Origin of the sequence: Halobacillus litoralis, from assembly GCF_020171725.1 — a bacterium.
Taxonomy (GTDB): domain Bacteria; phylum Bacillota; class Bacilli; order Bacillales; family Halobacillaceae; genus Halobacillus; species Halobacillus litoralis_F.
This window is the reverse complement of the sequence record NZ_JAIVAJ010000001.1, coordinates 1-57,671: the sequence shown is the minus strand read 5'-3', so window position 1 is coordinate 57,671 and position 57,671 is coordinate 1. Positions and strand designations below refer to the sequence as shown.

58 protein-coding genes (1 of these 58 running past the window's edge) are annotated in these 57,671 nt (G+C 45.7%); 23 read left to right on the top strand and 35 right to left on the bottom strand.

The window, feature by feature from the left end; all coding sequences use genetic code 11:
• On the bottom strand, positions 1 to 43 hold the 5' portion of the coding sequence (gene plsY, locus LCM20_RS00285; RefSeq protein WP_225193424.1) for a glycerol-3-phosphate 1-O-acyltransferase PlsY. Its footprint begins 539 nt before the window's first position; 43 of the gene's 582 nt are visible here — the first part of the coding sequence; it begins with the start codon at positions 41 to 43; its stop codon lies beyond the left edge, outside the window.
• Positions 44 to 187: 144 nt separating this feature from the next.
• Between plsY and LCM20_RS00280 the strand changes: the two genes are divergently transcribed.
• The 14 genes from LCM20_RS00280 to LCM20_RS00215 all read left to right on the top strand — a co-directional run bounded on the left by LCM20_RS00280 (position 188) and on the right by LCM20_RS00215 (position 18,223).
• A complete protein-coding gene (locus LCM20_RS00280) occupies positions 188 to 1,873 on the top strand; it encodes a glycosyl hydrolase family 18 protein (protein WP_225193423.1) in 1,686 nt (561 codons plus the stop codon).
• Between the two features lie 136 nt (positions 1,874 to 2,009).
• Positions 2,010 to 3,077, top strand: coding sequence for an ABC transporter ATP-binding protein (locus LCM20_RS00275; protein ID WP_225193422.1), 1,068 nt, complete (start codon positions 2,010 to 2,012; stop codon positions 3,075 to 3,077).
• Positions 3,074 to 4,597: an ABC transporter permease/substrate-binding protein gene (locus tag LCM20_RS00270; RefSeq protein ID WP_225193421.1), complete on the top strand. Its 1,524-nt coding sequence runs from the start codon at positions 3,074 to 3,076 to the stop codon at positions 4,595 to 4,597. Before LCM20_RS00275 ends, LCM20_RS00270 begins: the two co-directional genes overlap by 4 nt.
• A 12-nt stretch (positions 4,598 to 4,609) precedes the next feature.
• A complete protein-coding gene (locus tag LCM20_RS00265) occupies positions 4,610 to 5,023 on the top strand; it encodes a CoA-binding protein (RefSeq protein ID WP_225193420.1) in 414 nt (137 codons plus the stop codon).
• Positions 5,024 to 5,279: 256 nt separating this feature from the next.
• Entirely contained in the window at positions 5,280 to 7,259 is a 1,980-nt protein-coding gene (gene parE / locus LCM20_RS00260) for a DNA topoisomerase IV subunit B (RefSeq protein WP_412097972.1), read from the top strand.
• 15 nt (positions 7,260 to 7,274) lie between these two features.
• A complete protein-coding gene (gene parC / locus LCM20_RS00255; RefSeq protein ID WP_225193419.1) occupies positions 7,275 to 9,734 on the top strand; it encodes a DNA topoisomerase IV subunit A in 2,460 nt (819 codons plus the stop codon).
• Positions 9,735 to 9,869: 135 nt separating this feature from the next.
• Complete coding sequence (locus tag LCM20_RS00250) at positions 9,870 to 10,502, top strand: TetR/AcrR family transcriptional regulator (RefSeq protein WP_225193418.1); 633 nt, start codon at positions 9,870 to 9,872, stop codon at positions 10,500 to 10,502.
• Between the two features lie 70 nt (positions 10,503 to 10,572).
• Positions 10,573 to 11,715, top strand: coding sequence for an acyl-CoA dehydrogenase (locus tag LCM20_RS00245; protein WP_225193417.1), 1,143 nt, complete (start codon positions 10,573 to 10,575; stop codon positions 11,713 to 11,715).
• Between the two features lie 16 nt (positions 11,716 to 11,731).
• Positions 11,732 to 13,366, top strand: coding sequence for an AMP-binding protein (locus LCM20_RS00240; protein ID WP_225193416.1), 1,635 nt, complete (start codon positions 11,732 to 11,734; stop codon positions 13,364 to 13,366).
• Positions 13,367 to 13,391: 25 nt separating this feature from the next.
• A complete protein-coding gene (locus LCM20_RS00235) occupies positions 13,392 to 14,747 on the top strand; it encodes an acetyl/propionyl/methylcrotonyl-CoA carboxylase subunit alpha (RefSeq protein ID WP_225193415.1) in 1,356 nt (451 codons plus the stop codon).
• 12 nt (positions 14,748 to 14,759) lie between these two features.
• Positions 14,760 to 14,972: an acetyl-CoA carboxylase biotin carboxyl carrier protein subunit gene (locus LCM20_RS00230; protein ID WP_225193414.1), complete on the top strand. Its 213-nt coding sequence runs from the start codon at positions 14,760 to 14,762 to the stop codon at positions 14,970 to 14,972.
• 9 nt (positions 14,973 to 14,981) lie between these two features.
• On the top strand, positions 14,982 to 15,890 hold the full coding sequence (locus tag LCM20_RS00225) for a hydroxymethylglutaryl-CoA lyase (protein WP_225193413.1): 909 nt from the start codon (positions 14,982 to 14,984) through the stop codon (positions 15,888 to 15,890).
• 3 nt (positions 15,891 to 15,893) lie between these two features.
• Complete coding sequence (locus tag LCM20_RS00220; protein ID WP_225193412.1) at positions 15,894 to 16,676, top strand: enoyl-CoA hydratase; 783 nt, start codon at positions 15,894 to 15,896, stop codon at positions 16,674 to 16,676.
• 14 nt (positions 16,677 to 16,690) lie between these two features.
• The gene (locus LCM20_RS00215; protein ID WP_225194170.1) at positions 16,691 to 18,223 is read left to right on the top strand and encodes an acyl-CoA carboxylase subunit beta; all 1,533 of its coding nucleotides are present in this window, start codon (positions 16,691 to 16,693) and stop codon (positions 18,221 to 18,223) included.
• Positions 18,224 to 18,271: 48 nt separating this feature from the next.
• Here the strand turns inward: LCM20_RS00215 and LCM20_RS00210 are convergent, their stop codons facing one another.
• Complete coding sequence (locus LCM20_RS00210) at positions 18,272 to 18,436, bottom strand: hypothetical protein (RefSeq protein ID WP_225193411.1); 165 nt, start codon at positions 18,434 to 18,436, stop codon at positions 18,272 to 18,274.
• A 114-nt stretch (positions 18,437 to 18,550) separates the two neighbouring features.
• Between LCM20_RS00210 and LCM20_RS00205 the strand changes: the two genes are divergently transcribed.
• Positions 18,551 to 18,955: a GNAT family N-acetyltransferase gene (locus LCM20_RS00205; RefSeq protein ID WP_225193410.1), complete on the top strand. Its 405-nt coding sequence runs from the start codon at positions 18,551 to 18,553 to the stop codon at positions 18,953 to 18,955.
• A gap of 38 nt (positions 18,956 to 18,993) precedes the next feature.
• Here the strand turns inward: LCM20_RS00205 and LCM20_RS00200 are convergent, their stop codons facing one another.
• Positions 18,994 to 20,949 (bottom strand): AMP-binding protein, encoded by a 1,956-nt coding sequence (locus LCM20_RS00200; protein ID WP_225193409.1) that lies wholly within the window; start codon positions 20,947 to 20,949, stop codon positions 18,994 to 18,996.
• Between the two features lie 206 nt (positions 20,950 to 21,155).
• On the opposite strand from LCM20_RS00200, the gene LCM20_RS00195 reads away from it, so the two are divergent.
• Together LCM20_RS00195 and LCM20_RS00190 are read left to right on the top strand one after the other, a co-directional pair.
• Positions 21,156 to 22,670, top strand: a complete 1,515-nt coding sequence (locus LCM20_RS00195; protein ID WP_225193408.1) for a flotillin family protein — start codon at positions 21,156 to 21,158, stop codon at positions 22,668 to 22,670.
• Between the two features lie 248 nt (positions 22,671 to 22,918).
• Positions 22,919 to 24,082, top strand: coding sequence for a glycosyltransferase family 4 protein (locus tag LCM20_RS00190; RefSeq protein ID WP_225193407.1), 1,164 nt, complete (start codon positions 22,919 to 22,921; stop codon positions 24,080 to 24,082).
• A 105-nt stretch (positions 24,083 to 24,187) separates the two neighbouring features.
• On the opposite strand, the gene LCM20_RS00185 is transcribed toward LCM20_RS00190, so the two are convergent.
• Together LCM20_RS00185 and LCM20_RS00180 are read right to left on the bottom strand one after the other, a co-directional pair.
• The gene (locus tag LCM20_RS00185; protein WP_225193406.1) at positions 24,188 to 24,871 is read right to left on the bottom strand and encodes a substrate-binding domain-containing protein; all 684 of its coding nucleotides are present in this window, start codon (positions 24,869 to 24,871) and stop codon (positions 24,188 to 24,190) included.
• On the bottom strand, positions 24,868 to 25,062 hold the full coding sequence (locus tag LCM20_RS00180) for a helix-turn-helix domain-containing protein (protein ID WP_225193405.1): 195 nt from the start codon (positions 25,060 to 25,062) through the stop codon (positions 24,868 to 24,870). Before LCM20_RS00180 ends, LCM20_RS00185 begins: the two co-directional genes overlap by 4 nt.
• A 109-nt stretch (positions 25,063 to 25,171) precedes the next feature.
• Between LCM20_RS00180 and LCM20_RS00175 the strand changes: the two genes are divergently transcribed.
• A complete protein-coding gene (locus LCM20_RS00175) occupies positions 25,172 to 25,948 on the top strand; it encodes a citrate/2-methylcitrate synthase (protein ID WP_318247283.1) in 777 nt (258 codons plus the stop codon).
• Entirely contained in the window at positions 25,894 to 26,232 is a 339-nt protein-coding gene (locus LCM20_RS19985) for a citrate/2-methylcitrate synthase (RefSeq protein WP_263621886.1), read from the top strand. Before LCM20_RS00175 ends, LCM20_RS19985 begins: the two co-directional genes overlap by 55 nt.
• A 126-nt stretch (positions 26,233 to 26,358) precedes the next feature.
• On the opposite strand, the gene LCM20_RS00170 is transcribed toward LCM20_RS19985, so the two are convergent.
• Together LCM20_RS00170 and LCM20_RS00165 are read right to left on the bottom strand one after the other, a co-directional pair.
• A complete protein-coding gene (locus tag LCM20_RS00170; RefSeq protein ID WP_225193404.1) occupies positions 26,359 to 27,126 on the bottom strand; it encodes an LAGLIDADG family homing endonuclease in 768 nt (255 codons plus the stop codon).
• 152 nt (positions 27,127 to 27,278) lie between these two features.
• Positions 27,279 to 27,518, bottom strand: coding sequence for a stage VI sporulation protein F (locus tag LCM20_RS00165; protein WP_225193403.1), 240 nt, complete (start codon positions 27,516 to 27,518; stop codon positions 27,279 to 27,281).
• A 161-nt stretch (positions 27,519 to 27,679) separates the two neighbouring features.
• Here LCM20_RS00165 and LCM20_RS00160 point away from each other — a divergent pair, with 161 nt between their 5' ends.
• Complete coding sequence (locus LCM20_RS00160; protein WP_225193402.1) at positions 27,680 to 29,821, top strand: beta-propeller domain-containing protein; 2,142 nt, start codon at positions 27,680 to 27,682, stop codon at positions 29,819 to 29,821.
• A 53-nt stretch (positions 29,822 to 29,874) separates the two neighbouring features.
• On the opposite strand, the gene LCM20_RS00155 is transcribed toward LCM20_RS00160, so the two are convergent.
• Positions 29,875 to 30,717: an aminoglycoside 6-adenylyltransferase gene (locus LCM20_RS00155; protein ID WP_225193401.1), complete on the bottom strand. Its 843-nt coding sequence runs from the start codon at positions 30,715 to 30,717 to the stop codon at positions 29,875 to 29,877.
• Positions 30,718 to 30,787: 70 nt separating this feature from the next.
• Here LCM20_RS00155 and LCM20_RS00150 point away from each other — a divergent pair, with 70 nt between their 5' ends.
• The gene (locus LCM20_RS00150) at positions 30,788 to 31,309 is read left to right on the top strand and encodes a hypothetical protein (protein ID WP_225193400.1); all 522 of its coding nucleotides are present in this window, start codon (positions 30,788 to 30,790) and stop codon (positions 31,307 to 31,309) included.
• Here the strand turns inward: LCM20_RS00150 and LCM20_RS00145 are convergent.
• The 4 genes from LCM20_RS00145 to msrB all read right to left on the bottom strand — a co-directional run bounded on the left by LCM20_RS00145 (position 31,306) and on the right by msrB (position 34,109).
• On the bottom strand, positions 31,306 to 32,229 hold the full coding sequence (locus LCM20_RS00145) for an exonuclease domain-containing protein (protein ID WP_225193399.1): 924 nt from the start codon (positions 32,227 to 32,229) through the stop codon (positions 31,306 to 31,308). The genes LCM20_RS00150 and LCM20_RS00145 overlap by 4 nt on opposite strands.
• A 103-nt stretch (positions 32,230 to 32,332) precedes the next feature.
• A complete protein-coding gene (locus tag LCM20_RS00140) occupies positions 32,333 to 32,881 on the bottom strand; it encodes a nitroreductase (protein ID WP_225193398.1) in 549 nt (182 codons plus the stop codon).
• 67 nt (positions 32,882 to 32,948) lie between these two features.
• The gene (locus LCM20_RS00135; protein ID WP_225193397.1) at positions 32,949 to 33,413 is read right to left on the bottom strand and encodes a GNAT family N-acetyltransferase; all 465 of its coding nucleotides are present in this window, start codon (positions 33,411 to 33,413) and stop codon (positions 32,949 to 32,951) included.
• A 117-nt stretch (positions 33,414 to 33,530) separates the two neighbouring features.
• The gene (gene msrB / locus LCM20_RS00130; RefSeq protein ID WP_318247282.1) at positions 33,531 to 34,109 is read right to left on the bottom strand and encodes a peptide-methionine (R)-S-oxide reductase MsrB; all 579 of its coding nucleotides are present in this window, start codon (positions 34,107 to 34,109) and stop codon (positions 33,531 to 33,533) included.
• Between the two features lie 141 nt (positions 34,110 to 34,250).
• Between msrB and LCM20_RS00125 the strand changes: the two genes are divergently transcribed.
• A complete protein-coding gene (locus tag LCM20_RS00125; RefSeq protein ID WP_225193396.1) occupies positions 34,251 to 34,682 on the top strand; it encodes a YusW family protein in 432 nt (143 codons plus the stop codon).
• Positions 34,683 to 34,763: 81 nt separating this feature from the next.
• Here the strand turns inward: LCM20_RS00125 and LCM20_RS00120 are convergent, their stop codons facing one another.
• From LCM20_RS00120 to LCM20_RS00050, 15 genes are all read right to left on the bottom strand, one after another.
• Positions 34,764 to 35,627, bottom strand: a complete 864-nt coding sequence (locus tag LCM20_RS00120; protein ID WP_225193395.1) for a S1 RNA-binding domain-containing protein — start codon at positions 35,625 to 35,627, stop codon at positions 34,764 to 34,766.
• A gap of 182 nt (positions 35,628 to 35,809) precedes the next feature.
• A complete protein-coding gene (locus LCM20_RS00115; protein WP_318247296.1) occupies positions 35,810 to 35,896 on the bottom strand; it encodes a YjcZ family sporulation protein in 87 nt (28 codons plus the stop codon).
• An 80-nt stretch (positions 35,897 to 35,976) separates the two neighbouring features.
• Positions 35,977 to 36,960, bottom strand: a complete 984-nt coding sequence (locus LCM20_RS00110) for an LLM class flavin-dependent oxidoreductase (RefSeq protein WP_225193393.1) — start codon at positions 36,958 to 36,960, stop codon at positions 35,977 to 35,979.
• A gap of 20 nt (positions 36,961 to 36,980) precedes the next feature.
• A complete protein-coding gene (locus LCM20_RS00105; protein WP_225193392.1) occupies positions 36,981 to 37,361 on the bottom strand; it encodes a helix-turn-helix transcriptional regulator in 381 nt (126 codons plus the stop codon).
• A gap of 141 nt (positions 37,362 to 37,502) precedes the next feature.
• Complete coding sequence (locus LCM20_RS00100; protein WP_225193391.1) at positions 37,503 to 38,501, bottom strand: zinc-binding dehydrogenase; 999 nt, start codon at positions 38,499 to 38,501, stop codon at positions 37,503 to 37,505.
• A 129-nt stretch (positions 38,502 to 38,630) separates the two neighbouring features.
• Positions 38,631 to 39,395 (bottom strand): LysM peptidoglycan-binding and 3D domain-containing protein, encoded by a 765-nt coding sequence (locus LCM20_RS00095; RefSeq protein ID WP_225193390.1) that lies wholly within the window; start codon positions 39,393 to 39,395, stop codon positions 38,631 to 38,633.
• 297 nt (positions 39,396 to 39,692) lie between these two features.
• Entirely contained in the window at positions 39,693 to 41,309 is a 1,617-nt protein-coding gene (locus LCM20_RS00090; RefSeq protein WP_225193389.1) for an ABC-F family ATP-binding cassette domain-containing protein, read from the bottom strand.
• Positions 41,310 to 41,377: 68 nt separating this feature from the next.
• Positions 41,378 to 42,724, bottom strand: a complete 1,347-nt coding sequence (locus LCM20_RS00085; RefSeq protein WP_225193388.1) for a DUF2252 domain-containing protein — start codon at positions 42,722 to 42,724, stop codon at positions 41,378 to 41,380.
• Between the two features lie 96 nt (positions 42,725 to 42,820).
• Positions 42,821 to 43,030: a cold-shock protein gene (locus LCM20_RS00080; RefSeq protein WP_225193387.1), complete on the bottom strand. Its 210-nt coding sequence runs from the start codon at positions 43,028 to 43,030 to the stop codon at positions 42,821 to 42,823.
• Between the two features lie 75 nt (positions 43,031 to 43,105).
• Positions 43,106 to 43,306 carry a cold-shock protein gene (locus LCM20_RS00075; protein WP_225193386.1) on the bottom strand — a complete coding sequence of 67 codons (201 nt, stop codon included), beginning with the start codon at positions 43,304 to 43,306 and terminating at the stop codon, positions 43,106 to 43,108.
• 236 nt (positions 43,307 to 43,542) lie between these two features.
• Positions 43,543 to 44,025, bottom strand: a complete 483-nt coding sequence (locus LCM20_RS00070; protein ID WP_225194169.1) for a superoxide dismutase family protein — start codon at positions 44,023 to 44,025, stop codon at positions 43,543 to 43,545.
• 130 nt (positions 44,026 to 44,155) lie between these two features.
• The gene (locus tag LCM20_RS00065; RefSeq protein ID WP_225193385.1) at positions 44,156 to 47,734 is read right to left on the bottom strand and encodes a dynamin family protein; all 3,579 of its coding nucleotides are present in this window, start codon (positions 47,732 to 47,734) and stop codon (positions 44,156 to 44,158) included.
• Between the two features lie 82 nt (positions 47,735 to 47,816).
• Positions 47,817 to 48,869 (bottom strand): C45 family autoproteolytic acyltransferase/hydolase, encoded by a 1,053-nt coding sequence (locus LCM20_RS00060; protein WP_225193384.1) that lies wholly within the window; start codon positions 48,867 to 48,869, stop codon positions 47,817 to 47,819.
• A 15-nt stretch (positions 48,870 to 48,884) separates the two neighbouring features.
• Positions 48,885 to 49,721 carry an alpha/beta hydrolase gene (locus LCM20_RS00055; RefSeq protein WP_225193383.1) on the bottom strand — a complete coding sequence of 279 codons (837 nt, stop codon included), beginning with the start codon at positions 49,719 to 49,721 and terminating at the stop codon, positions 48,885 to 48,887.
• Between the two features lie 14 nt (positions 49,722 to 49,735).
• Positions 49,736 to 50,716 (bottom strand): P1 family peptidase, encoded by a 981-nt coding sequence (locus tag LCM20_RS00050; protein WP_225193382.1) that lies wholly within the window; start codon positions 50,714 to 50,716, stop codon positions 49,736 to 49,738.
• Positions 50,717 to 50,799: 83 nt separating this feature from the next.
• Here LCM20_RS00050 and LCM20_RS00045 point away from each other — a divergent pair, with 83 nt between their 5' ends.
• A complete protein-coding gene (locus LCM20_RS00045) occupies positions 50,800 to 51,075 on the top strand; it encodes an acylphosphatase (protein ID WP_225193381.1) in 276 nt (91 codons plus the stop codon).
• A gap of 37 nt (positions 51,076 to 51,112) precedes the next feature.
• Here the strand turns inward: LCM20_RS00045 and LCM20_RS00040 are convergent, their stop codons facing one another.
• From LCM20_RS00040 to LCM20_RS00005, 8 genes are all read right to left on the bottom strand, one after another.
• Positions 51,113 to 51,853 carry an SDR family oxidoreductase gene (locus LCM20_RS00040; protein ID WP_225193380.1) on the bottom strand — a complete coding sequence of 247 codons (741 nt, stop codon included), beginning with the start codon at positions 51,851 to 51,853 and terminating at the stop codon, positions 51,113 to 51,115.
• A 229-nt stretch (positions 51,854 to 52,082) separates the two neighbouring features.
• The gene (locus LCM20_RS00035) at positions 52,083 to 52,322 is read right to left on the bottom strand and encodes an indolepyruvate ferredoxin oxidoreductase subunit alpha (RefSeq protein WP_225193379.1); all 240 of its coding nucleotides are present in this window, start codon (positions 52,320 to 52,322) and stop codon (positions 52,083 to 52,085) included.
• A 137-nt stretch (positions 52,323 to 52,459) separates the two neighbouring features.
• Positions 52,460 to 53,008, bottom strand: coding sequence for a histidine phosphatase family protein (locus tag LCM20_RS00030; RefSeq protein WP_225193378.1), 549 nt, complete (start codon positions 53,006 to 53,008; stop codon positions 52,460 to 52,462).
• Positions 53,009 to 53,090: 82 nt separating this feature from the next.
• The gene (locus tag LCM20_RS00025; protein WP_225193377.1) at positions 53,091 to 54,686 is read right to left on the bottom strand and encodes an amidohydrolase; all 1,596 of its coding nucleotides are present in this window, start codon (positions 54,684 to 54,686) and stop codon (positions 53,091 to 53,093) included.
• A gap of 163 nt (positions 54,687 to 54,849) precedes the next feature.
• The gene (locus LCM20_RS00020; RefSeq protein ID WP_225194168.1) at positions 54,850 to 55,053 is read right to left on the bottom strand and encodes a DUF6501 family protein; all 204 of its coding nucleotides are present in this window, start codon (positions 55,051 to 55,053) and stop codon (positions 54,850 to 54,852) included.
• A gap of 67 nt (positions 55,054 to 55,120) precedes the next feature.
• Positions 55,121 to 55,726, bottom strand: a complete 606-nt coding sequence (locus LCM20_RS00015; RefSeq protein ID WP_225194167.1) for an alpha/beta hydrolase — start codon at positions 55,724 to 55,726, stop codon at positions 55,121 to 55,123.
• Between the two features lie 79 nt (positions 55,727 to 55,805).
• Positions 55,806 to 56,825: an AbrB family transcriptional regulator gene (locus LCM20_RS00010; protein ID WP_225193376.1), complete on the bottom strand. Its 1,020-nt coding sequence runs from the start codon at positions 56,823 to 56,825 to the stop codon at positions 55,806 to 55,808.
• Positions 56,826 to 56,866: 41 nt separating this feature from the next.
• Complete coding sequence (locus LCM20_RS00005; protein ID WP_225193375.1) at positions 56,867 to 57,442, bottom strand: TetR/AcrR family transcriptional regulator; 576 nt, start codon at positions 57,440 to 57,442, stop codon at positions 56,867 to 56,869.
• Positions 57,443 to 57,671: the final 229 nt, after the last annotated feature.

Below are 57,671 nucleotides of genomic sequence, written 5' to 3'. Positions count from 1 at the left end.
ATCCGAGAAGATAGGCTATAAGTCCATATAATAAATACTCCACGTTTAGTCAACTCCTTCACATCTTATATTAAGTTTATCACGAGAATGAATAGGAAAGAACTCCTTTCTGGGACATCCCTAAGGAATCCTATCATTCCAATTATCGACCATTTTCGATATCATAGGACAGGGGGGGAGAGATCTAATGAACAAGAAACGTACGTTTATCCTCCTCATTTCCAGTCTGATTCTTTTGGTAGCCGCCGGTTTCGTATTCATCCTGTACCCTTTTCCTTCTAATGAAAAGATTACATATTACGAAAACGAAACCCTGATTGTCTATCAGAATGAAGTCATGGAAGATGAGCGAGTTCAATCAGTGAATCAACAGCATTATGTACCGTTTTCTTTTATTAAGGAAAACATCGATTCAAATATTGTATATGATAAATCATCTGAATCAGTCATTATTACAATGCCGCAGGACGTCTATCAATTGCCGACAGATGAATTAAAATATTATATGAATCAAAAAGCGTACGATTTGCATTTCCCGGTTACGACACCGAATGATGGTGAGCCATCTATTGCTGCCAAATGGCTGGAACAGGTGTACCCCGTCTACCTACACCAGACTGAGAAGGCGCTATTTGTCTATGAAAATGGCAGTACTCGAGAAACAGCTGAGCTGGTCTCCGGCTTGGATGAACATCAAACCAAAGTACGCGAACAGCCAAAAGCAACATCACCTTATTATATCAATTTAGGACCTGGTGACAAGGTTTATATTAAAGGTGAGGAAGAAAGGTACTATCACATCATCACTTCAGAAGGCATTGCAGGCTATCTGGTAAAAGAAGCCCTAGGGGATCCTGTCACAGAGACCCTTACATCTGAAACGGTGATAAAAAAGAGAAAAAACGTGAGTGAAGTGGAGAAACCCTTTCATCTAACGTGGGATGCGATTTACCATCCTGCTGCGACTCCTAGTGTAGTAGAGGCAAAACCTGGTGTGCAAATTCTCTCGCCGACATGGTTTGAGATGATGGACGCAGAAGGGAGCATCGAGAATTTTGCCAAGAAGGAATATGTAGCTTCTGCACACGAACAGGGAGATCAGGTGTGGGCCTTATTTTCTAACGGATTTGATGCAGATCTGACCAAGCAGGTACTGCCTTCGTTCGAAAAAAGGCAGTATATGATCAGACAGCTGCTGGATTATGCTAGGATCTATGACCTTGATGGGATCAATATCGACTTTGAAAACGTTTATTTAGAAGACGGTCCATACTTGACTCAATTTGTAAGGGAGTTGACTCCTCTAGCTCACCAGGCTGGTCTTGTGGTCAGTGTGGACGTCGCGTTCCCGTATGGAAGTGAGCAGTGGTCCCGCTTCCTGGAACACGAAAAACTTGCAGAAGCTGCCGACTATTTAATGGTCATGGCCTATGATGAGCACTGGGCGAATTCACCCGAAGCAGGAAGTGTAGCAAGTCTTCCGTGGGTGAGGCGTAACCTCGAGAACCTCGTAGAATTGGTTCCTCCAGAAAAGCTCCTACTCGGCATTCCTCTATATACAAGACTTTGGACCGAAACGACACTTGAAAATGGTGAGGTGGACGTCTCTTCCGAATCCTTCTCTATGGAAGAAACGAAAGAATGGATGAGCGAACGGAATATTGCACCGGTCTATGACGAAATGACGAAACAGAATGTCGTCACTTATGAAGAAGGTAACAACCGCTACATCATCTGGATCGAAGATGAAACGTCACTGGTCAATCGCGTGAACTTAATGAAGGAATTTAATTTAGCAGGGATTGCCTCATGGAGCGAATCCTTTGCTGAGCCTTCTGCATGGCAGACGATTCAGGAAGCAATGAATCCATAAAGTAATTTTAAAGAAGCACTCTGACTCGGGGTGCTTCTCTTCTTGTGCCGATTCGACAATTTCATCGCAAAATGTTTCGGAATATGAAAATTTGGGAAAGTACATAATGTTTTAATGGAGTAAAGGAGGCTTTTGGATGATTACATTTACAGATGTAACGAAGACATACGCTGATGGGACAATGGCTCTAGAAGGAATTAACTTCGATGTAAAGGAAGGGGAACTATTCACCTTAATCGGGCCGAGTGGCTGTGGAAAGACGACAACTATGAAAATGATCAACCGCCTGATTGAACCGACGGAAGGCACCATTCTCATACATAATAAACCGATAAACGAGTACAACATACATGAGTTGAGATGGAACATCGGCTACGTTTTGCAGGAGATTGCGTTATTTCCACATATGACAATCGAAGAGAATATTTCTGTTGTCCCTGAAATGAAGAAATGGAAGCGGAAAGACTTATCGAAGCGGATCGACGAACTGATGGACATGGTCGGTTTGGATCCCGAAAAACACCGTAAAAGAAAGCCGAGTGAATTATCAGGCGGCCAGCAGCAACGTGTAGGAGTCATTCGTGCTCTTGCAGCGGACCCTGATATCATTCTAATGGATGAACCGTTCAGCGCGCTCGACCCGATCAGCAGAGAGCAGCTGCAGAAGGACATTCGTGACCTGCAGCAGAAAATCCAGAAGACGATTGTTTTCGTAACCCATGATATGGACGAAGCGATGGCTCTTGGTGATCGAGTCTGTCTGATGAAAGAAGGAAAAATCGTTCAGCTCGATACGCCGCAAAACTTGATTCTGAAACCGGCGAATGATTTCGTTAAGGACTTTATTGGCGAACGCAAGTCCCCGTGGCAGACGGCCGTAGATGTGATCATGGACCAGACAAGAAGTCAGATCTACACTGAAAGCGACTGGAACAGTTCAGCAATTCTCAAAGTGGGGACTTATGCTCTCCAGGATGAGCAGGGGGAATATGCCGGCTTGATTCACGAAGGTGAACGGGTCGATGCCCCAGCAATTGAAAACAGCTCGACTTTGAAAAAAGCGATGGATATCTTCGAAGAACAGCCTTACCCGATTTTACCGGTCATCAAGGAGAATCAATTAATTGGGACCATATCTTATAAAGACATCGCCCTATACCTGAAAAGCCAGGTGAAGGAACAGAACGGGGTGATGAACACATGAGTACATTTATGGATGTTTTTGAGCAGAGGCAGAGCCTCCTTTTAGAAACGCTTTGGGAGCATTTTCAAATTTCGATCATTGCACTCGTGATTGCGACCTTGATTTCCGTGCCGCTGGGTCTTTTACTTACAAGGAACCACACGATAGCTGAACCGATCATTGGCGTGACGGCGGTGCTCCAGACGATTCCGAGTCTAGCTGTGCTTGCCTTTTTGATTCCGTTTGTCGGAATCGGAGAAACACCCGCTATTATCGCTCTTACAGCCTATGGACTCCTTCCGATTTTAAGAAATACGTACACAGGCATCAAAGAAGTCGACCCTGCTTTAAAAGAAGCGGCTACAGGAATGGGAATGAACTCTTTCAGAAGACTGTCAAAAGTTGAACTCCCTCTTGCTATGCCTGTGATCATGGCTGGAATTCGTACATCCATGGTTCTGATAGTGGGAACGACGACGATTGCAGCCTTGATTGGAGCGGGAGGACTGGGGGAAATCATCCTCCTCGGACTTGACCGCGGAGGAGACATCAACTTGATTCTTCTCGGTGCGATTCCTGCTGCCCTTCTTGCGATTCTGCTTGATATCATTCTAAGGTTGTTTGAAAGGACGTCAGCTAAATCCGGGTTCAGATCGCTCGTCAGTCTGTTAGTTGCTGGCGTATTGATTGCTGTCGGTCCTTTAGCATTCGGTGGAAAACAGCAGGATGATCTTGTGCTTGGTGCAAAACTCGGTTCCGAGCCGGCTATTTTGATCAATATGTATGAGATATTGATTGAAGAAGAGACGGACTTGCAGGTAGGCTTAAGACCGAACTTCGGTAAGACGGACTTTGTTTTCACGGCCCTGCAGGAGGGGAGTATCGATATCTACCCTGAATTCACGGGTACAGCCCTTGTCTCTTTATTAGAGCAGCAGGCTGACTCCAACGAGTCTCAGGACGTGTACCAACAGGCTGCAGATGGAATGGTCGAAACGTACAATATGGCTTTTCTTGAACCAATGCAGTTCAACAACACCTATGCAGTGGCTACAACTCAGGAACTGGCCGACCGTTACAGTCTTGAAACGATCGGAGACCTGAGACAGATCCAAGATCAGATTACAGCCGGGTTCACGCTCGAATTCAATGACCGACAAGACGGTTACCAAGGCATGAAAGAAATTTACAACCTGAACCTCGACGTCCGAACGATGGACCCGGGTGTTCGTCAACAAGCAATCACTTCAGGTGAAGTTGATGTCATTGATGCCTACGCTACGGCAGGTTATATGGTTGACTTGAATTTGAAAGTACTGGAAGACCCTGAGAATCTTTTCCCGCCATATCAAGGCGCACCGTTGATGAGACAAGAAACGCTTGACCGCTATCCTGAACTGGAAAGCATCTTGAATCAGCTTGGTGGCAAAATAACAGGGGATCAAATGAGAGAAATGAATTACCAGGTCGATTTTGAAGACCGAAGCCCTGAAGCAGTAGCCAGGGAATACCTCGTCAATGAAGGCTTGATTGACGAATAGGAGGTCGAAAGAATGAGTTTTAAAAACCCATCCAAAGAAACGATAAAACAAGTGTTAGAAGAGTCCAAAACAATTGCTGTCGTAGGGCTTTCTGACAAGCCACATCGTACGTCTTATCAAATCAGTGAGGCGATGAAACAGGCTGGATACCGCATCATTCCTGTCAATCCGACGATCTCAGAGTGGGAAGGTGTAAAAGCTTACCGGTCCCTGAGTGAAGTGAAAGAAAAGGTCGACATCATCAATGTGTTCCGCCGGCCTGAATTTCTACCGGATCTTGCAAAGGAAGCTGCAGAGATGGATGTAAAAGCATTTTGGGGACAGCAGGGTGTCATTCACCCCGAAGCATGGGAAACTTTAAAGGATACCGAGCAAGTCGTCATAATGGATGTTTGTATTAAAGTCGCCCATGCCCTCTATGTATAAAAACGAGTTGTCGACATCTGTCGGCAGCTTTTTTTTGCATGAAAAGGTGTAAGGAGAAGGTTCTGATTATGATATGATAGAAGTTAGACGTCAAAATTCCCGTTCGCAAAACGAAGGATCTATGCATGTTATCATAAATTTTTTGGAAGAATTATGTTTGCGAATCCGCATATAATCGCTACAATATAACAAGCGATCATTTTTACGGACGTTTACATAAACGAACATTTGTTCTATTATGAAAAGTGGAAAGCACGTGAAAGGAGCCGATGGAAAATTGTCGAACCAAAACCAATCTTATTCAGATGATTCCATACAAGTACTTGAAGGCCTGGAGGCTGTCAGAAAACGCCCTGGGATGTATATTGGGTCAACAGACCATAGAGGCCTTCACCATTTGGTTCATGAGATCGTAGATAACGCGGTCGATGAAGCGTTATCCGGCTTCGGTAAGGAAATGACTGTAACCCTGCACAAGGACGGAAGTGTTTCTGTACAGGACGAAGCAAGAGGGATGCCGACAGGAATGCACCGAACAGGTAAACCGACACCAGAAGTCATTTTGACCGTCCTTCACGCTGGAGGAAAATTCGGTCAAGGCGGCTATAAATCAAGTGGTGGACTCCACGGAGTCGGCGCTTCTGTTGTTAATGCCCTGTCCGAATGGCTGGAAGTCAGAATCTGTCGTGACGGAGAGAAGTACTATCAACGATTTGAAAATGGCGGTGTCCCCGTCACTTCTTTAGAACATAAAGGAGCGACGAGAAAATCAGGGACAACCATCCGCTTCAAACCGGACCCTACGATCTTCTCCGTTACCAAATTCAACTACGAAACGTTATCCGAACGTCTGCGCGAGGCAGCGTTCTTATTGAAAGGCTTCCGCATTATCTTAGTGGATGAAAGACAGAAGGACACGGTGAAAGAAGTGTACCAGTATGACGACGGACTTGAATCCTTCGTGTCCTACTTGAACGAGGAGAAAGATACCCTTCATCAAGTCGTTTCGTTTGAAGGCGAACAAAACGGAATTGAAGTGGATTTCGCCTTTCAATTCAATGACGGCTTTGCAGAGAGTATCCTGTCATTCGTCAACAATGTAAGGACCAAGGACGGAGGTACGCATGAATCGGGAGCCAAAACAGCGATCACACGCGTATTCAACGATTATGCAAGACGTGCTCAGCTGTTGAAAGATAAAGATAAAAACCTGGAAGGAAACGATATCCGGGAAGGCTTTACAGCGATTGTGTCCGTCCGAATTCCAGAAGAGCTACTGCAGTTCGAAGGGCAGACCAAGAGTAAGCTCGGTACTTCAGAGGCCAGATCATCCGTTGACAGCGTAGTGGCGGAACAACTGAACTACTTCCTTGAAGAGAACCCAGATGTCTCTTCCATGCTGATCAAAAAAGCCATCAAAGCAAAAGAAGCAAGAGAAGCGGCTCGAAAAGCCCGCGAAGATGCGAGATCCGGCAAAAAGAAAAAGCGTAAAGATACCTTGCTGAGCGGTAAACTGACGCCGGCCCAGTCCAAGAACCCACAGAAAAACGAGCTTTACCTCGTCGAGGGGGACTCTGCGGGTGGTTCAGCAAAACAAGGACGTGACCGTAAGTTCCAAGCGGTTCTTCCGCTTCGCGGTAAAGTAATCAATACGGAAAAAGCGAAAATTGCCGATATCTTCAAAAATGAAGAAATCTCGACAATCATTCATACGATCGGTGCAGGTGTAGGCGGAGACTTCACACTCGAAGACTGCAACTATGACAAAATCGTCATCATGACCGATGCTGATACCGACGGTGCACACATCCAAGTGCTGCTCCTCACTTTCTTTTACCGTTATATGCGTCCGCTCGTCGAAGCAGGACGTGTATTCATCGCCTTACCTCCCCTTTATAAAGTGTCTAAAGGAAAAGGGAAGAAAGAGAAGACGGAATATGCCTGGGATGAACAAGGCATGCAGAAATTACTGAAAGAATTTAAAAATGGCTATTCGATTCAGCGGTATAAAGGTCTCGGTGAAATGAACGCCGACCAATTATGGGAGACGACGATGAACCCTGAGTCACGAACATTGATCCGTGTAACCATTGACGACATTGCGCGCGTCGAGCGCCGTGTCACGACTTTAATGGGCGATAAAGTGGAACCTCGCCGTAAATGGATTGAATCCCATGTCGCTTTTGGTATGGAAGATGAAGCCAATATATTAGAAAACGACAAAATCCAAGCGTAAAAGGAGGATATTCTGTTGGCTGAGGCAGAGAAGTTTTTAGATTTACCATTAGAAGAGGTCCTCGGTGACCGATTCGGAAGATACAGTAAATATATTATCCAGGAGCGTGCGCTTCCGGATGCAAGGGACGGGTTGAAGCCTGTTCAACGCCGGATTCTTTTTGCAATGCACCAAGAGAAGAATACCCATGATAAAGCTTATCGTAAATCGGCTAAGACCGTCGGTACCGTAATCGGGAACTATCACCCCCACGGTGATACGTCTGTATATGATGCGATGGTGCGGTTAAGTCAAACGTGGAAAGTAAGAAAGCCTTTAGTGGAAATGCACGGGAACAACGGGAGTGTCGACGGCGACCCTCCTGCCGCTATGCGTTACACAGAAGCACGTTTATCTGCGATATCCTCTGAATTGCTGCGTGATATCGAAAAGGAAACCGTTGAGTTTATTCCGAATTTTGATGACACCATCTCTGAACCGACTGTTCTTCCTGCAAAATTCCCGAACCTTCTAGTGAACGGTTCCACCGGTATCTCTGCAGGGTACGCAACGGAAATCCCACCACACAACCTTGGTGAGGTCATTGATGCGGTCATTAAGAAGATCGATAAGCCAAGTGCTACCGTCGACGAACTGATGACCCATATTCAAGGACCGGACTTCCCGACAGGAGGCATCATCCAAGGGATTGACGGCATTCGTAAAGCATACGAAACTGGAAAAGGGAAAATCGTGGTCAGAGGACGAGCTGAGATTCAAAAGCAGCGTGGCGGCCGGGAACAAATCGTCATCGATGAAATTCCCTATGAAGTCAACAAAGCAAGCATGGTCAAACGAATGGACGAGCTGCGGATCGATCGTAAAGTTGAAGGGATCGCAGAAGTGCGGGACGAGACCGACCGTACGGGTCTCCGCGTCGTGATTGATTTGAAAAAGGATGCCAACAGTGAAGGGGTATTGAATTACCTTTATAAGCACACAGACTTACAGATTTCATACAACTTCAACATGGTCGCGATCCATGAACGTACACCGAAGCTGTTGAACCTTCATATGATGCTCGACTCTTATATTGAGCACCAAAAAGAAGTCGTAACAAGACAATCCCTTTATGACTTGAATAAGGCAAAGAAACGCGCACACATCGTAGAAGGGTTGATCAAAGCGATCAGCATTCTGGATGAAGTGATCGCAACGATCCGAAGTTCAAGTGATAAACAGGATGCAAAAGCGCGGCTAATCAAAGCCTATGATTTCTCGGAAGAACAAGCAGAAGCGATTGTCACCTTGCAGCTTTATCGTCTGACAAATACGGACATTACGGCACTTCAGGCAGAAGCCGATGAATTGCAGAAGAGGATCACCTACTTAGAGAACCTTCTAGGCAATGAGCGCGAACTGCTGAAAGTCATTAAATCCGATCTTCGTTCTATGAAGAAGCAGTACAACGACAAGCGTCTTACGACTGTCGAGGAGAAAGTCGAGGAGCTTAAGGTCGACCTTGAAGTAACGGTAGCAAGCGAAGACGTCCTCGTCTCCGTTACGAAAGATGGCTACATCAAACGTACAAGTCTGCGTTCCTACGCGGCGTCAAACGGAGAAGACTTTGCGATCAAGGATGGCGACCATCTCCTCCGCCTGATGGAAGTCAATACGACCGATCACGTGCTAGTGTTTACGAACTTAGGTAAATATCTATTCATTCCTGTTCACAAGCTGCCGGATATAAGGTGGAAAGACCTTGGGCAGTACATCGCCAACATCGTCCAGGTAGAAAAGGAAGAGTTTATCATTGATGCCATCCCTGTCCGTGAATTCACGGATGACCGCTTCCTGCTGTTCTTTACGAAAAACGGAATGGTGAAAAAGAGTGAACTGAAGCTGTATAAAGCAGCCCGTCATTCTAAATCACTCGTCGCCATAAACTTAAAAGGCGATGATGAAGTTGTTGATGTTCACTTGACAGATGGAAATTCGAATATATTCATTGCTTCCAACAAAGCTTACGGACTTTGGTATGAAGAAGAAGAAGTGAACGCTGTCGGCCAGCGTGCAGCAGGAGTCAAAGCCATGACACTCAAAGAAGATGAACACGTCGTGGCGGGGCAAGTATTTGACCCATCTGATGATCCATCCATTCTCATCTCCACTCAACGAGGTGCTGTGAAGAGGATGAGACTAAAAGAATTTGAACGAACGACGAGGGCAAAGCGTGGTGTGCTTATGCTTCGGGAACTGAAGAAGAATCCACACCGTCTGATTGATGTTCACCTCATTCAACGTGACGATGAACTCATCCTTCAGACGACGAAGGATGAAACAAAGACCATCAAGCCGATGGACTATAAAGCGAATGACCGCTACAGCAACGGATCCTTTGTCTTGGATACGGATGAACAAGGCATCGTGAAAGAAGCCTGGAGAAAGCCAGGCTATGAAAAGCCGTTCACGGTAGAAGAGAACGAAGAAACGTAATCAATGAGGACTAAATCCATATGGGTTTAGTCCTTTTTTTGATTCTTTCGACTTACAATATTCTCCTTAGGCCCGTTTGTATTTTCAGAAAACTGTGATAAAATGAATGTATATTCAGGGGATTGGGGATGGTGTATGAGGGATTTAAGAGAAGAAATCATAGCAACGTCTCTCGATTTATTCGACCGCTATGGCTTTCATGGAGTGAGCGTCAACCAGATCGTCGAAGCTTCCGAGACATCAAAGGGTGGATTTTACCACCACTTTCAGTCTAAAGATGAACTACTGTTTGTCATCCACGACACCTTTATTACATATGTATTGAAGGAAGCTCAGGCAGCGAACGTTGTACACAGCTCACCTGTCGAAAAGATTCAGGCGGTCATCCGGGCTTTCGTGCATGTATTCGATTTGTATAAACCACACATTTCAGTCTTTTATCAAGAGAGCACCTACTTAAAACCGCCCTATGATCAGCAGATCAAAAAGAAGCGGGACCAGTTCAAGGATCTTGTTTTCTCGGTCATTGAAGAAGGGCAGAAAAGCGGACACTTCCGTAAAGAGCTGCCTCTTGAAATTACAGGAATGGCCATATTAGGGATGGTCAACTGGCTGTATAAGTGGTATAAGCGAGGTGGAAGGTATTCCATAGACCAAATCGCGGATGTCTTTACAGATCTCGTCCTCCATGCTCTACTCCCAGTTCGGGAAGACGTCGTCGTTGAGCAAGAGTGGCTGCACGTTCCTTTTTTTTACGAATATAAGTAAACGCTTACAATTTTATTTTTGTGATCAACAGACCAACCAGTCGGTCTTACTGGTTCTAAGGAGGACATTCATGAATTTTGAATTGACGAAAGAACAAGAGATGACAAGGAAGATGGTTCGTGATTTTGCTGAGAACGTGATTCAACCGAGAGCAATCGACATTGATCGGAATGCAGAATTCCCTGAAGACATCTTCAAGGAGATGGGAAAGCTCGGTCTACTGGGGATCCCGTTCCCTGAGGAGTATGGAGGAGCTGGCGGAGATACGGTTACGTATGCACTTGCTGTAGAAGAAATCGGGCGCGTATGTGGCTCTACCGGATTAAGCTATGCAGCGGCTGTTTCCCTTGGCTCAAGCCCGATCTACTATTTCGGTACAGAAGAACAAAAACAAGAATTCCTGACGCCGCTTGCTAAAGGAGAAGGATTGGCATCATTCGGGCTGACCGAACCGAACGCCGGCTCAGATGCTGGCGGGACACAAACGAAAGCAGAACTTCACGGAGATCACTATGTCATCAACGGAGAAAAATGCTGGATCACGAATGCAGAATACGCCCGTTCCATTACCGTGACAGCCGTTTCCGGAAAGCGTGAAGACGGCAGAAACATTATTTCTGCCTTTATCATTCCGAAGGATACTCCGGGCATGACGATTACGAGCCCTTACGAAAAGATGGGCGTGAGAGGATCGAACACATCAGAAATTATCCTCGAGGATGTTAAAGTCCCGAAAGAAAACATACTCGGAGACCCTGAGAAAGGCTTCAAGCAGTTTCTCTATACATTAGATGGAGGTCGGATTTCGATCGCAGCACTCGCTGTCGGAATTGCTCAAGCCTCCCTAGACCGGGCCCTTGCCTATGCAAAAGAGAGAAAACAGTTCGGCCAATCCATCTCTAATTTCCAAGCCATTCAATTTAAACTCGCCGATATGGCTATGGAAGTGGACCTCGCTAGAAATATGGTCATGAAGGCGGCCTGGCTGAAAGACGAAGGCAAAAACTTCACAAAAGAATCGGCGTACGCCAAGTTGTTCGCTTCTGAAACCGCTTTTCGTTCGTCGAATCAAGCGATTCAAATTCACGGAGGTTACGGGTACATGCGCGAATACGAGGTGGAACGTTACTTGAGAGACGCGAAGCTTTTGGAAATTGGAGAAGGTACGTCTGAGATTCAGCGACTCGTCATTGCACGACAACTTGGATGTTAAAAAGGAGGAACGAGGCATGTCATTATTAGAAAAAACGGTTGGCCAGCTATTGGAGGATCGTGCACACATGCATCCTGATCAAGAGGCGTTTGTCTATCCTGAAAAAGGTATGCGCAAAACGTATCGAGAGTTCAATGAAATGACAGATGCAGTCGCACGAGGCTTTATGGCACTAGGAGCTGAAAAAGGAGATCATCTTGCCATCTGGTCTGATAACAAACCTGAATGGCTCCTGTCTCAATTCGCCTCAGGGAAAATGGGCGGTGTGCTTGTTACGGTCAATACGAACTACCGGGCTCAAGAGCTTGAATATTTACTTCGCCAGTCCGATTCTTCCACATTGATTCTCGCAGAAGAATTCAGAGGTACATCTTACTTAGATATTTTAAAAGAAATATGCCCTGAACTGGAAACGTCTGAAAAAGGAAACTTAGAGAGTGAACGACTACCATTCTTAAAGAATGTCGTTGTACTTAGTGATAAGTCCTATCCAGGCTGTTACTCGTGGCAGGACCTTCTCGATATGGGGCTGACCGTGGATGACGAAGAACTGAAGACCAGAAAAGAATCTCTTTCTCACCAGGAAGTCATTAATATGCAGTATACCTCAGGTACAACTGGTTTTCCGAAAGGTGTGATGCTGAGTCACGACAACATCGTCAACAACGGAAACCAAGTGGCGGATGCCATGAAGTTGACCGAAGACGACCGTCTTTGCATCCCCGTCCCGTTTTTCCACTGCTTTGGATGTGTTCTCGGGACGCTTGCAGCTGTGTCAAAAGGAGCAACGATGGTCATTCTGGAACAGTTCGACCCTCTTCGTGTCCTACAGGCCGTGAAGGAGGAAGCGTGTACGGCCCTTCACGGTGTACCGACCATGTTCATTGCTGAATTGAATCACCCAGAATTTGAAAAATGGAAGCCGACGACTCTCAGGACAGGTATCATGGCGGGTTCCACCTGTCCGATGGAAGTGATGAAGAGTGTAATTGAGGACATGGGTGCCGAAGAAATTACGATTGGGTACGGACAGACTGAATCCTCCCCTGTCATTACGCAGACGAGAGCGGACGATCCGATTGAGCTTCGAGTGAGAAGTGTCGGCAAAGCCCATCCGAACGTGGAAGTCAAAGTCATCGAACCCGCAACGGGTGACGAAGTGGAGCGGGGTATGCCGGGCGAACTCTGTACAAGAGGTTACCTTGTCATGGAGGGCTATTACAAAAATGAAGAAGCCACTCAGGCAGCCATCGATCCCGACGGCTGGCTGCATACCGGGGATATCGCCGTCATGGATGAGAACGGATATGTCGAGATTACCGGCAGGATGAAAGACATGATCATACGAGGCGGTGAGAACGTCTACCCACGAGAAATTGAAGAATTCCTATATAAGCACCCGGATGTACTGGATGTCCAAGTTGTCGGCATACCAGATGAGAAATATGGTGAGGAAATCATGGCGTGGATCATTCCAAAAGAAGGCACGTCGCTTAAGGAAGAGGAGATCCGCGAATTTTGTGAAGGTCAGATTTCCAAACACAAAATTCCACGTTATATCCGCTTCACAGAAGAGTATCCGATGACAGCAAGCGGAAAAATCCAAAAGTTCCGCCTGCGGGAGAATGCGTTGGAGCTTCTCAGGTCGTAACTGCACTTAAACGGGAGGGAATCGTATGTTTAAAAAAGTTCTGATTGCAAACCGAGGGGAAATTGCAGCACGCGTCATCCGCACCTGTAAACAGATGGGGATTGCAACCGTCGCTGTCTATTCTGAAGCTGACCAGCATGCGCCATATGTCGGCTTAGCCGATGAAAGCTATCTAATCGGTAAACCGAGAGTGAATGAATCCTACTTGAATATCGATAAGATTGTGAGCGTTGCGAAGGAATCAGGTGCAGAGGCCATTCACCCTGGATACGGTCTACTTAGCGAGAATACGGAATTTGCTAAGCGCATTGAGAAAGAAGGAATTACGTTTATCGGTCCGAGTGCCGACGTCATCGGGAAGATGGGCGACAAAATTGCCGCTCGTAACGAAATGAAGCGAGCAGGCGTCCCGATTATCCCTGGAACAGAACAAGCCGTAGAATCTGCTGAAAAAGCGAAAGAATGGGCCGCTTCATTCGGATATCCTGTCATGTTGAAAGCCTCAGCAGGTGGAGGCGGAATCGGCATGCAGGCTGTTTCAAATGATGAGGAGCTGGAGAAAGCATTTGAAGGCAACTCCAAGCGTGCCAAGGCGTTTTTCGGAAACGGCAGTATGTTCATAGAAAAACTGATAGAAAACCCAAGGCATATTGAAATCCAGGTTCTTGCCGATCAACACGGAAATGGCGTGTATTTATTCGAAAGAGAATGCTCGATTCAGCGCAGGCATCAGAAGGTGGTGGAAGAAGCCCCGTCCCCTGTCCTTTCAGAAGATACACGCACGCGTATGGGCGAAAGTGCGATGAAAGCTGTTCAGGCACTTCATTACACCAATGCGGGAACAATTGAGTTTCTAGTGGATGATAATGAAAACTATTATTTCCTTGAAATGAATACCCGGCTGCAGGTTGAACACCCAGTGACAGAAGAAATTACGGGGATTGACCTTGTTGAACAGCAGCTTCGTGTCGCAAACGGCGAGAAGCTTACATTCAAACAAAACGATTTAACGATCAATGGTCATGCGATTGAAGTCCGGATTTATGCAGAGGATCCGAATACATTCTATCCGTCCCCAGGGAAGCTTACGAAACTGGACTTACCTGATGGACCCGGCGTCCGGCATGAACTCGCTGTACACAGTTCATCCGAGATCACCCCGTTTTATGATCCTATGATCGCGAAACTTATCGTCCACGCCGAAACTCGAGACGAAGCGATTGAACGGATGACACAGGCGATCCATCAATATGAAGTCGAAGGCATCAAATCGAACGTGACCATGCTAAAAAGAATCATCACCCACGACAAATTTAAACAAGGCGAAACAAAAACAACATTTATCCAAGATTACTATCTACCAACATTAACGAACCAATGAGGAGGAACAATCATGACAGAAGTAAAAGCATCAATGGCAGGAAGCGTATGGAAACTGGTCGCTGCACAAGGGGATCAGATAAACGAGGGAGACGATGTAGCGATTTTGGAATCGATGAAAATGGAAATTCCAATCCCATCTGAATCTTCAGGCACGGTCAAAGAAATCAAGGTGGAGGAAGGCGATTTTGTCAACGAAGGAGACGTCATCGCGATTATCGAGTAGGAGGTAAGTATGCAGGCATTACCGAAGCACGTCACGATTAAAGAAGTCGGTCCACGCGATGGATTGCAAAATGAAGCGGCAGAAGTTGCGACGCATGACAAGATTGCCTGGATCGACCGTTTATCGGAAACCGGACTACCATACATTGAAATCAGTTCTTTTGTCCACCCGAAGTGGATCCCGCAACTGAAGGACGCGCAGCAAGTCGCAGACGGGATCGACCGGAACAAGGACGTAACGTACGCAGCGCTTGTACCGAACCAAAAGGGATTGGAACGGGCATTAGAAGCGGACCTCGATGAACTATCTGTCTTTATGTCAGCGAGTGAAGCTCATAACAAAAAGAACATCAATAAATCGATTGAAGAAACCTATGACGTCCTGCAGCCTGTTGTGAGAGAAGCAAAGAACGCTGGGAAAACGGTCCGGGGTTATGTATCCACTGTATTTGGCTGCCCCTATGAAGGAGATGTGCCCATCAAACAGGTGCTCGAGGTAAGTAAGCGTCTGTTTGACCTTGGAATTGATGAGCTGTCACTCGGAGATACGATCGGCGTTGCCAACCCTCTTCAAGTCGATCAAACGCTCACCGAAATCAAAAAGCACCTTTCCGTGGATCAGCTTGCGATGCATTTTCATAATACGAGAGGCATGGCCCTATCAAACGTCCTCGTTTCACTGGAGCATGGCATCACGACCTTTGATGCTTCTGTTGGAGGGCTTGGAGGCTGTCCTTATGCAAAAGGGGCATCCGGAAACCTCGCAACGGACGACTTGGTTCATATGCTCCATGCGATGCATATCGAAACCGGTGTCCAACGAGACCGGTTGACAGATGCCGGATTGTTCATTCAGTCGAAGCTTGATAAATGGCTGCCGAGTCATCAAATGCAAATCTGTAATAAAGAAAGGGTGTAGTCGATGTCAGAGCTTATCACGTTAGAAGAAACCGTGCCCCATGTGTATGTTCTAACATTGAATCGGCCTGAAGCAGCCAATGCGTTGTCAACGGCCCTATTGGATGCCCTGCAGGATAAAGTCACAGAAATTCAGCATTCTGAACATGTTCGCGCTGTCATTATTACAGGCAGCGGAAACAAAGCGTTCTGTGCAGGAGCGGATCTAAAGGAACGACGAGGAATGAACGATGAGGACGTCATACAAACTGTTCGGAAAATCGGCGATACCATCCGGCTCGTCGAACAAATTCCGGTACCGACGATTGCCTTGATCAACGGCGTCGCCTTCGGGGGTGGATTAGAACTGGCACTCGCCTGTGATCTAAGAATGATGAGCACATCGGCTAAGGTTGGGTTGACCGAAACCTCTCTTGCCATTATCCCGGGAGCTGGAGGAACCCAGCGTCTCAGCCGACTGATCGGCCTCGGCCGTGCAAAGGAAATGATCTATACAGCAAAACCCGTAGAAGCGAATCGTGCGTACCAGATCGGATTGGTCGAATACATTCATGATCCACAGCTTCTATTCGAAGAAGCACAGGACCTCGCATCGACGATGGCACGAAATGGACCGGTCGCTATGAAGCAGGCTAAAAAAGCGATCAACGAAGGGTACGATACGAGTCTTGCGGACGGATTGGAGATTGAACACCGCTGCTATAAAGAAACGATTCCCACACAGGACCGTTTAGAAGGTCTTGAGGCTTTCAAAGAGAAACGAAAACCGATCTATAAAGGAGAATAGAGGTGAAGTCTACAATGACAACGACTAATCAATCATTTCAGGAACGTGTGGACACCATTAAGTCAGGTGGAGCAGAGAAATATCATGACAAGAATAAAGAGAAAGGCAAACTGTTCGTAAGGGAGCGGCTCGAACTCCTTTTCGACGATGATTTATCGGTCGAGGATGCATTTTTTGCGAATTGTCAGGATGGTACACTTCCAGCTGACGGGGTCGTGACAGGCATCGGTAAAATAAACGGTGAGCAGGTCTGTGTCATGGCCAACGACTCCACTGTTAAAGCAGGCTCATGGGGAGCGCGGACGGTTGAGAAAATCATCCGTATCCAGGAAACCGCCTTGAAACTGAACATTCCGATGCTGTATCTGGTTGATTCAGCAGGAGCAAGGATTACCGATCAAGTCGAAATGTTTCCGAACCGCAGAGGAGCAGGCCGGATTTTCCACAATCAGATAAAGCTTTCTGGACGCGTACCGCAAGTTTGTCTGCTATTTGGCCCTTCAGCAGCAGGAGGCGCTTATATCCCTGCCTTCTGTGACATCGTCGTCATGGTCGACGGTAATGCCTCGATGTACTTAGGTTCACCACGAATGGCAGAGAAAGTCATTGGTGAAAAAGTGACGCTTGAGGAAATGGGTGGAGCCACCATGCACTGTTCGGTCTCTGGCTGTGGAGACGTTCTGGCAAAAGATGAGCAGGAAGCGATCTCGTTCTGCAGACGGTACTTAGGTTACTTCCCGTCCAACTATTCAGAAAGGCCTAAAGCAAAAGAAACGATGGACCCTAGGGCGTTCGAAAAAAGCTTAGAGGAAATCATTCCGGAAAATCAAAATGCACCGTTTGATATGTATCAGCTGATCGACCGGTTGATCGACGAAGGTTCGTTTTGTGAAATCAAGAAGAAATTCGCACCCGAGTTGATTACGGGTCTGTCCCGCATCGACGGGAAGTCAGTCGGCATCATTGCCAATCAGCCGAGAGCAAAGGGCGGAGTGCTGTTCCCTGATTCTGCCGATAAAGCGGCGAAATTCATCCAGCTATGCGACGCGTTCAATATTCCGCTCTTATTCCTTGCTGATATCCCGGGCTTCATGATCGGTACGAAAGTCGAGCGCGCGGGAATCATCAGACACGGAGCGAAGATGTTATCGGCGATGAGTGAAGCGACTGTTCCGAAGATATCCGTTATTGTAAGGAAGGCCTATGGAGCGGGACTTTATGCGATGGCAGGTCCAGCCTTTGAACCTGATGCCTGCCTTGCTCTTCCATCCGCTCAAATCGCTGTAATGGGGCCGGAAGCAGCGGTTAATGCTGTCTACGCCAACAAGATTGCCGCTCTTCCGGAAGAAGAACGACCAGCATTCATCAAACAAAAGCACGAGGAATACAAAGAAAACATCGATATCTACAGACTTGCTTCAGAAATGATTATCGATGATATCGTAGAGCCGAACCGACTCCGCAGTGAGCTTTCTGTCCGATTTGAAGCCTACGAGCGGAAGGACGTTACGTTTACTCATCGTAAACACGGTGTCTATCCAGTATAAGAAGAAAAGGAGAGAGAATCGCAATGGATTCTCTCTCCTTTTCATTGGTCAAAACATCTTGGAATGCTTCGGATCTGCCGCCTTGTTCGCAGCCCCTTTTGTTTTGAAATATTCTCCGACCTCTTCGTTACTTTTGGACTGCTTCTGTCTTTTTTCGAAAAATACGTTAAGAGCGATCAGCCCACCAGGGATCAACATGAGAAGCCAATACATAGTGTCCAACTCCCTTTTCTGTACGAATTTGAAGCCAAAAGTCGTTCAAGTTAAAATCACTATAACACAAAATGGATATTTTCCATAAAAATACTATTCGAAAGAAGGAAATTTATGAAGCGGATTACACAGGAGGACCGGACGCTCATTGAATTGTTGCAGCTCGCTACTTCTTTATCGAAAGCGGAAGCGGCTTTAAAAAGATACATCACCTATCCTGATCAACGGCTGTATGCAGTTAGAGCGTCCAATCAAACAATAGGTTGTGTTGGGATAAAAATAGAGAAGGGAGGAGCGGTTATTATCCAGCATATAGCCGTCCGCTCTTCATATAGACAACAAGGCATTGGGAAAGAAATGATCGATTACCTAAAGCAGGGTTTATTCTCGGCCATACAAGCTGAAACAGACAATGACGCAGTTCACTTTTATCAAAAACAAGGCTTCCAAGTCACCTCACTTGGAGAAAAATATCCAGGTGTGGAGCGCTTCTTATGCGTATGGCAGAAAGACGGATGAAAAAGCACGCACCCAGGGAACAGATGCGTGCTTTGTATTCAAGAGTGCGTCGAATTCTTCAAACCGAGGCTTCTGATTTGATCCACCGCCTCCGGATTTTCGAGCGCACTCAAGTCCCCGGTCGGCTTATTCAAGTAAGCAGATTTAATCGCCCGCCTCATGACCTTCGCATTTCTCGTTTTCGGAAGGTCATCCACCGCAAACACTTTTTTCGGTGCCAAAGCTTTCCCGAGCTTTTGCTCTAAATGCAGCGTAATTTCCTCCATAAGAGCTTCTGTGGGCGCTGTTTTCAGTACAACAAACCCGACAGCTTCTTCTCCTTTGACAGCGTGCGGAACGCCAATGACACCCGCTTCGATCACTTCTTCCTTTTCAACCAAGACAGATTCTACCTCAGCTGGACCCAATCGTTTCCCAGCAACGTTTAATACATCATCCGACCGACCTGTAATCGTAAAATAACCTTGTTCATCCTGTGTCGCCCAATCTCCGTGCACCCATGTATCTTTGAAGCGGCTCCAATAGGTTTCCTCGTAACGCTCAGGCTCTTCATAAAAGCCTTTCGTCATGCCGACCCAAGGCTTCCGCAAAACGAGTTCTCCTACTTCATTCCAAACAGGTCCGCCTGATTCATTAAATACGCTCACGTCCATCCCAGGGAGGGCGGCATTGAACGTGACAGGCTGAATCGGCTTGATGAGCACGTTCCCGAGCATACCTCCTGAAATCTCAGTACCTCCGGAATAATTGAATATCGGAACTTGTGAATGACCAGCATGCTTGAACAACCACTGCCACGGTTCAGGATTCCATGGTTCTCCTGTCGAGCCGATCATCTTAAGTGAACGCAGGTCATGGTTGTGAATCCAATCTTCACCGTGCTTCATCATCGCCCGGACGAGGGTAGGGGAAATGCCGAGGTGGGTCACATGATACCGCTCCACAATTTCCCAGAGACGATCCGGCTTCGGATAATCCGGTGTGCCTTCAAACATGACGATGGATGCTCCGTTCACAAGTCCTCCATAAACGAGAAACGGTCCCATCATCCATCCCATATCTGTATACCAAAATAGCGTATCGTCCTTCTTGACATCCATACAAATCCCGGCATCGAAGGCGGATTTAACAGGAAATCCTGCATGAGTATGAACGGCACCTTTAGGTTTTCCTGTTGTTCCTGACGTATAGATGAGCATGAATGGATCATCCGCCTGTTTCACTACGGTTTTGTAACCGGTTACATTTTTGCGTAGCGAAGACCACGTTACATCCCGGTGTTCATTCCAGTCCACTTCCAAGGAGGCGCGCTCCACCACAATTACATGTTCCAAAGAAGGGCATTGGTCAGCAGCAAGATCTGCTTCATCTTTCATTCGGACTGTTTTACCACGGCGGAAGAATCCGTCTGCTGTGAGGAGTGCCTTTGACTTCGCCGCCTGGATTCTTGTTGCGACAGCTTCTGATTTGTAACCTGAGAATGCAGGGGAAAAGATGGCCCCGACTTTCGAGACGGCAAGCATGGCGATTAACGTTTCCGGTATCATCGGCATATAGAGGGTTACAATATCCTCTTCACCAATCCCCAAGTCCTCAAGTCCTTGTGCATAGGCGTTCACTTCTGCTTGGAGTTCTTCATACGTGTACGTCACACGATCCCCGTTGTCTCCCTCCCAGTAAAGCGCTGTTTGTCCTTTAGTTCCAGGGTGATCTGCCCATTTATCCAGTGCATTATGGACGACGTTTGTCTTTCCGCCGACGAACCAGTTGGGGTGGGCGATACCTTTTGACAAATCTAGTGTTTCGTCATAGTTCTCATGCCATTCATATTCAAGTTCCTTTAGTGCTTTGTCCCAGAACCAATCGATATCTGTCACCGTTTTTTGATGAAACGATTCATAATCGTCAAAACCGAGCCGGTTCATCCATTGGAAAAGGCGTGTCTGTTTCTTTTGTTCTTCTGTCGGAATCCAGGCATTCTGATATGTAGACATAGTGACCACTCCTAATGAAATATTCTGACACTTCCATTATAACTGAATATCTATTCATAATCACGGAAGTCGAAAAAAGGATTTTCTACAAATTTCTTCATAGATATTGAACGATTTATGAAACTTTTATAGGATGGTAATCGATAGAATAAATACCATCCTTTTTACATAACTGGATGGCAATACATACAAAGGAGAGGAACAGCATGCTTGAAGGAGCTTTAATGATCGGTATTTTATCGGTTCTTGGAGTCGTTGTCGTTGTCGGAGGCCTTGCAACGTTCATCGTTTTCAGAATGAGATATAAAACGGCGAGTTCGAACGAAGCATTAATTGTAACAGGTCCAAAACTGGGGGATCCAGAGCAGGAGAAAAATGTATTTGAAGATGATAACGGGAGATCCGTGAAGATCATCCGTGGTGGTGGGTACCGCCTGCGTATGTTCCAAACGGCAACGCCAATTGACTTGACTTCCTTCCAGCTCGGAGTCAATTCAGACAAAGCGTATACGAAAGAAGGGATTCCGGTCCGTGTCGCAAGTACGGCCGTCATCAGTATCGGAAGTGAGCTTGAGATCATGGCGAACTTCGCTGAGAAATTCCTAGGTAAGAAGCAGAATGAACGAGAAGCAGAACTGAAGGACGTGTTGAACGGTCACCTTCGTTCCATTATCGCATCTCTTCCGATTGAAAAGATTTATAATGATTTCAAAGAGGTCAACACGCAGGTGAAAAAGATTGCGGAATCCGACCTCAAAGGAATGGGCTTTGAAATTACATCCTTCGCCCTAAATGATGTGGAGGACGTTGATGAAGAAAATGGTTACATTGACGCGCTCGGTCGTCCACATATCGCTGAGGTTCAGAAGAAAGCGAATATGGCGGAATCAGATGCTACAAAAGAAACGCGTATTTACCAGGCGAAAAACGACCAGGAAGCACAAGACGAAGAAAACCGCCGTCTAACAGCGGTTGCGGAATCGACGAACCAGAAAGAAATTAAGGAAGCGGAATTCCAGAAAGAAGCGAACCGTGCTCGTGCCAACGCCGAACAGGCAGGCGAGATTGAGCGTCAAAAGCTTGCACAACAAGTGAAAGAAGAAGAGCTTAAAGTACAGTATATCGAGAAGCAACGTGCGGTTGAGCTTGAAGAAGAAGAGAACAAGCGTCGTCGTTCGATTGCGGATGCTGAAGCGTATGAAGTGACCAAACGTGCACAAGCGGAAGCGGACAACGAGCGGATCAAAGGTGAATCCGAAGCGGAAGTCATTCGTCAGCGTGGTCTGGCAGAGGCAGAGTCGAAAGAGCGTATGGCTCAAGCGATGAGTGAGTACGGAGAAGCGGCCATTATGGAAATGCTTCTGAACGTTCTCCCTGAATATGCTGAGAAAGTATCAGCACCCCTTTCCCAGATTCAAGATATGAAAGTGATTGATATGGGCGGAAGCGGTTCACAAGGCGGTTCAGCTAAGATCGCCAACAGCGTGACATCTACTATGCTAGGCATTCAGGAATCGCTGAAAGAGACAACGGGCATGGACCTGAAAGCGATGCTTGAGAGCTATGTTTCCCGCGGGGCGGTCAATGCCTTCGATGAGAACGCCTCAAAGCGTTATGAGGAAGTATCGGCGACTCATGAAAATGAAGCGGATCATACGACGGAAGCAGCAGAGCAACAGGAAAATAACGCACACGAAAAGGCAGAGGAAGACGAGAAATAAGATTCCCTGAACGCATGTAAAGCATAAACGCTTTACATGCGTTTTTTTATGCGTTAAGGTGGAAATCGCATAAAGATTAACACAAACTAATGGGTCTTTAACAGTGTATTCATTGTCTCCGTATTGAATTAATGGTAAAGTCTAAAGCGAAGAGAAGTGCTGATAAAACTCGGGGTACTTCCAAGTCATTATGTATCTACTTTAAACAAACTAGTACTTTCATTACTACGAAGTAAGGAGTTTTCACTTTGAAAATCGCCATCATAACTGAAACGTTCCTTCCGTCAACGGATGGGGTCGTGACAAGACTTAAAGAAGCGGTGAAATACCTTAGAAGCCAGGATCACGAAGTAGTCGTGATTGCTCCTGATTTTGGCGTCACAGAATATGAAGGGGCGATTGTAGAAGGCGTTAAGACGACAAAGATGCCGTTTTATCGTTATCGCGAATTTTCTCTGCCACAACGAAAAGTTAAAGATCTACTCATAAAGCATGATCCTGATCTCGTTCACGTCGTAAATCCGGCCCTGGTCGGGGTATCAGGCGTCTATTATGCGAATAAATTAAACTACCCACTTATCGCTTCCTATCACACACATGTGCCGAAGTATATGGACTACTATCGTCTTTATCCTCTAAAACCTGCTGTATGGTGGTACTTCCGTAAGCTTCACAATTACGCAGACGTCAATTTGTGTACCTCAAACGCCGTGAAGAAGGAACTCGTTGCGAAGAACTTTCACAACGTCAGCGTCTGGGACAGAGGGGTGGCTGTCGATCATTATCACCCTCGTCACAAAAACGCAGAGATGAGAGAACGGTTGACGGCTGGTAAGCCTGAAAACAAGCTGCTGGTGTTTGTAGGACGGCTGGCACCGGAAAAAGAGATTCATAAACTGAGACCACTCTTAGATGAACGGGATGATATTTCTCTCGCCATTGTCGGTGATGGTCCGGTCAAAGAAGAGCTCGAAAAAACATTTGAAGGAACAAACACGACCTTCACGGGGTTACTGCACGGAGATGAGCTTGCTCAATCATTCGCTTCTTCCGATGCACTCATTTTCCCGTCTGTAACAGAAACTTTAGGACTTGTGATCCTCGAATCCATGGCTTCCGGTTTACCGGTCATTGCAGCAAAAAGTGGACCGACGATGGAGCAGGTTGAGGATGGACGTACAGGATTGCTGTTTGAAAACGAAAATACAGAAAGCATGATCCAGGCGATCAACCGCCTTGAAGACGAGGAGCTTTACGAGCACATGTGCGAAAATGCTCGAAAAGAAGCTGAGAAATTCAGCTGGCAGAAGCCTTCCGAACAAATATTGGATTATTATTTCGAGACGTTGGAAGTTTTTCAAAAGAGTCAGTCAAAATCCTCAAAAAAGTCTAAAGTGAAAGTCACAGAGTAACGAAACACTCTGTGGCTTTTTTCTTTTGTATAGAGTTCTGAATATTCAGACTTAAAACATAGTAGCAACTCCGAACTCAAATCAAAAAAAAACAAATCCATAACCTCACAAATAACCTTTGACAAACTCCACAAAAACCTCCGATTTTGCTTCGTGTATTGGATGCAGCGCATATAGATCGATCTTCGGCAGCTCCATAAAAGGGGTTTCTACAGTAATCATCCTTCCTTCCTGAATTTCTCGGCTTACAGCAAAGAAGGGGAGGAAGCTGACGCCCATACCTTCTAAAATGAAACGCTTGGCGGCATACGACTGTGAAACTTTTGCAAATCTACTTGCCTTAGCGTGCATTTTGACCTGTCTTTTCAAAGTTGGCCACATTGTAGGATGGTGATCCGTGAAAATAACATGTGTAGAAAGCAGCTCCAACGCTTCAACAACAGGACCGGACTCCGAATCCCAACCATCATGGGCTGTCACCAAAGTAATCGATTCCTCCGAAAGCAGCGTCGTTTGAATATGCTTTGAGTTCGACGGAGTGCACGAAAGGGCGACATCCACCTCGGAGTCTTCGATCAGCTGCTGCATATCACTAGATTCGGCAACGGTTATACTCAATTCCGTGTTACGCTCATCTTCCGTATATTTTCTCAAGATAGATGGGAAGATGCTGTCTACAAGCAGAGGACTCATCGCAATAGACAAAGACGATTGGTAACCTTGCTGCAATCTGCTTGTTCTTTGAAGCATCCCGTCATATTGCTTCATGAGCGTCTCGGCTTCTTTCAAGAAACTTCTCCCAATGTCGTCAACGCAATATGACGTCCTTCTTTACGAAAAAGCGGAGAACCTACGGCTGCTTCCAATTGTTTGATTTGGGAGCTGATCGCCGGCTGAGTCATATGTAGGACCTCAGCAACCTTTCGATAATTCTGCAGTTCGGCAGTCAATATAAAAGTTTTAAGCCACCTGATTTCCATTTATCAGCACCTCCCATAAGAATAATTTATTAAATTGATATATTTCTTAATATTTTATTTATTGATTCTTCATTTTACACTAAACGTAAGAGGAAAGGGAGGGGTTACAGTGGATTATCAACCGGGATTAAAAGGAATCACGGCTGTTGAAACGAAGATCAGCGAGATAGACGGGGAAGAGGGGACGCTTCGATACCGCACTAGAGAATTATCTGACTGTATGAAGGATTCGTTCGAAGAGGTGGCGCATTTTATATGGAATGGAGTTGATCAAACACGCACAACTGGACAAATGGTTCAATCGCGATCTGTTGATCCAACGTATCTAAACCTTTTGAAAGATCTTTCAGAGAAACAATCGATTCCAACTATGATGCGTTCAGCTATGTCTTTTATGGATCAGTCTGTTGATGAATGGCCGGTTTCGATCGACACAGCGATCAAACTGACAGGAGGCATGCCGACGATTGCGGCCAATGCTTACCGGATGACAAAGGGGCGGTCAGTTGTTCAACCTCGCGAGGATTTGAACCATGCTGCGAATTTCCTTTACATGATTCACGGCAAAGAACCCAATCCAGCGCATGTTCGTGCGCTTGAAGCCTATATGGTTGCAACGATGGAGCATGGCTTAAATGCTTCGACGTTTGCGGCTCGTGTCGTCATCTCTACGATGAGTGATGCCCATTCAGCAGCAACAGCCGCCATCGGAGCGTTAAAAGGGCCGTTGCACGGCGGTGCGCCATCCGGTGTAATCGAATACCTGGATGAAGTACAGCAGACATCTGTAAAAGACGTTGTTGATCGTAAAGTGCAGGCTGGAGTAAAATCATGGGATTTGGTCATCGAGTCTACAAAACGGCTGATCCACGTGCCGAAGCTTTAAAAGAGCAGCTGCTGCAAATTACACCATGGCCGGCGTGGGTGGATCAAGCGGTTCAAGTTGAAAAAGAAACGGTCGAATATTTAAACGAAATAAAGCCTGGAAGAAGTCTTTATGCAAATGTAGAATTTTACGCAGCAGCATTAATGAAGGCCATCGATTTGCCATCAGAATTATTTACGCCGATTTTTTGCTGCAGCCGGATGGTTGGATGGACAGCACATATGGTGGAACAATCAAGCGACAACGTAATTTTTAGACCAAACGCAAAGTATGTGTCCAGTTAATTATTTTTGTTTCTGTCTCACTATCAGTAGTATACTTTGGTATTGAGACAGAAACTGAATTTTTGATATAACTACCTATAATAAATATTATGTCTACTAGATAATTTTAAAAAAAGAATAAGGCTATTACCCCTTATTCTTTTTTTCGAACTTTTTAATGACGTTCTCAAACCTAACAAATTTCCTTTCCAGATACAATTCTTTTTCATCATACATCCAGTAAAATAATCGCTCTGCCTCATTACCGCTAATATAAATTCTGTAATAACTATCGAAGGTTTTAATTACTGATTGTATTCCGTGGGTCTGTAGCATTTCAGAAATCGATCGCAGAAAATCCAGTGATCCGCCCACTATATTTACAAATCTTTTATCAGCATAAATGCAGCCATCCCCATCAAAGTATCCTCTGAAAAAGTCTGACTGATATTCCCTCGGGACTTTCGGCATTTTTATCGACCTGGATTTGTTATTGGTGAACCCATGGATTTCTTTGGGATCACTCTTCATGATTTTGCTGAATACTACTAGTGAATGAACGCCGGCATTGTTTTCGATAATCTTGTGATCAGAGCCCAGCTCTTCTTTAATTCTAATAAGAATTCCTTTCTCTTTCTGTGAGAATGAAATGGATTGAAGTTGATTGGATACTGTTCCATCAGCAGCGAAAAAACCTAGAATATACGCCATATTCCGAGACCACGTTTTAAAATAATCTTCATTCACCTCATACTTCCGTCTCCAACTCCCCCTCTTTCGCATCTCTACGTTTTCACTTTGAAGAATGTTCCGTATATACCTTGCCGATACATTCGCCTTTTCAGCAATGACAACGGTTCGCTCTCCTGACTCATACATACGTACAATCTCTTCATTGGTTAATGTCCGTTTCACTGTTCTAGACAGCTTGTCCAACTCCCTCCCTCTTTCTGTTTCTATTATACCGAACGTACGTTCTGTCGTCTATTTTTTAGCAACATAGGTAGTAAAATGAAGAAAATCGAAGAAAATGAAAGAAGGCTCTTTAAGTGAGAGCCTTCTTGCCATTATTTTTTAAGCATTTTTTCGATCGATGACATATCAGATGGGATATTTCCGCTTACGATGGCTTTGACGAGTTTATCTTCCTTCTTCTTAGATACCGGTTTGCCCGCAAGTTTCGACACTTTCTGAATGACTTGGCGGACCGTTTTCTCGTCTTGGAAGTTCGCGTTTTGTAGAGATTGAGCCAATTTCATAACGTCGTCCATTTTGACACCCGTCTTCTTCTCCAGGTTTCCAAACATAAGATCACTCCTTTTCTTTGAAGCTATGAGTATCTTATGGAAAGAAAAGCCCTCCTGTATAAACGTTTGTACTAGTCTTCCGTAAATTTGTTATATTCGTGTAACAAATCCACGACTTGGTCGTCTAATTCATCAAATACGAAAAAAGGAAGGTGTTACCATTGAAAAAATGGCTCACAACATGCGCTGCCCTGATGGTCCTTACGGCTGTCATTCTCACGATCACCCTCAGCCAGCAAGGCGTAGCAGCAGAAAACCTGGAATCAAAACAAGGCGTTCCCGTCGATAAGAGCTGGACGATTACGTTCTCAAAGTTCATGGATTCCTCAACCTTTACGGAAGATTCGGTCACAGTAGTGAATCAAGCGGGTGAACAGATACCTGTTTCCTTTCAATTGTCAGAGGATAAACGAAAGCTCACCATTGAACCTCCAGAGAACTTATACTTATTCAATGAATCGTACACGATCAAATTATCAAACGACATCCGAAGCGTGGATGAGGTCCCACTTAAAGATGAGGTAATTTTTTCTTTTCATACGACGAAAGACGTTCCGACCGTAAAAGATGCCTCTCACCTTCAGGAGCTATTGAAAGAGAGCAGACAGCGGAACTTGGAGTTTGCACGTCCTGAGGCAGCTGAAGACGCGTCTGGCTCAACCGAAGGAAGCAACAGTAGTAATGATGCAGGCTCTGGAAATACGGTCTCTGAGACAAACCAACAAGTCGAAGGTGTAGATGAAGCCGATATCATAAAAGCGACCGAAGATTATACGTTTATGGTACGCGACGGAAATGTCGGCATTACGAGTAACAATGCCCCGGATGCAGCGCTCGTGACGACCATAAAGGAAGACCAATTCCATGCCAGTCAGCTTTACATCAATGGCGATCAGCTTGTTGTACTGGGTCATGGGGAAATGTTTGATGAATCCACCTATAAACAAGATGACATGATGAGATCGATCTACTATGCAGGCACAACGGAAGCACGTGTTTATGACATCAGCAGCCCGGCTAACCCTTCCCTATCCAAGAAGGTCCAGTTGTCCGGTCACTACCAAACATCGCGTCTCATCGATGACACGTTGTACATCGTATCCAATCAATACAGCTACTTTAACCCTAGAGAAGAAAAAACTCCGGATATCCGACCGTTTGTATTTGATTCGACTGTTCACGAAGAACCTGAACGCTTGGATTATTCGGCAATCCGATACTTCCCTGAAAAAGCAGGAGGAAGTTTTATTACGCTCGCTTCCCTTTCACTAGATGATCTTGATCAAAAAATGACAGCAGAAAGCTTTCTCGGCCACTCTGAAGATGTGTACGTGTCAAAAGACCACTTATATCTGACATCAACAGAACGAACGTACAAAGAAGAAGGTCAACGGATTCAGTTGATTGAAGAATTCACAAATGTCCAGCAGTTTGCTCTTGAAGAAGGAACCGTATCATTCGAGAATGAGCAACGTGTACCGGGACGTGTGTTGAATCAATTCTCCATGGATGAGCGGAATGACGTGTTCTCCATTGCTACGACAACAGGCGACAGCTGGAGCGACGAAGTTTCTTCCAAGAACCATCTATTCACGTATGACCTCTCGCTGCAACCTCTTGGTTCTGTAGAAGGATTAGCGGAAGGTGAACGGATCTACAGTGCACGCTTTATTGAGGACCGGGCCTATCTTGTCACCTTCGAACAAGTGGATCCTTTGTTCGTCATCGACCTGAAGGACCCACAGAATCCTACTGTACTCGGGGAATTGAAGATCCCTGGTTTCAGTAACTACCTTCACCCACTCGGGGATCATCAAGTGTTAGGTTTTGGACGACAGACAGAACTGGTCGATCACCCTAATGGTGGTGACCCGATGGTTCGTACTACGGGTCTCAAAGTTTCCTTGTTTAATATTGAAGATGTCGAAAACCCTGTGGAAGAAGATTCAATGGTACTCGGCGATTACGGCCATTCTGAGCTCAATTACAATCACAAAGCCCTTTATATGCATCCTGAGAGGGACCTTTTCGGCCTTCCGATCCAAATGATGAATGAAGAGGACGGCTCATGGTTCAGCGGAGGATACCTATTTGAAGTAAACAATGAGAACGGCCTTCAGGAGAAAGCACAGTTTCAAATGAATGATAACCAGGAACATCCTTGGCGTTACTCTTTGCAAAGAATGATTTCCGTCGGGGATGACCTTTACGCCTTTTCGGATCAAAATATGAAAGCCTTTGATCTTTCAAACATGGAAATGATTCAGGAATTAGAATTCCCTCTTCCTGAACAAATGCGATAATAGATGAAAAAACGCTTGGCCTCCTCAATCCGAAGGCCAAGCGTTTTTTTTATCTATACATTTTTATATTTAGCAGAGTACCTCATTTCGAGCAGGTAATCCCATACCTTGCTTTCAACAGGACTACCATACCCGAGTTTTCGCGCCACTTCTTCTCCTATCAGTGAAAACAAATCACACATGCCGAGCAGCCCGTCCCACGTTTCCTCATACGTGCCGTTACGGTAGGTTCGCTCATATTTTGCCCATAGATCTGCTGGTAAGTAGGATTCCAAATATTTACCGAAGCTTCCGACATTCACTTCAAATTCGTGTTCCGCACCGACGTACCAGGAGAGCATTCTCTTCAGCATGTGGCGGACAGGGCCTTCGTACGTCTCTCGCGCATAAGGCATTTCCTTTCGGCACAGCCCTTTGGCCACGTATGTACTTACCCACCAAAATTCATTGCTGCAGGCCGCAAATTCTTTGGCACTCGGCTTACGAACCCAATAATCCTTCTCTGAGGGGGCAGGAACATTCCCCCAAACCCCGTCTTTATCCAGAAGCACCACCGTCAAACTGTCGATGGATGGATGTTCATTCGGAATGTGAAGTGTAAGGTCGATGCGGTTCCCGTCCGTGAATTGCATCAAATAAGCAAAGGAATCGGTTCTGCCGTCTTCATTCTCATCGGGGAGTTGCATGATCAGCCTTTCACCGAATGTGTCTACCCATGAGTGATCCTTTGTGAACGATTCAAACTCATGAACAATATAAACGATATCGAAATCTTGAAATCGATCCCTTTTCGCTTGGGGATTCGCTCTTGATCCATTGAGCCATACGGCACGAATCCTGTCATCGTTCTTGGCAGTAGTCAGGATTCGTTCTAGCATTTCGTTCTCATCTCTCATGTTTCACACCTCTTTTTTTGCTATTTCACCTTCAAGAATTGTACACTACGAATAAAGGAGGCATCCTCTCTTGAGAAGAATCATCGTTCTATTTATAGCATTCACAGCTGTATTGTTGCGCATAACAACGAAAAAAGCCTATGCACCTACTTCATTCAATTCGACACACAGGCCGGGAGACCTTCTTTTTTCTCCAGTTGGCAGAAGAGAATCCAAATACGTCGGACACGTCGGCATCGTAACGACAGATGAGCACGTCATCCATTCTGTACCAGCAGGTCTTGTAAAGGATCCTCTTGAGCATTACTATGAAAAATTCATGAGAAGGATCGACGTCTATGCTCCTCATGAACTTGAAGTAGGTCACGAAGCTGCCCTTTACGCAGAGTCTTTATATAAACAATTTCCAAGTGCGTTGTACAAAGTGAACACGGGTTTAGGCAGCACTCCTGAAATCCAGTATTGTACAAAGGTGGTCTGGCAGTCCTTTTATTACGGAGCGGGCATCAACCTCGGCGAACTTCCCCTTACGCTGAAAGCCGTTCATCCTATCCTTTTGAAAAGAAAAAACCAGCTGACGAAGAGACATTAACCCTTCTCGTTCAGCTGGTTTTTAAATCCTTTTTCATCGATCAGCTCAATCGAGTGACCTTGAGCAAGTAATTGTTCGGCTTGTTCAATTTTAATCGTCTTATTTCCGTTCAGGTAGTCTTGATAGGTTGTTTCCCCCATCACAACAAAATTCGTCGTCGATTCTACGTTCGTATGGACAATTCCACCCTTTTGCTGGATCCTCTCAATCGCCTGCTCTCTCTTCAAGCCCTTCATCCGACCTGTCAAAACAAAACTTGATCCGTAAAAGGGATGGGATGTGTCAGCTTGGGTCGCAGCCATATACGGGACGGACGATGGCTTCTTGCGGCGGCGTGCCTGCTTTCGAGCTGGTTCGTAGCTATTTTCATACATCATCCCATTAGAGGTCTGCGTCTTCTCAACAAGCTCCTTGGCTGTTGCTGCTTTCATTTCTTTAGCGGCTTCTAAAAAGATTCTCGCGGAAGCCCTGGCATCATCAAGAGCCTGGTGGTGATTCAAGTCGATTCCCAGATGGTCGGAAACGGCTTTCAAGTTGTATTTAGGCAGTCTCCACGTCTTTTTCGAGATGTTTACCGTACAGTTAAAGGCAATCATCGGATAAGGAAGGTTGTACTGGTCGAGTACAGCGCGTAACACGGACATATCGAACTGGGCGTTATGGGCAATCACAAGCTTCCCTTCGATGATCTCTTTTATTTCCTCTTCCCACAGTTCATGAAACTCATAGGAATCTTCTACATCTTCAGGTCTTATTCCGTGAATGCTTATATTGATAGGGGCAAAATAGCTTTGTTTAGGCTTAACGAGACGGTAATATTCGCGTTTCATCTTTCCGTCTTCATATTCGACCAGGCCGATTGAGCAGACGCTGCTTCTTGATGAATTAGCCGTCTCGAAGTCTAGAGCAATAAAGTTCATGGATGGGTCTCCTTTCTCCTCAGTATTTTCATACCCTTGTGATAGCGAAGCGTAACCTTTCATAAATAAACCCACTCCTCGCTAAAGAAGTGGGTTTCATATGTTAATAGGTTGAGAAGATGTCATCAACCGGTTTACGGGTTTTCTGCTTCGGTTCCTGATCAAAGTAACCTAAATGAATGAACCCGACTATTTTCTCACCTGGTTGAACACCCATCATCTCACGGAATTTAGGATCATTGATTTGAGGAGGTGTTTTCCAGCAGACGCCGAGATCTCTTTCCCATGCAAGAAGCTGGAAGTTCTGCAGCATACAGCTTATGGCTGCGAAGTTTTCCTCCCACTGCTTCTGACGAGGATCCTCGTTCATGACCGCAAATAGGAAAGCGGCAGGCCTATTGAAGGTTTCACGCTTCTGTTCCTGCTGGTCCTTAGGGAAAAGACTTACGAAATCCTCTACAAATGATGATTTTCTTTCACTAGAGATGAAGATAAAACGCCAAGGCTCACGCATGCCATGCGTGGGAGCCCAACGAGCATCCTCTAATAATTCTTTTACTAAGGAAGCGGGTACTTCCTTGTCTGTATAGCCATTTTTTACGGAGCGGCGCTCACGAATCACTTTTGCTAAATCTGATTGAACCTTTTCCATACTCTCACCTACTTTTCGTTTCTAAATAAATGATAATAGTTCTCAATTTTTCTGTCAACTTTCCTTTTTAAAGTTGCTTGGACATATTGATATTCGTCACTTGGAACTCAAGCTTTTTATACAAGTTGATGGCACGCTGATTGTGCCCGAATACGTGCAAGGCTAGTTTATCTACCCCTTGACCTTTAAGGTAACTTTCGAGCGCTCTTAATGCAGCTTCTCCGTAGCCTTTTCCCTGCTCTGATTCGAAAATCAGGAAGTTGTAGATAAAAGCCTGCTTCTGTTTATGCTCCGGATCAAAGTTATACCAGAAATACCCGATGAAGACATCATCATGATCAATGCCGAGAAAGTCGTGATGTCTTGTCTTGTGACCGTCTGGTAATAGATTTTGAAAGGTCTCCTTAGATAGCGTCATCGCTTCATCTTCGGTCCACGTACCAGCCTTTACTTTCTCACCTGCGTAGTGTTTCATTTCATCCTTCATCACCGAATCGAACTCGCCTTGTGTTAATCCCCTTAAGGTAACCATATTCAAAAACCTCCTATGTATTTCCTTTATCATATAAGGAAAATATAGATTGCTCAAATTGAATCGATCGTCTCCTTTTGTAATAGCACGAAAAAAGGACAGCCTCAAGGCTATCCTTTAATCAAAAAGTCTTTCGTATTCTCCATATCCACGATCACTAAGCTCATCCTTTGGAATAAACTCAAGAGCAGCTGAATTCATGCAGTATCTGAGACCGGTTGGTTCAGGTCCGTCTTCAAAAACGTGTCCGAGATGGGAATCGCCATGCTTGCTTCGAACTTCGGTACGGACTCCAAAGATTCCAGGGTCGTCTTTCGTAATGATATTGTCGGGTTCCAGCGGTTTCGTAAAGCTTGGCCAGCCTGTTCCGGATTTATACTTATCCGTAGAACTGAAAAGCGGCTCCCCTGAAACGATATCAACGTAAATGCCAGCTTCTTTCGTATCCCAGTATGCATTATCAAACGCTTTTTCTGTTCCATCCTGTTGTGTCACTTTATATTGAATGTCCGTGAGCATTTCTTTTAATTCTTTTTGCGTGTACGTCTTGCTCTCCCCATCATGTGTCTGTACCGTAAGAGAATCCGAAGAAGTCGATCCTGCGCTTTCTCCTGATAATCGGTTCACGGTCCATGGAGCGATGACGACGAGGAGGACGGCAGCTACGACAGTTAACCACAGCATTGATTTTCTCACCTTTTCTCCTCCTTTATGAGGTATCTTTCTTAACCCCATTTTAACACCAATGAGGCTCCTTCAAAAAATGTTGTGCTCCAGCCTTATGAACTTTCCGGTATTCGGGCATCCTGATGGAAAAGCATAGAGAGGAGGAAAAGAATGAGGATATATATCGTGCTCCTGGTTCTCTTCTTGCTGACCGGATGTGGACAGAACCAACAAGCAGTCGAGGACCCTCCCTTGGATACCACTCCCATAAGTTACGATCAAAGTGATCAGACAGAGCCTCTGTTCAATTACATTCGATTTAACCTTTTGGTGGATTATGAAAAAGCATTGAGCTACAAAGTACATTTTGATCAGTATCAAAAAATCGCTGAGATTCAAGAATTAAAAGACCAGCGTATTATGGGTGAAGAAGCGTTTAATCAGCTCTCCCCCCGTTTAAGTGAAATGAGTTTCGATGAGGATACACCTGAACAAGAAGTCGTTCAAGAGGTATTGAACTTGTTAGGTTTGAAGACTTCCTTTGAGAATTTTGCTCTTGATGTGGAATTTGATAGCGGGCTGGTCAAGCATTACGAATACTAAAATAAGCCTCAGGAGATCAACTCCTGGAGGCTTATTGATTTGTTTTTTAAATTTGTGTTCGGAGTTGCTACTAAGTTTGAATCAAGAGTCGTGTTTAATGACGGTTCGTCCATCTTTTTGTTCGATTTTATTTTCTTTCATGAGCTTTCCTAACGCTCGCTTGAAAGCGCCTTTACTAATTTGGAACGTGTCACGTATTTCGTCGGGATCGCTCTTGTCGTGCAGGTGCATGACTCCATCATTTTCCTGAAGATAGTCGAAAATGACTTCCGCATCTTCCTTCTGGCTTTCCTGTTTCAGAGGGCGCAGGGACAAGTTGATCGTTCCATCCTCTTTCACATCGATGACTCTTGCCTGAACGGTCTCGCCAAGTCTTGGCTCGTCTTTCCGTTCTGTTGGATGGATGAAGCCTCTATATCCCTCTCCTGTAAGAACGGCGGACCCTGCTTTCGTAGCGCGGTACACGCGGGCTGTGACTTCTTGATTCATCAGGTTCTCAGGCGCACGCTCTAAGTCATCCATCACTTCTTCTTCAGAGATCGGTTCTGCTAAGAGTCGTCCTTTTTTATCCACTTCGAGGCTGACAAACAGGTGATCTCCTGCTTTTGGCCATACCGATTGAAGAAGCGGGAGATCATCTTTTGATACGAGAATTTCCTTATCCTCGAGTCCGATGTCAACAAAAGCGCCGATCGGCAGAACTTCTACGACTTCAGCCCAGCCATAGGACTCTCTTGTCGCGACCGGCTCCTCCATTGTCGCTGTCATCTTTCCTTTTTTATCAGCATATAAAAATACGTCTATTTCTTGTTCCAGTTCTATTTCGTCTACAACAGCTTCATCAGGTAGAACAATTTCTTCTGTCCCGATTGTCAGTACGAATCCGTTCGTGATTTTCTTCTTGACGACTGCTGTCTCAATTGTACCTAACCGTAATTGAGTCATGATATTCCGCCTTCCTTTACACACAATAATACTCCACCCCTTAGTTTACACAAAACTGGCTGTTAAATCGACAATGTTCACCATTATGTATCAAAAAAGTAAACAGAGGCAGTCATAACAAAACCCGGACGACGCATCGTCCGGGTTCGTGCCGGGCGGAATGAATCAGCCCGCTAAGGATCTTAGTACCACCAGGAAGCCCCGATGATCACAAGTAGAATAAACAGAACAACAAGTAACGCAAATCCTCCACCATAACCTTGACTCATTTCCATTCCCTCCTTTTCTTCTTTATATGAAAAAAGAAGGAAGATGGTCTGGGTGTTCGCGGATTCTTTTTAACGTCACTTCATTCAGTCAGGAGACGGTAGCTCTCCTTTTTCTTCTGAAAATCGAAAATATTGCAGATGATGAGCCATTCATCTACGCCGTACTTATTCGCAAGCTCTGAAAGCTTCTCGTGAACATATTCTTTCGTCCCGATGATACACCGTTTACGATTTTCCTTGATCTTTTCTTTTTCACGCTCGGTAAAGGAATGGGCTTTGACCTCCTCTACGGACGGAACCCGCGTGTCCAGACCTTTTTCAACCTGCAAAAGCCACATGTCCTGACTTAATGCCAGCTCATCGGCCTCCTCTTCCGTTTCCGCACATATGACAAAAATGGCTGCATTCACGTGTGGGGTGGAAAAGGCGCGTGAAGGCTTGAATCTTTCTCGATACGTATTCAAGACGTCTTCAGCAAACGCCGGATTGATAAAATGACCAAAGGTAAAGCCTGTCCCGTTCACAGCTGCATGCTTTGCGCCGCGCTCTGTCAGCCCTAGCACCCACGTCTCCGGCTGGCTCGCCGTATCCGGCCTTGCGTGTACACCGTAATGATCGTGTCCTTTCGGTACATCGTCGTATAAAAAGTGGTGGACCTCTTTAACCTGACGTGAGAACGAACTCAAAGACTTTTCCAGACCATCTGTCAAAGCGTTCCGCGTTTTCTTTCCGCCGCCAGGTGAACGTCCCATTCCGAGGTCTATTCTGCCAGGATAGAAGGCTTCAAGCATACGAAACTGTTCAGCCACTTTGAGCGGACTGTATTGGGGCAGGAGAACGCCACCGGATCCGACACGGATCCGATGGGTACGGGCTGCGATCTGCCCGATTAAAATCTCCGGCGAACTTCCGGCAAGGCCATTCGTATTATGGTGTTCGGCCACCCAGTAGCGATGAAACCCAAGCTCTTCTGTCCACTGGGCAAGCTCAATCGTCTCCTGCAACGCTTCTGTGGCCGTCTGCCCTTTAGATATGGGGGTTTGATCCAAGACGCTCCATTTCATCGGTGATCCTCCTTGATGCATTAGCGATAAACGTCTTTCATAATGCGTTCTAATATATCGATTTGTTCTTCGAAAAGGATTTTATAACGTTTCTTCAGTACGTCGAACTCTTCTTTCCCTTGGTCCGTTAAGTAGTACCAGTACACCTTCTGCCTTTTTTTCTCATGTGACTTATAATCTTCTTTGCGGTATAATAACCCTTCTTCTGTCATCTCATGAAGCGTATCCAGCAAAGTGGATGGTGCCGGAATCCAGTTCTTTGTAAGCTTCTTGAACTCTGCTTTAAAATGTTCGCTGATCTTAGGCTGAGAGACTTGCAGTAGATGCATAATGTAAAACTTTGTGAACTGCGCCGCGCTCATGTTGAGTGCAAAACGTTTCGGGTTGTTTTTGTGTGACAACGTTCTCCCCTCCCTCTATGTATAGTTACATATATTTTACATGAAAGAGAGGGTTTGTTGTCCACTAATACGCACATTCGTTCGGTTGATGATCGGTTTTTTATTGGATCATTCGGAGTTGCTACTAAGTATCAATAAGAATTAATCCCTGACTTTGAAGCCGATTTTTCCGAAGTTTTCACTTTGTTGAATGTACTGAAAAGCATGCTGATAGTCATCGAGATTGAACGTTCGATCCAGTTGAGGCTTAATCTGATGCTCCTCAACAAACGTGAGCATTTCTTTCAACTCTTCCGCACTCCCCATCGTTGAGCCGAGAAGTTGGTATTGACCATAGAAAAACTGGCGGATGTTAAAGGTCACTTCGTCTTCTGTTGTCGCCCCGAATGTGACGATCGTTCCTCCTTTTCGGATGATTCCAAGTGACTTCTCAAATGTTGCTTTCCCAATGCTTTCAAGCAGCAAATCTACGGTTTCACCCTTCAATTCCTCCGCCCAGTCATGCTCTGTCAGGACCGCCACATCCGCTCCGAGTTCCTTCGCCTTACTCAGCTTCTCCTCAGAACGAGAGGTTACGATTACACGTGCTCCGACTGCTTTGGCAAAAAGGAGTGCACAGGTCAGAACGCCGCTCCCGATACCAGGCAGCATAACCGTCTGTCCTTCTTTCAATTTTCCTTTTGTAAACAGCGCGCGATACGCAGTAAGCGCAGCTAGAGGCAGTACAGCCGCTTCCTCAAAAGAAAGATGTCCAGGCTTTTTCTCTACGTGCTCGTCTGTACACGTATAGTACTCCGCAAACGTCCCGTGATCAGGAAGTCCGACGATTTCAAATCCTTCAGGAGGAGCGTCACTGTTATGCTTCCATCCTAAGCCTGGATTGACGATCACTTCATCCCCGACAGCAAAACGTGTGACGTGTTCTCCGGTTTTTACTACAATACCTGAAGCATCAGAGCCTGGAATTAAAGGCTCTGATGCACCCTTGTGCCGCTTCGTTACGACCGCGACATCACGACGATTCATGCCCGCTGCCTTCACCTTTATTTTCACTTCGTTTTCCGATACGGAAGGCTCCTCTACGTTTTGTACAGATAAACCTTCAAATCCGTCTTTTCCTTCATGTACGATTGCTTTCATTACGATCATCCCTCCAGTATGTATAGTTGAGTTTAAGTCTATCAAAAAGCGAAACGAAAACGCTAGCTTTATGAATGCTACGTCGTTCCCTACATAAAAAACCCCCTTACGCGTGTAAGGGGGTTTTACTTAATTACTTAATACTTTGACCGTCACCGATCTTCTTCCGAACTGTAAAGCTTCACTTCGGTTAGGGATGAATACATCGATCCGGTTCCCATCAATGGCTCCTCCTGTGTCTCCGGCAATCGCCGTTCCATAGCCTTCTACATGGACTTTAGATCCTAAAGGAATCACATTCGGGTCAACGGCAATGACTTTTTGGTTCGGATTGGCCCTTAAATCGATGCCCGTCGCTGTTACGCCGCTGCATCCGTTACAAAAAGCCGTATAGGCCGTAGCTTCTGCCGTAAAGGTATGTACAGCATCACTTGCTTGTGACGTTTGTTGAGTCGAACTCGTTGAGGACGATGACTGTGTCTTCGTTTCAGCTGGCTTTGATGACTGTGAGCTTGCTGCATAGGATCCCTGACCGCTTGTAACGAGAACTTCACCTGGATGGATGACGGTAGAGGACAAGTCATTTTTGTTCATGAGGTGCTGAACCGTCGTTCCGCCCGCTTCTGCGATCGACCACAGCGTATCGCCTTTTCGCACTTTATATGTTGAAGCCGCCTGCGTTTTTTGAGAAAGCTCTAAAGTTTGACTCGGATAAATGAGATTCGATGAGAGGTTGTTCCAGCTCTTCAATTGATGGACCGTAACGTTGTACTTTTCGGCAATACCCCAAAGTGTGTCACCTTTCTTGATCGTATAAGAATCGGCATGGACAGCAGTAGCCATAAGAAGAACAAACGCAACAGTCATCAATGTTGAAACAATCATTTTTTTCATTAATCTGCCTCCCCATAAGTAGGTGTTACCCATCGGATAACCTTATGGCTACAACATTATCAGATTCAAACCGGAAGGGAAGAACAGGAGAATAACAGTTTCTTATCAATCATAACAGGAAAATTGCAAGGAGATGACATACCCAAAAACGCATGTCATTTTCAATCAAAACAAGCCCCCAAGCTTGTCCATTCGGTAGAATATGACACGTTGTACACAGGGCTTTGGGTTGGATTCGACTTTTACGGAAACGATTAAAAAAAGAAAAAAGTCTGCCTCATCAGGCAGACTTTCTCTTTACATGGAAGCGAGCTGCTTTTGAACGTCGCTGTCCTCAAGGTATTCATCATACGTCATTTCTTTGTTCATGACCTTACCGCTTGGTGTAATCTCAATGATACGGTTGGCGATCGTCTGAATGAACTCATGGTCGTGTGAAGCGAAGATGACCGAACCTTTGAAGTTGATCAATCCTTTGTTCAAGGACGTAATGGATTCAAGATCAAGGTGGTTTGTTGGTTCATCGAGCAGAAGAACGTTGGAACCAGAGAGCATCATTTTAGACAACATACAGCGAACTTTTTCGCCTCCTGAAAGAACGCTCGCGTTCTTCAGTGCTTCTTCACCTGAGAAGAGCATTCTTCCAAGGAAGCTTCTTAGGAATGTTTCCGTTTCGTCTTCCGGTGAATACTGTCTCAACCATTCTACAAGGTTCAGCTTCGATCCTTCGAAGAACTCGGAGTTGTCTTTCGGGAAGTAGCTCTGAGACGTCGTGACACCCCATTTAAATGTTCCTTCGTCTGCTTCCATGTTCCCCATCAGAATTTCGAATAAAGCCGTCTTAGCCGCTTCATTTGCCCCGACAAGCGCGACTTTATCATTCGGGTTCAATGTGAAGCTTACGTTGTCCAGTACTTTTTCGCCATCGATCGTCTTAGACAAGTTCTCGACTGTCAGCATGTCATTACCGATTTCACGGTCGGCCTTGAAGGCGATATACGGATATTTACGTGAAGAAGGCTGAATATCATCGAGTGAAATCTTCTCAAGCTGCTTCTTACGGGAAGTCGCCTGTTTCGACTTGGAGGCATTCGCGCTGAATCGTGCGATGAACTCTTTCAACTCGTTGATTTTTTCTTCTTTCTTTTTATTCTGCTCTTGAGACATCTTCATAGCAAGCTGACTGGATTCATACCAGAAATCATAGTTTCCGACATAAACTTGAATCTTACCGAAGTCAAGGTCTGCAATGTGGGTACAAACGTTATTCAGGAAGTGACGGTCGTGCGAGACGACGATCACAGTGTTCTCAAAGTCGATCAAGAAATCTTCAAGCCATTGGATCGCTTTAATGTCCAAGTGGTTGGTCGGCTCATCGAGAAGAAGAACATCCGGATTACCGAACAGCGCCTGCGCAAGAAGCACTTTCACTTTTTCAGAACCTTGAAGGTCTGCCATCTGCTTGTCGTGAAGGTCTTCAGTAATGCCGAGTCCCGTTAAGAGACGTGCAGCGTCTGATTCCGCTTCCCAACCGTTCATTTCAGCAAACTCACCTTCAAGTTCAGCAGCACGCATGCCGTCCTCTTCTGTAAATTCACCTTTCATATAGATGGCATCTTTCTCCTGCATGACATCATAAAGGCGTGTGTGACCCATAATGACCGTTTCAAGAACTTTGTACTCGTCATACTCAAAGTGGTTCTGTTTCAATACAGCAAGTCGCTGATCCTTCTTCAACGAGACTTCACCTGTTTGAGGTTCCAATTCACCACTCAAAATTTTAAGGAACGTGGATTTACCCGCACCGTTTGCTCCGATCAACCCGTAACAGTTACCGGGTGTGAATTTTATATTAACGTCTTCAAATAACTTCTGATCACCAAAGCGAAGACTTACGTTGTTTACGTTTAGCATAATAGAAATCCTCCAGTTTATAAAAGTACACCAGATCGATTATATCATTGTACCGGAGGGGATAACAATCAGGATTTGAAGTATTCTTGTTCTACCAGCCATTGTTTGAACAATTCGAAGTCCTGCTCGACGACAGACTGATAATATCTCGACCAGACATTAAGCTGATGACGGAACAGTTTCTTATCTTTTCCGATTGATTCTAATATCGCTTCCTCGCTGTGGTAGCTCATCACACCCTCTTCGATGTCCTGATCGGCACGCGCATGGACTTTCGCACTGATCTTCGCCATCGTCTTCACGGTCCGTTTGACGTCTTTATAGTCCTCCCAATGCTTGTCCTTCAGCTCCTTTGAAAATGGAGACCGCTCCCGTACATAAAAGTCACGCCCATTGAAGGAGAAATATCCGAGATATGGATCCGCTTTGTGGTGCATGGCTCTTTGGGTATGTGCGACCCGCCTGCCCTGGTGTTTGTTATCCTGCCAAAATTGTTCATCATAAGTGAAGAAATAAGCCGGAATCGGTGTACGCGCTTCTTTCGCTTCCAGAATGATATCATCGTGATGTTGATCGGAATCATGGCCGTCAATTAAGATATAATACCGTTCGAGACCTGTCGATCCGATGCCTGAACCCTTCTTCTTCACGACGTCTTTGATCTCATAAAAGGAGTCTTCCTGTCTCGCATCTGGGTCGAGCGAAGCTATGTAGTCGCCCCAGGCATTTCGAAGGTCATTGCGCTCTTGTTTCGAGACAGAGGAAAGTTTCTCTTTGCCAATATCAAATGAACGTATGGAATCATGATCGACGATCGTCTGTTTATCCAATTCATGCGTCTGCTTCCGCTTCTCAAGCTTCTTCAACGTCTTTCGAATCGGACCTTTCGTATTTTCGGCGGTGAAGGAGAGGTCGACAGGGTTCTCTTCCCCGTTATGAAACGACTCCAATTGTTTCACATAGGTCTTTAAGTATTTATGGACAAAATCATCCTGTTCTTCTTCCGTCCAACCATGACTTGAGGTCATCAACCGGATACTTGTCGTCATGCGAAGGACGTCATATAAATAAGAGCCCAGGTAGCCCTCATCGAAATCATCTACATCAAAGACGATTTGGTGGTCTTCATTCTGAAAGCCACTGAAATTATCGGCATGCATGTCCCCCATGATCCACGTCGGCTTGTCATCCGCCGTATGAAAAGCGAACGGCAAGTCCGTGACGTCGAAGAAAAATAAATAGGCACTTCCCCTGAAGAAGCTGTAAGGATCCATACGCATTTTATCGTATTTCTTTTTACGGCTCGATTTCGACAGTTTCATAAGATGACCGTCAAACTGCTCAAGTATCGCATGAATCGTCTTTTTGCGAAGTTCTTCTTTTGTCGTGATGACCTGCTCTAATTGGTGATCCATCTTGTTCCCTCCTTCAACTAATGTATAACTTTTCCCTTCACTCTCTTTCAATAAACGAAAAAGCGACAGCCTCATAAGGCTGCCGCTTTTTACGCATTATTTATTTTTGTAATAAAGGCTGTTATTCTCAACAACTTGCAAAACTTTGTTTTCTTGTACCATTTTGCTTCCACACATCGGACAAGTGTTTTCTTCATTCGTTCTGAAGTTATCTCTCATCCAGCAATTACAATCGTCGGATTCACATACCCAGATTTTTGTGTCTTCTTCTTTAATTTCTGCCTGATTCTTTTTACCGAACGCCATCGGTGAGCCTCCTCTAGACATAAATTATGTAAAAAAGACTGACTCCCAAAAAGCCAGTCTTTTTTTATGTTGTCTTTACAGTTTCTTAACGTTTGCAGCTTGTGGTCCGCGGTTGCCTTCTGTAACTTCGAACTCTACAGCCTGACCTTCTTCAAGGGACTTGAAGCCTTCCTCATTGATTGCGCTGAAGTGAACGAATACGTCGTCTTCTCCCTGCACCTCGATAAAACCGAAACCTTTTTCCGCGTTGAACCACTTCACTGTACCTGTTTTCATAGGAATGGATCCTCCAATATTTCTTAAAATTAATATGCGTTTTGCAAAATAGAAAAAATCACATATTATAAAAAGTACCAATCGCGTTGATCACTCTTTATAATAGGTGACTTTTGGGTTTGGTATTCTTTTTCCTTATAGATAACTATACTATGACTCACCGGTGAAGTCAAGGCAGCGCTCTTAACAGCCTACACAAGTAGTATATACAAACCTCTTCCCATTTATACCAATATTTATCCTTTTTCTACGACGCCACAGGCAATGCGTTTCCCTGAAGCACCACTTGGCTGTGACTGATAGTCGTCCGGACCTTCGTGAATGATGACCGCTTTTCCAATGATATCCTTCACGTTGAATCGATCGGTAAAGAAGATCATACGCGCCCTTCCTTTATGGGAAAACAGAACAGGAAAATCTCCAGCATGATTCCCATGGGGTTCGCCGTCCGGGTTCCAATGGCCTCCAGCACTCGTAAAGGGATCTTTCCCGTCGCCTATTTCACATGCCCCTTTTTCATGAATATGAAAGCCGTGAGGTCCAACCTGCTTGGACTTCGCTTTCTTGAATTCCGGAAGACCCTCCACCTGAACGAAGACTTCCACACCATATGGCATTTGATAAAACTGCATCGTTCCCTTCAGTTTCGGTGCCAGAGGACTTGAAAGAAAAGTGACGTGTGCGGTTTCTGAAGCGTACGTCTGTCTATAATAGGTCATGCTCAATCTACTCCCTCCTTTAAGGAATCATATGAATGGATCCCAATCTTTATGAAAAAAACCCCCAAAGCGAAGAAGGAGGAAGAATCCTTCGCTTTGGAGGAGGTTACCACTAGCTTATGCAGTTCCATTATGAATCAGAACGAACAACCAACGTTTTCACCTTGTCGTAAGCCGCTTCCAAATTCTCTACTGGAACAGAGTGTTCCAGGCGATGCACGAGTCTTTCAAAGGTAGCATCGACCTGGATGAGCCATTGTTTCTGACAATAGTCGTAGCGCTCGTCCCAAACCCTTTGGTAATACGATTCGATTTCTGTCTGCTCTTTGTTCAGTGTACGCTTCAACTTAGGTGAGAGACTCTCAAGCATGGCGTCTTTCAACGCTTCTTTTTCATTCTTCTCGAAGAAGGCACGTGTGTTACGGAACATCTTCACCATTTGTTTGATCTCTTGCTCTGCAAAAAATCGTTGAAGGTGGAACGACGGAACCTGTACCGACTCCCATTCGGGCATTTGCAGAGAAAGATGGTCTTGGATCGCTCTTAATTCTTTCGTAATCCGCTCTTTTTCCTCTTGCATACGTTCTTCAACCATCCGCTCCAAGCGAAGGCTTACCGCACGCAGCTCCTGTTTCCTTTCATAGTCCACCTCTCCATCAAGCTCTCGAATGGCTCGTTTCAACTCTTCTTTTGGTGTATCCTGTTTTCCGCTTACCGTAGCTGGATTGATATGCTGTTTGAACAGGTCGTTTCCATTCAGCATCATTCGTTCGTGCACGTAGTGAACCTGCTTCTCGGTTTTGTTCTGAATCCTATTGTATTCAGAAGACGGATCCATTTTCTTCAAAAGTTCTTCAGCCGATTGACGGCCGCTCCGAAGCCTTGACAGCTGCTCAGCCCGTTCTCCTTCATTCAGACGGGCATAATCGATGAACGACTTCATCGTTTCGACGATATGGTCCATGTCCTCCCACATCGACTCGATGATGACCTGCTGAAGCTCTTCATCTAAAAACGCTTCGAATTGCTGCTCGAATCGTTGGAGGCCCGGCGCAGCCTCGCCCGTTGACCGCTTCCTTTCCAGCGCCTTTTTACTGGATAGCGAGAAGAGGCGGGGATTTCTGATTTGGAAGTTCTGCAGCTGTTCACGTACATACGATTCCACCGACTGAAGTTCTTCGTCAGATGAAGCGAGATCGCTTGCGTTGATCAAGAAGAACATTTTATCCATTTGGAAACTGTCCTTCACGCGCCCAAGTTGAGTCAGGAAGGACTGATCTGCTTTTGAAAACGGATGGTTATAGTACGTCACAAACAAGACCGCATCGGCATCTTTAATGTATTCGAACGACACGTCCGTATGGCGGGCATTCACAGAATCCGCTCCTGGTGTATCAACAAGCGTGATCCCTTTTCTCGTCCAATAGCTGTCATAGAAAAGCTCCATGGATTCGATGAAACAGGAATAGCGTTCATCGGAGACATACGATTCAAAGTGTTCTTCCTCAATCCGAAACGTGGTACCGATCCGCTCTTTCATTTCCGAATACCCTTCCTGAAAAGCACGGATAAAGGATCTGTTTTTCTGGTTCAAGTCGTTCCACGATTCGTCATTCATCCTTTCAATCTCGTGATAAAGGTGATCAAGCGAATCCGTTTCGGCCTTCCTTTTCCCTAATGCGGCATAAAGGTCATCCAGCAGTTCACTCTCCCTCTTCACTTCCACTTTGACCGATTTATGATCGAACCCTTCCTCTGGAGGCGAAATCTTATTGATGGTTGCCGTCGTCGGATTAGGGGACGACGGAAGGAGAGGCTCTCCTAGTAGAGCGTTCGCAAACGAAGACTTCCCAGCACTGAAGGCTCCGAACAAAGCCACCGTATAGCGCCGCTTCTCTAGACGGTTTCGTTTTTCTTCCAAGTGACGAAACAGCTCCTCAAGACCGTCGATGTCTCCTGCTGTCTGAACAAGATGGTCCATGGTCTCAAGCACTTCGCCTTTTGTCGTTGAAACGCGCTCTGGATCTTGTGTCACGTTCTCTTCCTGTTTATATTCTTTCTCCTCTTGGACAACGTCACCTGGATCCATGCTGATGATTTTGTTTCGCCTATCCTGTAAATCAGTCTCAACAAGGGTAAGAATATCTTCCGTAGGTGCCGGATGGTCTAACCAGTCTTGATACCTCTGTTTGAGATGATGAATGTCCTCTTGTACACATTCTTGTTGCTCCTCGAGTGCTTTCATCTTCTGAACGGCGTCATAAGTCTTGGAATGTTCGCTTTCTTTTGATTCTGACTCTTGATTTAACTCTTCAAGCAGTGCTTTCTGCCACGCTTCTATATGTGCTTTCATCTTTGATTTCAAGTCATTTGCTACTTGTTCGGTATAGCGCAGCACATAAGCGCCAGTCACCTGGGCGCCGGGTTCGATCAGCTCATGAAGACGCTTCCGATCATAGCGGAACGGTTTCTGGACGACCTCTTGTACCTTGTGACTTTGGAGATCGAGCGTTTCCATCACAGAAAACATCCGCTCGCGCAGCGGCCAGACAAGGTTTTGTTCCACCACCTTACAGAGCTCATCATAAAACGTTTGTTCTCTCTCATTCTTTTCTACTTCTGTTTTATTTTTAGAGAATAGAAAGCCCACCTTGAATCCAGGTTGAGTCGAATGAAGGAAAGACTCTGCATCGTCACGGAGACGACCCGGCATTAAATAGGCATTTTTAATAAACGAACGCACCTGCTCCTGAAAGAGTGTCTCCGCTTCCTCTTTCACCTCTTCAAAAGAACGGTAATGATGCTTAGCTTGATCTGGAACAGACGATGCGATTTCCTGAATCGATTCATCCAACTCGCTCCATTCTTCCTCCAGGATACTCAGTTTCTGCCGTAAACTCTCAGTCAGAATCTGTCCGGCTTTCTCCTCAGTAGGCTGGTCAGCGTTTTCAGAATGGGTAAATTGACGCCTGAAATCCTCGTTCAATGATTCCCATTCATTACGAGGGAAATTGAAGTCTTTCAATGACACGAAGTAGATGGACTCCGGTATGATTCCCCACTGAGCAAGGGAATCTGATACGCTTTGCTTGAAGGAATCGAAGGGAAGTTCGTCTTCGGAATGTTTATCGATCTGGTTGATGACAATGGAAAATGGTGTATTCCGCTCCTGCATTTCGAGCAGGAACTGCAGGTTCACTTCAGATTGAACATGATTGTAGTCCATCACATAATACAAAAAGTCCATCGTATGGAGGGAAGATTCCGTAATTAACCGGTCTGCGTCGTTCGTTGAATCGACACCAGGTGTATCCAGAAGCGTTACATTCAGAGGCAGACCTGTACCCTCCCTTGTAATATCGACCCTCGTTATCTGTCCTCCATCCTTGCAAAGGGCTTTGACCGTTTCAAACGGAAGATCCCCTTCAAATCTTGAAGGAGGTGATTCCTTGAAATACGCCGTCGTATGGGGCTTCCCTTCAGACAGGTGGACAATATTCGCACTCGTTGGTATGGGGCTTGAAGGAAGCAGCTCACGTTCAAGTAGGGTGTTGATCAACGTCGATTTACCGGCTGAGAAGTGCCCGGCAAATCCGATCCTCTTTTGACCCGCTTCCATTTTTTCTAAGAGATCAAGGATTTTCTCTCCAGCTTTTTCATCTTCTTTTTTTAATCGTTCATATAAATACGACAATGTTGATTTCGTCATAGTCATTGTGACGGTCATAAGCGGTCTCCTTTTTTCTACAAAATGGTTCCACTTATAGTTTACTGTGAGTGTAAAGGGTTTCTCAAGTCCCTGCGTCTTTTTCTGTGTATGGAATTCTAACGGTTGTATCTAATGCACCGAGGATACGCTTCACTGTTACGCGATCCCCTCGGAGCCAGCGGGCGAAATCAAAATAGACCGGTCTTGCATCGCCGCCGAGCCCAAACCACAACTTCAAGGATGGGGTTTGATAAGTGGCGGTATGAATCGTGCCGGACCACTGCTCATACTGTTTTGCGAATATAGGACCATCTGTTTCGTTGAGGAAATGAAAGGCATCAACGGGCGTATCAATCCTCTGTTCATGACCTCTTAGGCTCTCTAACCGCTCGTGTGAGTCACCTAAATGCCGCCTGTTCTCATGAGGAATCTGGCTGAAATGATTCGTACATACAGCGCCGTACCTTGAAACGACACCTCTTGGCGACCCTTCGACAATGGCGGAGGTATGATGGCGGTCGAAGATGACGTAGTTGAAAGAGTGTCGGTGCGGGAGTTCTTTCAAAAGAGAAACCGCCTCCTCTGTCGTTCGACACGTCTCCAATACGAACCGGGTTAACGTACAGCAGATCAACCCGTCCAAAGGCTTGATCCGGTTTACGAAATTGTAACCAATACAAAGGCCTTGCTCATTCATTCCGTCGGTTCTCCCGATAATCCGCTGGCCCGGCCCGATGGTCGCCATCCCTTCATCCGGTTGAAAAAGAAGGAAGCGCCCTTCATAGGTTTTCGGATGGTAATCATAATTCCGCGCTAAGAAATCTTTTGCGGTGAAAATCGAGCATCCACTTTTTTCCCATTCCTGCTGCCATCCGCTGTATTCATGGACCACCTCATCGAGTGACCAGCGGAGCCCGTCGGCTAACCCCTCCAGCTCTTCCCATAGTTTCGGAGCGTAATCGAGAAACAACTCCCTTGCCTTCAGGAAGTCCACTGTGTATTTTCTTCTTGACCGGTCACGGCGGCTTTGATGATAGGAGAGAAGAGGGGAACCTTTCAACCGCTCCGCTTGAGCTTTACCAAACGCATAGTGAGTCCCTCTAAAGCTGATCACTTCACTGAATACAGGCTTCATTACCATTCCTTCTTTCTAATCCGAAAGCCATCCAGCGATTTCCTGGTGCATTTCTTCATCGTGTAAAATGTGGTTGTGATCCGTGTTCTGGATGAGTAGAGCCTTTTGATGAAACGCCTCTTCATACCATTGAAGAAACGCCTCCGGCCGAATCACTTCATCTTGATCTCCAAGGATCGTCATCACCCGTGACTCCATTCCTTCGAATGGATTCTCAGGAAGTTTCTCTAAAAACCTGGATGCGAGCAGCCTGAAACTTAACGACAATTTCCCGTGCCCTTCAAACTCATCCGGTATTTCCGCCACCGTTTTGTGAGAGAACTGAGAGAGATTGAACTTGTGAAGCGTCATCAACAGCATCGCTTTTTTGCTGTACACCGTATAATCGACGTCCGTTTCCGGTTTGAACTGATCCGTCGCATCGTCACGATAGACGGGAAGCGTCGGATGGAAGAAAGGGGACAGGAACAGATAGTAATCGGCAGCCTGCGGTTGATGATGAATCAGCCTTAAGATATTCGCACAGCCCATCGAATGACCTGCGAGAATGACAGTATCATACCCCTGCTTCTGTATATAATGAATAAAATCGAGCAGATCGTCATCATACTGCCCGAAATAGTCGAGATCTCCCCGCTTATTCAATCGATCATACCCTCTAAGGACTGGAAGAAATACATCCGCATCCATTTGAAGAGCCGAGGAGAGTTTCTTATGATGCTCAAGTTCCGCTGTAATTCCGTGGATCATAATGAGCGCAGTCCTCTGTTTTCCTTTTTTATGTTCGTAATAGGCGTACTGAAGTTTAGAGAAATCACGACCTCTATACGTCTTCCACGTTTCTTTCGTCATACGAGCACCTCCAATTAATATCGTTCATGTTTCCTTTTGATATCCTCGTGCGCCGGCAGTCCATAAGAGGAGACAGCTGAACGGACACCGTCTAATACAGCTTTCTCCACAACGGTCGTTACGACAGACGAAAGGCCGTTCAAGTCCACATCAACGCTCCCTGAAGCAAGACAGAATAACGCGTCCCCATCAACAAAAGTGTGGGAAGGCCGGATCGTTCGAGCAAGTCCGTCCTGGGCAATCGAAGCGAGTTTCGTTGCTTCTGATTTCGTAAGACGCGCATTCGTGACAATGCATCCGATTGTCGTATTGCCACTGAAACGGTTCGTCTTTTTGTCTGCTACCTGTTCTAAAAGGAGGTCTTCTGTCCGCAGCCATCTTCCGTCCTTTTGAACACCGGCTATGATTTGACCGTTCTCTGAATCGATCACATCTCCGAATGCATTTACCCCCACCACAGCTCCGACTTTCAACTTACCCAGTTGCACAGCAAACAAGCCCGTTCCGCCTTTCATAGCATAGCTCGGACCAAGAATCTTTCCGACACTCGCCCCCGTACCCGCTCCTACGTTGCCAGACAGAAAGGGCATTTTATCAAAAGCGGACTGGGAAGCTTGATAGCCCATGGCAGCATCCGGACGAACATCCGGCTTTCCAACCGTCAAGTCGAAAAGGATAGCACCCGGTACAATTGGGACCTTTGCTACTTGTACATCAAAACCGATGGACCGCTCCTCAAGTGCCTGCATGACACCAGTAGCCACCTCAAGACCATACGCACTGCCACCAGAGAGAAACACACTATGTACTCGTTCAACCAGGTTTTCCGGTCGCAGCAAATCCGTCTCTCTCGTTCCTGGTGATCCGCCTCTTACATCAACCCCACAGACGGCCCCTTTTTCACAAATGATGACGCTACACCCCGTACCGGCTTCTTCATTTGTTGCATGACCGAACAAAAATTCATCGATTTCGCTGATTGTAATCTGCTTCATTCCTACCTTCTCCTTCTAAAAAGGTTTTCTTCCCCCTCCCAACAGGGAATGCTATTCTACGAGGACAAGGAGGTGTTTTGAATATGGAGAGACGACACTATATTGTACATGGACGCGTTCAAGGCGTCGGGTTCAGAGCCACTATCCAGCAGACGGCCAAACAACTCGATCTTGTCGGCTGGGTTAAAAACAAACCGGATGGTACCGTCGAGCTCGAGGCTCAAGGGGAACAAGAAAAGTTGGACGACCTGCAACACGAGCTTGAAAAAGGACCAACCCCATTTGCGAGCGTTCGACACTTGGACGTATCTACAGTGGCTATCGAAAAGGAAGAAAAGAAATTCCGGGTTATACATTAAGGGGACCGCAGCCAATGCCTGCGGTCCTTTTTCTGTATTACGCTTGATTCACGGGTCTTACGATGATTTCATTGACATTGACGTTTTTCGGCTGCGTGACAGCATATGTGACGGCAGAAGCAATATCCTCTGCGTTCAACGGTGTCATACTTGAATCCTTGAACATTTCCAGTACTTCACCATCTGTGATGTGCTCCGTCAGTTCGGTGTCCACGGCTCCTGGTGAAATGTTCGTCACTCTGACGTTTGTTGAGGCAAGCTCTTTTTCCATCCCCATAGACAGGGCTTTAACCGCATATTTCGTAGCGCTGTATACCGTACTGGACGGAAATACTTCGTGACCGGCTACCGACGATACATTGATCATATGACCGGAACCTTGCTCAAGCATCTTCGGCAGAGCGGCATGAATCCCGTACAGGACACCTTTAATATTGACATCAACCATCTGTTCCCATTCATCAACGTGGTCATTTTTCAAGAAGGATAACAGCATGACACCGGCGTTGTTTACGAAAATATCGACACTGCCGAATGTATCAAAGGATTCCTTCACGAGGTTTTCTACATCTTCTTTGTTCGTTACATCTGTCTCGACGACTTTCGCCTTCGTTCCGTATTTGTTTTCAATTTCGTCACTTAATTCATTCAGGCGCTCAGAGCGACGTGCAGCAAGTACGACATTCGCTCCTTGCTTAGCCAAATGATGGGCGATCGCCATACCAATTCCGCTGCTTGCCCCTGTTATGATTGCTGTTTCGTTCTTTAGTTGAGTCATGAAAGTCCCTCCAATATTGGTTTACTATATGTATCTACCCGGTTGACCATCTGGTTATTCATTCATTATGGTAGGACACGGTCTTCAATAGGCTGACAGGTCATCTTCATTTACTCAACAATAAAAATAATGGAGAGGGTAACGAGAAAGAGCTTATTGAATAAGGAACGGTTTGTTTCCGCAAATTAAAAAACCGCCCGGCAAGGCGGGCGGTTTGGTTATGTGCGTATTATTGCTCTTCGAAGAACTTACGGTTGATCTCGATGTATTTCTCTTCTTCTTCTGGTACTTCATCTTCAATATAGATTGCTTCGACCGGACACACAGCTTCACATGCTCCGCAGTCGATACAGATTGCAGGATCAATATAGAACATATCTTTTCCTTCTTCAATACAATCTACTGGACATACGTCCATGCACTCCGCAGCTTTCTCATCTTTACACGGAGAGGTAATTACGAATGCCATTGATTTCTCCTCCTTCGTCTCTTTCTATTTATGTGCTTATGATTACTATTCACCGGTTAAGGCTTAAATAAACACCACAATATATGATAACGATTCTTGAAAAAAATCGCAATATTTCTATTCTAGGTGTACGGGCTTTACTGATCCCATACTCGCTGCACCGTATATTCCCCGCCCTGCTTCTGCACGACATAAACATCCGGGTTTGACAGCCGCTTCCATTGGTAAAAGCCAATTTCACGGTTGTATTTCTGCAGGAGCAAAGCCAGTAGGTTCCCGTGGGTGACAAGAAGGACATTCCCTTCATTCTTCTCTTCCAATTCATCGACCAACGATGTGATTCTCTCTTTGGCTTCCTTCGAAGATTCTCCACCGTTCAACTTGAGGTCGTGATCTTGAAAAGTGTCGTGAAGGACCTCTTCCCAATCATCGAGCGGTTCATGACTAAGGATGCGTTCCTGAAGCCGTTCATCCGTCTCGATTTGCAGTCCTTTCTTGAGCGCATATGGCTTGATGGTTTCCACCGCACGTAAAAAAGGACTGGAAATAATGCGGTCTACGTCATAACCAGATCGATTGAGAAAGTGTGCAAGCGTTTGTGACTGCCTTACACCCTGCTTTGTTAATGGGGAATCTTCATGCTGACCTTCTGTTTCACTGTGGCGCACTAAAATGAGCTTTGACATTCCTTCTTCCTCCCCTTTCCTTCACCATATCTTTATTATCCCTTATGGAACGAAGGTTGACAAGGAAAGCAAGGGAAAAATGTCACTTTTTATACACTTGTTTTCCTCGGTGCCACGTTTGTAAGACTTGTATATGATGAACATCTTCCTTTTCCACTTCCAGAGGGTGTTTGTCTAATAAAACGAAATCCGCTTGATAACCAGCTTTTATTCTACCCTTTTCTTCTTCCCGATATTCGAGTTCGGCCGGAAATGTTGTGAATCCTTGGTACGAATCTTTCACCGATAACCTTTCCTGAGGCATCCATCCCCCTTCAGGGCGCCCCTCTAAATCCATCCGGGTCGCCGCTGCATAGATGGACTCGAGCGGATTGATGGAACCGATCGGTAAATCTGAGCTCAGTGTGAGCGGGATATTTTCTTTCTTCAAGCTCTCGAAGGCATCGCAGTATGGGAGGATGTCTTTCGGTGTCCAGCGATCTTTCTCGGACCATTCACTTAATAAAAAGGAAGGCTGCGTTTCGATATAGGGCTTGATCTTCGTGAGACGTTGAATCAAGTCCGGAGCAAGCGTCTGCGCATGAATGATCCGATGTCTGAATTGCGCGGTGTGCGCTTCTTCCTGCTCAAGCGCCACAATCGCCTGCTCGACGGCCCGGTCTCCGATGGCGTGCATCGCCACCTGCATCCCGTTTTGACTTGCCGTTTTCACCATTTCATTCAGCTGCTCTTGGTCATAAATGAGACGGCCGTGAGATTCAGGGGCATCCGGGTAAGGGTTTCTCATGGCAGCTGTATGAAGACGCTGTGTTCCGTCGAGGAAAATTTTGACCGCTCCCACTTTGACTTGATCCGTCCCATCATTTGTCCGTTTTGTATTTGCTTCTAAGTATTCATGTAAATCATTCAAGTTGAAAATATAGTGGTGGAGCTGAACGTCGATCGGCAGTTCACCTTCGAGTTCAAGTTCCGTGTACGCCTGCCACAGTTTGTCATAAGATCCGATAAAGTTGATATCATCCGTATGAACGGACGTAATGCCGTTTTCATTCAAATAAGGCATGGCACACTTCAACGCTTCCTTCGCATCTTCCACAGAACGTCCCCAGAAATGATGCTTGATGTAGTGAACGGCAGTATCTTTAAACCTTCCTGTCCAATGTCCATTTTCGTCCTTTTCTTTAAACTCATCAGGCTCAAGTTTAAAATCCTCTTCTTTCTCGAGCAGCTCCATCGCCTGCTTGCTGATGACACATTCGTGACCATCCTGATGCATGAAATAAATGTAGGCGTTCACTTGAATTTCACTCAGATCCTCCGCTGTCAGCAAACGATCCATATCCGTGAACTTCGCGTCATTGAAACCTTTTCCGAAGACCCAGTCATACTCTTCCAATTCATCATAATGGGACTCGACAAGTTCCTTCATTTCTTTCCAGCTCGTCACCTCGGTCAGATCCAACTCTTTCTTCAAGAGTCCGAACCGCAGCAAATGCATATGACTGTCATTGAACGAAGGTGCGAGAACCTTCCCTTCCCCTTCGATCATGCCTTCCCCGTTCTCTAATGGTTCCTCGTAAATACGGGTGATCTTATCTCCCTCAAACTCCAAGGCCTTCACTTCATTCGAGCTTTCCGGTTGTGACGGGTCAAATATACGGACATTGTTTACAATCATAAACCTCAACTCCTTAACAATGATCTACTTTGCCTTCCCCGTAAAGCTTGCTATGTAAACGTTGAGAGAGGAATTTTGTAGGATCATGTTGAATCAACACGAAATGAGGCCCCTACTACTGGACGTATCAAATAAAAAAACAGAGAAGCGCTGAGCTCCTCTGTTATACTTCCTTGAAGTAGTCCTTATAGAAACCGCCCATGCGGCCGCTGTTATCAATGACAAAATAAAATTCTTCACTTTCATTTTTCACATCATATACTTTCCCTGGAGTGAGTACAGAATCAACAACGAACTTCTCTGCCTTGTTGTGCACACACTCAATCTGCTTGATTGTAGGGTTGTTTTCCCAGTCTTTGTGGATCATTTCTTCCCCTCCTTCATAGTACGTCTTTCCATCATACAAAAAAGTAGAGGAGGACTCAATCATCCTTTTATAAATTTGTTTTGTACCACTCAGCTCCTGCCATCACTTCAGACTCGGTCAAGCGGTGCCCCATGCGCTCCCAATGATCGGTTACATCAGCCCCCGCTTTCTCGAGAAGCTCCTTCAAGTCGACTGTTTCCTGCGCAGGACAGATTGGATCATTCTCTCCTGCCCCGATAAAGACCGGTACACCTGATTGATCCGGAAGCTCAATTCCACGACGCGGGACCATTGGATGAAACAGCAAGGCACCCTTCAGGCTGTTGGCGTAATGGAACATCAGGCTTCCGGCGATGTTCGCTCCGTTTGAATATCCAACGGCTACGACCTGTTTCCTGTCGAACCCGTACTGTTCAGATGCTTCTGCAAGGAATTCGTTCAGTTCTTCCGTCCGGGCGACGAGATCTTCTTCATCAAAGACCCCCTCACGAAGACGTTTGAAGAACCTGGGCATTCCGCTCTCTGAAACGTTCCCTCTTACGGATAAGACGGAGGCATCAGAATCAATCATTCCAGCCAGTGGTAGTAAATCCTCTTCTGTTCCACCCGTTCCGTGCAATAACAACAGCACGGGCGCATCGTTTGTCTTCCCTTGTTTAAAGATATGCTTCAGCTTCATATGATTCATCCTCTCGTTCTTGATTACTTGGGACCATTTTATCTTTAATTCGAGATATTGTCAAAAGGACTGTTTACTTTAATTTGGGCAGAAGCCACTTGAACAGCAAAGGAAGGAAAAGTACGATCGTGAGCAGTCTGATCGTCTGCAACGAACTGACAATAGAAGGTTCCGCTCCGGTCTCGCCGGCTGTAATCGACATTTCGACAAGTCCACCGGGCGCCAGCGCCAACAGCGCTGTCAGAGTTCCCATACCCGTCCAGGCTGACAAGATCACACCTGCCAAACAGCCGGTTGCAATCATCATCAAAGCGAGCCCGAAATAATAAAAGCTGTAGTTCCCGGCAGCCTTCAAGTCTTCAATGGTAATGGAATGACCTAGATGCACCCCGATGATGACCTGCGCTCCGTAGAAGATGAGCGTCGGCCACTCATACAGCAGAATACCTGCAGACTGAATTCCCCCGACAACGAGCATCGGAATGATCACAAGTGCCGCTGGGATGTAATCCTTCACCTTATAAGAGACGAGGAAAAGCACAACGTAAACGGCAATCGTCCATAAGGGCCCGTTTGCAGCCCGATCCGCCGCTTCACTCGTTCCATCCGCTTCAAACCACCTGCTAGCCAAAAAGGGCACGATGAACAATACAGACAGCAGGCGAATCGTATGGAAGATGGTCACGAGGACCGTATTTCCTTTGAAGGAGTCACTTACGGCCATCATGGCTGATAATCCTCCAGGGGCTGCTCCTATTAAGCTTGTCGTGTAATTAAGCGCTGTTCTTCTGGCTATCCCGTACGCACAAACAAGGCTGACGGCAATCATGATCATACTGAGTAGTGTATAAGGAAAGAAGTAAGGAAGCACGAGGGAGAACGTTTCAGCGGTAAACGTCAGTCCAATCTGAATACCGAGAACGGAAAAGGCAGCGTTTCTCGCCTCAGGGAACTGGGCGGTTTCCTGATGGCTGAGCACTTTATAAAGAAACAACCCTGTCACGGGACCCAGTATCCAGGCAAGCGGTATATGTAAGAACGAAAAGAGCAGACCTGAACCAACAGCCACCCCGTATGTAATGGCGATTCTCATTCCTTGCACCTCCTAAAAAAGCGAAATAAACCGCTCCTATATCAAGAGCGGTCCTCCATGCCGTATTCAATCATCTCAAAGAGCTGATCCGCCATTTGTTCTACGCCTAGTCTTTCACGGTTCGGAAATAGAATGGAATGAAAGATTAAATCGCCGATCAGAGATGAGTCGATAGTGGTTTTCCATATGCCTGTCTGCTTGGCTTCCTCAATCCATTTCTGCATGAGATCATAGGTTTTCATCAGGTCGATATGGAGCTCATCCCTGTAGAACATCGCCGCATGTTTATCACTCGACTGAAGGTCGCGGATCATTCGATCAATTTGATGAAGTTGAGCATGCTCAAGTAACACTAAGAGCAGTCTGTAGAGCTTTCGGTTCGGCGGGAGATCTTCTTCGATGTCATCCACTTTATCGTTCATCTCTTTCATCAGCTGTTTCATATAGGCGAGCAGCAGTTCATCTTTATTGGAGAAATATTCGTATAATGTACTTCTCCCCACATCAAGCCTGTTTGAAATATTTTTAAAATGGACCCCATGAAGTCCCTCTTCCCGCAACACTTCACCCGTTACGGTAAATACATCTTCTTTTGTCAGCACTTTTTTTCTGCCCATGGGTGTCACCTCTCATCTTCTACCATTATAGCATCTTTCAGCCGGTCGTGAGGAGTGTGAACACCTCTAATAAGCAAAACGGGACAAAGAGCAGGTTCTGCTCTTTGTCCCCAGTTTGTTGAGAAACTATGTCTTATAGTGCGCTAATACCATTATTTGTAATTTTTTCTTTATGTAAACCGTTAAATGACCTTGATAAGAGGTCTCCTTACCCTCTTTTGCTCAATAT

Coding starts and splice junctions, on each gene's coding strand:
- LCM20_RS00140 (WP_225193398.1), bottom strand. CDS start 32,881: ATGGAAAAGGTTCAATCAGATTTAGCAAAAGTGATTCGTGAGCGCCGC.
- LCM20_RS00165 (WP_225193403.1), bottom strand. CDS start 27,518: ATGTTTGGAAACCTGGAGAAGAAGACGGGTGTCAAAATGGACGACGTT.
- LCM20_RS00270 (WP_225193421.1), top strand. CDS start 3,074: ATGAGTACATTTATGGATGTTTTTGAGCAGAGGCAGAGCCTCCTTTTA.
- LCM20_RS00155 (WP_225193401.1), bottom strand. CDS start 30,717: ATGAGAGATGAGAACGAAATGCTAGAACGAATCCTGACTACTGCCAAG.
- LCM20_RS00245 (WP_225193417.1), top strand. CDS start 10,573: ATGAATTTTGAATTGACGAAAGAACAAGAGATGACAAGGAAGATGGTT.
- LCM20_RS00070 (WP_225194169.1), bottom strand. CDS start 44,025: ATGACCTATTATAGACAGACGTACGCTTCAGAAACCGCACACGTCACT.
- LCM20_RS00005 (WP_225193375.1), bottom strand. CDS start 57,442: ATGGGCAGAAAAAAAGTGCTGACAAAAGAAGATGTATTTACCGTAACG.
- LCM20_RS00040 (WP_225193380.1), bottom strand. CDS start 51,853: ATGACTCAACTAAAGAACGAAACAGCAATCATAACAGGGGCAAGCAGC.
- LCM20_RS00045 (WP_225193381.1), top strand. CDS start 50,800: ATGGAGAGACGACACTATATTGTACATGGACGCGTTCAAGGCGTCGGG.
- LCM20_RS00090 (WP_225193389.1), bottom strand. CDS start 41,309: ATGCTAAACGTAAACAACGTAAGTCTTCGCTTTGGTGATCAGAAGTTA.
- LCM20_RS00085 (WP_225193388.1), bottom strand. CDS start 42,724: ATGGATCACCAATTAGAGCAGGTCATCACGACAAAAGAAGAACTTCGC.
- LCM20_RS00135 (WP_225193397.1), bottom strand. CDS start 33,413: ATGGTTACCTTAAGGGGATTAACACAAGGCGAGTTCGATTCGGTGATG.
- LCM20_RS00250 (WP_225193418.1), top strand. CDS start 9,870: ATGAGGGATTTAAGAGAAGAAATCATAGCAACGTCTCTCGATTTATTC.
- LCM20_RS00060 (WP_225193384.1), bottom strand. CDS start 48,869: ATGAAGCCTGTATTCAGTGAAGTGATCAGCTTTAGAGGGACTCACTAT.
- LCM20_RS00050 (WP_225193382.1), bottom strand. CDS start 50,716: ATGAAGCAGATTACAATCAGCGAAATCGATGAATTTTTGTTCGGTCAT.
- LCM20_RS00220 (WP_225193412.1), top strand. CDS start 15,894: ATGTCAGAGCTTATCACGTTAGAAGAAACCGTGCCCCATGTGTATGTT.
- LCM20_RS00035 (WP_225193379.1), bottom strand. CDS start 52,322: ATGGCATTCGTAATTACCTCTCCGTGTAAAGATGAGAAAGCTGCGGAG.
- LCM20_RS00230 (WP_225193414.1), top strand. CDS start 14,760: ATGACAGAAGTAAAAGCATCAATGGCAGGAAGCGTATGGAAACTGGTC.
- LCM20_RS00195 (WP_225193408.1), top strand. CDS start 21,156: ATGCTTGAAGGAGCTTTAATGATCGGTATTTTATCGGTTCTTGGAGTC.
- LCM20_RS00030 (WP_225193378.1), bottom strand. CDS start 53,008: ATGTCAAAGCTCATTTTAGTGCGCCACAGTGAAACAGAAGGTCAGCAT.
- LCM20_RS00280 (WP_225193423.1), top strand. CDS start 188: ATGAACAAGAAACGTACGTTTATCCTCCTCATTTCCAGTCTGATTCTT.
- LCM20_RS00080 (WP_225193387.1), bottom strand. CDS start 43,030: ATGGCGTTCGGTAAAAAGAATCAGGCAGAAATTAAAGAAGAAGACACA.
- LCM20_RS00115 (WP_318247296.1), bottom strand. CDS start 35,896: ATGAGTCAAGGTTATGGTGGAGGATTTGCGTTACTTGTTGTTCTGTTT.
- LCM20_RS00075 (WP_225193386.1), bottom strand. CDS start 43,306: ATGAAAACAGGTACAGTGAAGTGGTTCAACGCGGAAAAAGGTTTCGGT.
- LCM20_RS00210 (WP_225193411.1), bottom strand. CDS start 18,436: ATGTATTGGCTTCTCATGTTGATCCCTGGTGGGCTGATCGCTCTTAAC.
- LCM20_RS00235 (WP_225193415.1), top strand. CDS start 13,392: ATGTTTAAAAAAGTTCTGATTGCAAACCGAGGGGAAATTGCAGCACGC.
- LCM20_RS00020 (WP_225194168.1), bottom strand. CDS start 55,053: ATGATCCACAAAGACTGGGAAAACAACCCTACAATCAAGCAGATTGAG.
- LCM20_RS00225 (WP_225193413.1), top strand. CDS start 14,982: ATGCAGGCATTACCGAAGCACGTCACGATTAAAGAAGTCGGTCCACGC.
- LCM20_RS00275 (WP_225193422.1), top strand. CDS start 2,010: ATGATTACATTTACAGATGTAACGAAGACATACGCTGATGGGACAATG.
- LCM20_RS00110 (WP_225193393.1), bottom strand. CDS start 36,960: ATGAAATGGAGCGTCTTGGATCAAACCCCCATATCTAAAGGGCAGACG.
- LCM20_RS00065 (WP_225193385.1), bottom strand. CDS start 47,734: ATGACGAAATCAACATTGTCGTATTTATATGAACGATTAAAAAAAGAA.
- LCM20_RS00055 (WP_225193383.1), bottom strand. CDS start 49,721: ATGACGAAAGAAACGTGGAAGACGTATAGAGGTCGTGATTTCTCTAAA.
- LCM20_RS19985 (WP_263621886.1), top strand. CDS start 25,894: ATGGGATTTGGTCATCGAGTCTACAAAACGGCTGATCCACGTGCCGAA.
- LCM20_RS00200 (WP_225193409.1), bottom strand. CDS start 20,949: ATGTCTACATATCAGAATGCCTGGATTCCGACAGAAGAACAAAAGAAA.
- LCM20_RS00125 (WP_225193396.1), top strand. CDS start 34,251: ATGAGGATATATATCGTGCTCCTGGTTCTCTTCTTGCTGACCGGATGT.
- LCM20_RS00100 (WP_225193391.1), bottom strand. CDS start 38,501: ATGAAAGCAATCGTACATGAAGGAAAAGACGGATTTGAAGGTTTATCT.
- LCM20_RS00215 (WP_225194170.1), top strand. CDS start 16,691: ATGACAACGACTAATCAATCATTTCAGGAACGTGTGGACACCATTAAG.
- LCM20_RS00265 (WP_225193420.1), top strand. CDS start 4,610: ATGAGTTTTAAAAACCCATCCAAAGAAACGATAAAACAAGTGTTAGAA.
- LCM20_RS00205 (WP_225193410.1), top strand. CDS start 18,551: ATGAAGCGGATTACACAGGAGGACCGGACGCTCATTGAATTGTTGCAG.
- LCM20_RS00095 (WP_225193390.1), bottom strand. CDS start 39,395: ATGAAAAAAATGATTGTTTCAACATTGATGACTGTTGCGTTTGTTCTT.
- LCM20_RS00120 (WP_225193395.1), bottom strand. CDS start 35,627: ATGACTCAATTACGGTTAGGTACAATTGAGACAGCAGTCGTCAAGAAG.
- LCM20_RS00010 (WP_225193376.1), bottom strand. CDS start 56,825: ATGAGAATCGCCATTACATACGGGGTGGCTGTTGGTTCAGGTCTGCTC.
- LCM20_RS00025 (WP_225193377.1), bottom strand. CDS start 54,686: ATGATTGTAAACAATGTCCGTATATTTGACCCGTCACAACCGGAAAGC.
- LCM20_RS00145 (WP_225193399.1), bottom strand. CDS start 32,229: ATGAACTTTATTGCTCTAGACTTCGAGACGGCTAATTCATCAAGAAGC.
- LCM20_RS00180 (WP_225193405.1), bottom strand. CDS start 25,062: ATGGAAATCAGGTGGCTTAAAACTTTTATATTGACTGCCGAACTGCAG.
- LCM20_RS00240 (WP_225193416.1), top strand. CDS start 11,732: ATGTCATTATTAGAAAAAACGGTTGGCCAGCTATTGGAGGATCGTGCA.